Annotated in this window: 50 protein-coding genes and 1 pseudogene; 37 read left to right on the forward strand and 14 right to left on the reverse strand. The window is 70.1% G+C overall.

What is annotated here, in order from left to right; genetic code table 11:
• Window positions 1-151: 151 nt before the first annotated feature.
• On the reverse strand, window positions 152-1,015 hold the full coding sequence (ppk2, locus tag F1193_RS11230; RefSeq protein WP_150097786.1) for a polyphosphate kinase 2: 864 nt from the start codon (window positions 1,013-1,015) through the stop codon (window positions 152-154).
• Window positions 1,016-2,069: 1,054 nt separating this feature from the next.
• Between ppk2 and F1193_RS11235 the strand changes: the two genes are divergently transcribed.
• From F1193_RS11235 to F1193_RS11270, 9 genes are all read left to right on the forward strand, one after another.
• Window positions 2,070-2,639 carry a hypothetical protein gene (locus F1193_RS11235; protein ID WP_150097787.1) on the forward strand — a complete coding sequence of 190 codons (570 nt, stop codon included), beginning with the start codon at window positions 2,070-2,072 and terminating at the stop codon, window positions 2,637-2,639.
• Window positions 2,524-3,894, forward strand: coding sequence for a DNA-packaging protein (locus F1193_RS11240; RefSeq protein WP_150097788.1), 1,371 nt, complete (start codon window positions 2,524-2,526; stop codon window positions 3,892-3,894). Before F1193_RS11235 ends, F1193_RS11240 begins: the two co-directional genes overlap by 116 nt.
• A 316-nt stretch (window positions 3,895-4,210) precedes the next feature.
• Complete coding sequence (locus F1193_RS11245) at window positions 4,211-5,371, forward strand: phage portal protein (RefSeq protein ID WP_246164333.1); 1,161 nt, start codon at window positions 4,211-4,213, stop codon at window positions 5,369-5,371.
• A 63-nt stretch (window positions 5,372-5,434) separates the two neighbouring features.
• Window positions 5,435-6,244, forward strand: a complete 810-nt coding sequence (locus tag F1193_RS11250; protein WP_150097789.1) for a hypothetical protein — start codon at window positions 5,435-5,437, stop codon at window positions 6,242-6,244.
• Window positions 6,241-6,612, forward strand: coding sequence for a DUF2019 domain-containing protein (locus F1193_RS11255; RefSeq protein WP_150097790.1), 372 nt, complete (start codon window positions 6,241-6,243; stop codon window positions 6,610-6,612). The genes F1193_RS11250 and F1193_RS11255 overlap by 4 nt, the downstream gene beginning before the upstream one ends.
• Window positions 6,613-6,693: 81 nt before the next feature.
• A complete protein-coding gene (locus F1193_RS11260; protein WP_150097791.1) occupies window positions 6,694-6,876 on the forward strand; it encodes a hypothetical protein in 183 nt (60 codons plus the stop codon).
• Window positions 6,877-6,884: 8 nt separating this feature from the next.
• Window positions 6,885-7,022: a hypothetical protein gene (locus F1193_RS17095; protein ID WP_170263547.1), complete on the forward strand. Its 138-nt coding sequence runs from the start codon at window positions 6,885-6,887 to the stop codon at window positions 7,020-7,022.
• Complete coding sequence (locus F1193_RS11265) at window positions 7,019-7,444, forward strand: HK97 family phage prohead protease (protein ID WP_150097792.1); 426 nt, start codon at window positions 7,019-7,021, stop codon at window positions 7,442-7,444. The genes F1193_RS17095 and F1193_RS11265 overlap by 4 nt, the downstream gene beginning before the upstream one ends.
• Window positions 7,445-7,713: 269 nt before the next feature.
• Window positions 7,714-8,919: a phage major capsid protein gene (locus tag F1193_RS11270; RefSeq protein WP_246164340.1), complete on the forward strand. Its 1,206-nt coding sequence runs from the start codon at window positions 7,714-7,716 to the stop codon at window positions 8,917-8,919.
• A 132-nt stretch (window positions 8,920-9,051) separates the two neighbouring features.
• On the opposite strand, the gene F1193_RS11275 is transcribed toward F1193_RS11270, so the two are convergent.
• A complete protein-coding gene (locus F1193_RS11275; protein WP_150097794.1) occupies window positions 9,052-9,813 on the reverse strand; it encodes a S1 family peptidase in 762 nt (253 codons plus the stop codon).
• A gap of 214 nt (window positions 9,814-10,027) precedes the next feature.
• Here F1193_RS11275 and F1193_RS11280 point away from each other — a divergent pair, with 214 nt between their 5' ends.
• From F1193_RS11280 to F1193_RS11310, 7 genes are all read left to right on the forward strand, one after another.
• On the forward strand, window positions 10,028-10,591 hold the full coding sequence (locus F1193_RS11280) for a head-tail connector protein (protein ID WP_150097795.1): 564 nt from the start codon (window positions 10,028-10,030) through the stop codon (window positions 10,589-10,591).
• A complete protein-coding gene (locus tag F1193_RS11285) occupies window positions 10,588-10,902 on the forward strand; it encodes a phage head closure protein (protein WP_150097796.1) in 315 nt (104 codons plus the stop codon). Before F1193_RS11280 ends, F1193_RS11285 begins: the two co-directional genes overlap by 4 nt.
• A gap of 268 nt (window positions 10,903-11,170) precedes the next feature.
• Entirely contained in the window at window positions 11,171-11,575 is a 405-nt protein-coding gene (locus tag F1193_RS11290) for a DUF3168 domain-containing protein (RefSeq protein ID WP_150097797.1), read from the forward strand.
• Window positions 11,576-11,831: 256 nt separating this feature from the next.
• The gene (locus F1193_RS11295; RefSeq protein ID WP_150097798.1) at window positions 11,832-12,239 is read left to right on the forward strand and encodes a phage major tail protein, TP901-1 family; all 408 of its coding nucleotides are present in this window, start codon (window positions 11,832-11,834) and stop codon (window positions 12,237-12,239) included.
• A 245-nt stretch (window positions 12,240-12,484) separates the two neighbouring features.
• Entirely contained in the window at window positions 12,485-12,874 is a 390-nt protein-coding gene (locus tag F1193_RS11300; protein ID WP_150097799.1) for a gene transfer agent family protein, read from the forward strand.
• A gap of 14 nt (window positions 12,875-12,888) precedes the next feature.
• The gene (locus tag F1193_RS11305) at window positions 12,889-13,038 is read left to right on the forward strand and encodes a phage tail assembly chaperone (RefSeq protein ID WP_342781815.1); all 150 of its coding nucleotides are present in this window, start codon (window positions 12,889-12,891) and stop codon (window positions 13,036-13,038) included.
• The gene (locus F1193_RS11310; protein ID WP_246164335.1) at window positions 13,038-13,601 is read left to right on the forward strand and encodes a phage tail tape measure protein; all 564 of its coding nucleotides are present in this window, start codon (window positions 13,038-13,040) and stop codon (window positions 13,599-13,601) included. The genes F1193_RS11305 and F1193_RS11310 overlap by 1 nt, the downstream gene beginning before the upstream one ends.
• 39 nt (window positions 13,602-13,640) lie before the next feature.
• On the opposite strand, the gene F1193_RS11315 is transcribed toward F1193_RS11310, so the two are convergent.
• The gene (locus F1193_RS11315; protein WP_150097801.1) at window positions 13,641-13,889 is read right to left on the reverse strand and encodes an HP1242/YdcH family protein; all 249 of its coding nucleotides are present in this window, start codon (window positions 13,887-13,889) and stop codon (window positions 13,641-13,643) included.
• A gap of 259 nt (window positions 13,890-14,148) precedes the next feature.
• On the opposite strand from F1193_RS11315, the gene F1193_RS11320 reads away from it, so the two are divergent.
• From F1193_RS11320 to F1193_RS11355, 8 genes are all read left to right on the forward strand, one after another.
• On the forward strand, window positions 14,149-14,778 hold the full coding sequence (locus F1193_RS11320) for a DUF2460 domain-containing protein (RefSeq protein ID WP_150097802.1): 630 nt from the start codon (window positions 14,149-14,151) through the stop codon (window positions 14,776-14,778).
• Entirely contained in the window at window positions 14,775-15,665 is an 891-nt protein-coding gene (locus F1193_RS11325; RefSeq protein ID WP_150097803.1) for a DUF2163 domain-containing protein, read from the forward strand. Before F1193_RS11320 ends, F1193_RS11325 begins: the two co-directional genes overlap by 4 nt.
• Before the next feature lie 490 nt (window positions 15,666-16,155).
• Entirely contained in the window at window positions 16,156-16,587 is a 432-nt protein-coding gene (locus F1193_RS11330; RefSeq protein WP_150097804.1) for an NlpC/P60 family protein, read from the forward strand.
• A 3-nt stretch (window positions 16,588-16,590) separates the two neighbouring features.
• Window positions 16,591-20,493 carry a baseplate multidomain protein megatron gene (locus tag F1193_RS11335; protein ID WP_150097805.1) on the forward strand — a complete coding sequence of 1,301 codons (3,903 nt, stop codon included), beginning with the start codon at window positions 16,591-16,593 and terminating at the stop codon, window positions 20,491-20,493.
• Window positions 20,483-21,181, forward strand: coding sequence for a DUF2793 domain-containing protein (locus tag F1193_RS11340; protein WP_150097806.1), 699 nt, complete (start codon window positions 20,483-20,485; stop codon window positions 21,179-21,181). The genes F1193_RS11335 and F1193_RS11340 overlap by 11 nt, the downstream gene beginning before the upstream one ends.
• A 359-nt stretch (window positions 21,182-21,540) precedes the next feature.
• Entirely contained in the window at window positions 21,541-21,861 is a 321-nt protein-coding gene (locus F1193_RS11345) for a spike base protein, RCAP_Rcc01079 family (RefSeq protein ID WP_150097807.1), read from the forward strand.
• 48 nt (window positions 21,862-21,909) lie between these two features.
• Window positions 21,910-23,280 carry a hypothetical protein gene (locus tag F1193_RS11350; RefSeq protein ID WP_150097809.1) on the forward strand — a complete coding sequence of 457 codons (1,371 nt, stop codon included), beginning with the start codon at window positions 21,910-21,912 and terminating at the stop codon, window positions 23,278-23,280.
• Window positions 23,277-23,675 (forward strand): hypothetical protein, encoded by a 399-nt coding sequence (locus F1193_RS11355; RefSeq protein WP_150097811.1) that lies wholly within the window; start codon window positions 23,277-23,279, stop codon window positions 23,673-23,675. The genes F1193_RS11350 and F1193_RS11355 overlap by 4 nt, the downstream gene beginning before the upstream one ends.
• 354 nt (window positions 23,676-24,029) lie before the next feature.
• On the opposite strand, the gene F1193_RS11360 is transcribed toward F1193_RS11355, so the two are convergent.
• Entirely contained in the window at window positions 24,030-24,632 is a 603-nt protein-coding gene (locus F1193_RS11360) for a hypothetical protein (RefSeq protein ID WP_150097813.1), read from the reverse strand.
• A gap of 147 nt (window positions 24,633-24,779) precedes the next feature.
• Here F1193_RS11360 and F1193_RS11365 point away from each other — a divergent pair, with 147 nt between their 5' ends.
• The 4 genes from F1193_RS11365 to F1193_RS11380 all read left to right on the forward strand — a co-directional run bounded on the left by F1193_RS11365 (window position 24,780) and on the right by F1193_RS11380 (window position 28,500).
• A complete protein-coding gene (locus F1193_RS11365; protein ID WP_150097815.1) occupies window positions 24,780-25,727 on the forward strand; it encodes a hypothetical protein in 948 nt (315 codons plus the stop codon).
• A gap of 138 nt (window positions 25,728-25,865) precedes the next feature.
• On the forward strand, window positions 25,866-26,366 hold the full coding sequence (locus F1193_RS11370) for a hypothetical protein (RefSeq protein ID WP_150097817.1): 501 nt from the start codon (window positions 25,866-25,868) through the stop codon (window positions 26,364-26,366).
• Window positions 26,367-26,668: 302 nt separating this feature from the next.
• A complete protein-coding gene (locus tag F1193_RS11375) occupies window positions 26,669-27,739 on the forward strand; it encodes a linear amide C-N hydrolase (RefSeq protein ID WP_150097871.1) in 1,071 nt (356 codons plus the stop codon).
• Between the two features lie 80 nt (window positions 27,740-27,819).
• The gene (locus F1193_RS11380; protein WP_150097819.1) at window positions 27,820-28,500 is read left to right on the forward strand and encodes a response regulator transcription factor; all 681 of its coding nucleotides are present in this window, start codon (window positions 27,820-27,822) and stop codon (window positions 28,498-28,500) included.
• Between the two features lie 364 nt (window positions 28,501-28,864).
• Here F1193_RS11380 and F1193_RS11385 read toward each other — a convergent pair whose 3' ends face one another.
• The 8 genes from F1193_RS11385 to F1193_RS11420 all read right to left on the reverse strand — a co-directional run bounded on the left by F1193_RS11385 (window position 28,865) and on the right by F1193_RS11420 (window position 46,391).
• A complete protein-coding gene (locus tag F1193_RS11385; protein ID WP_150097820.1) occupies window positions 28,865-31,837 on the reverse strand; it encodes a bifunctional [glutamine synthetase] adenylyltransferase/[glutamine synthetase]-adenylyl-L-tyrosine phosphorylase in 2,973 nt (990 codons plus the stop codon).
• A complete protein-coding gene (locus F1193_RS11390; RefSeq protein WP_150097822.1) occupies window positions 31,834-33,237 on the reverse strand; it encodes a sensor histidine kinase in 1,404 nt (467 codons plus the stop codon). Before F1193_RS11390 ends, F1193_RS11385 begins: the two co-directional genes overlap by 4 nt.
• A complete protein-coding gene (locus tag F1193_RS11395) occupies window positions 33,221-33,946 on the reverse strand; it encodes a response regulator transcription factor (protein WP_281287241.1) in 726 nt (241 codons plus the stop codon). The genes F1193_RS11390 and F1193_RS11395 overlap by 17 nt, the downstream gene beginning before the upstream one ends.
• Before the next feature lie 748 nt (window positions 33,947-34,694).
• The gene (locus tag F1193_RS11400) at window positions 34,695-36,248 is read right to left on the reverse strand and encodes a Do family serine endopeptidase (RefSeq protein WP_150097824.1); all 1,554 of its coding nucleotides are present in this window, start codon (window positions 36,246-36,248) and stop codon (window positions 34,695-34,697) included.
• 427 nt (window positions 36,249-36,675) lie between these two features.
• A complete protein-coding gene (locus F1193_RS11405; RefSeq protein WP_246164338.1) occupies window positions 36,676-38,841 on the reverse strand; it encodes a PAS domain-containing sensor histidine kinase in 2,166 nt (721 codons plus the stop codon).
• 603 nt (window positions 38,842-39,444) lie between these two features.
• Window positions 39,445-42,084, reverse strand: coding sequence for an aminopeptidase N (gene pepN, locus F1193_RS11410; protein WP_150097826.1), 2,640 nt, complete (start codon window positions 42,082-42,084; stop codon window positions 39,445-39,447).
• Window positions 42,085-42,444: 360 nt separating this feature from the next.
• On the reverse strand, window positions 42,445-43,818 hold the full coding sequence (locus F1193_RS11415) for a cation diffusion facilitator family transporter (protein WP_150097828.1): 1,374 nt from the start codon (window positions 43,816-43,818) through the stop codon (window positions 42,445-42,447).
• A gap of 440 nt (window positions 43,819-44,258) precedes the next feature.
• Complete coding sequence (locus F1193_RS11420; RefSeq protein ID WP_150097830.1) at window positions 44,259-46,391, reverse strand: AMP-binding protein; 2,133 nt, start codon at window positions 46,389-46,391, stop codon at window positions 44,259-44,261.
• A gap of 461 nt (window positions 46,392-46,852) precedes the next feature.
• On the opposite strand from F1193_RS11420, the gene F1193_RS11425 reads away from it, so the two are divergent.
• The 8 genes and pseudogenes from F1193_RS11425 to F1193_RS11455 all read left to right on the forward strand — a co-directional run bounded on the left by F1193_RS11425 (window position 46,853) and on the right by F1193_RS11455 (window position 54,297).
• Window positions 46,853-47,743 carry an IclR family transcriptional regulator gene (locus F1193_RS11425; RefSeq protein ID WP_150097832.1) on the forward strand — a complete coding sequence of 297 codons (891 nt, stop codon included), beginning with the start codon at window positions 46,853-46,855 and terminating at the stop codon, window positions 47,741-47,743.
• 444 nt (window positions 47,744-48,187) lie between these two features.
• Window positions 48,188-49,750, forward strand: a pseudogene (locus tag F1193_RS11430) (acyl-CoA carboxylase subunit beta).
• Between the two features lie 25 nt (window positions 49,751-49,775).
• Entirely contained in the window at window positions 49,776-49,913 is a 138-nt protein-coding gene (locus F1193_RS17100) for a hypothetical protein (protein ID WP_170263549.1), read from the forward strand.
• 106 nt (window positions 49,914-50,019) lie between these two features.
• Window positions 50,020-50,415: a biotin/lipoyl-containing protein gene (locus F1193_RS11435; RefSeq protein ID WP_150097834.1), complete on the forward strand. Its 396-nt coding sequence runs from the start codon at window positions 50,020-50,022 to the stop codon at window positions 50,413-50,415.
• Between the two features lie 158 nt (window positions 50,416-50,573).
• The gene (locus F1193_RS11440; RefSeq protein WP_150097835.1) at window positions 50,574-50,900 is read left to right on the forward strand and encodes a hypothetical protein; all 327 of its coding nucleotides are present in this window, start codon (window positions 50,574-50,576) and stop codon (window positions 50,898-50,900) included.
• A gap of 26 nt (window positions 50,901-50,926) precedes the next feature.
• Window positions 50,927-52,138: a sodium ion-translocating decarboxylase subunit beta gene (locus F1193_RS11445; RefSeq protein WP_150097836.1), complete on the forward strand. Its 1,212-nt coding sequence runs from the start codon at window positions 50,927-50,929 to the stop codon at window positions 52,136-52,138.
• 43 nt (window positions 52,139-52,181) lie between these two features.
• The gene (gene dusA, locus F1193_RS11450) at window positions 52,182-53,171 is read left to right on the forward strand and encodes a tRNA dihydrouridine(20/20a) synthase DusA (RefSeq protein WP_150097876.1); all 990 of its coding nucleotides are present in this window, start codon (window positions 52,182-52,184) and stop codon (window positions 53,169-53,171) included.
• Between the two features lie 295 nt (window positions 53,172-53,466).
• On the forward strand, window positions 53,467-54,297 hold the full coding sequence (locus F1193_RS11455; RefSeq protein WP_150097838.1) for a sulfite exporter TauE/SafE family protein: 831 nt from the start codon (window positions 53,467-53,469) through the stop codon (window positions 54,295-54,297).
• A 61-nt stretch (window positions 54,298-54,358) separates the two neighbouring features.
• Here the strand turns inward: F1193_RS11455 and F1193_RS11460 are convergent, their stop codons facing one another.
• Together F1193_RS11460 and F1193_RS11465 are read right to left on the reverse strand one after the other, a co-directional pair.
• Entirely contained in the window at window positions 54,359-55,081 is a 723-nt protein-coding gene (locus F1193_RS11460; protein WP_150097840.1) for a retropepsin-like aspartic protease family protein, read from the reverse strand.
• Window positions 55,078-55,269: a DUF1289 domain-containing protein gene (locus F1193_RS11465; RefSeq protein WP_150097842.1), complete on the reverse strand. Its 192-nt coding sequence runs from the start codon at window positions 55,267-55,269 to the stop codon at window positions 55,078-55,080. The genes F1193_RS11460 and F1193_RS11465 overlap by 4 nt, the downstream gene beginning before the upstream one ends.
• Window positions 55,270-55,682: 413 nt before the next feature.
• On the opposite strand from F1193_RS11465, the gene cobT reads away from it, so the two are divergent.
• On the forward strand, window positions 55,683-56,729 hold the full coding sequence (gene cobT, locus F1193_RS11470) for a nicotinate-nucleotide--dimethylbenzimidazole phosphoribosyltransferase (protein WP_150097844.1): 1,047 nt from the start codon (window positions 55,683-55,685) through the stop codon (window positions 56,727-56,729).
• Window positions 56,730-56,944: the final 215 nt, after the last annotated feature.

Below are 56,944 nucleotides of genomic sequence, written 5' to 3' on the forward strand. Positions count from 1 at the left end.
GCCCTCATCGCCATCGCCCGAAAGCTCCTGACCATCCTCAACGCCATGATTCGAGACAACAAACCCTGGCGAGACCCCAAAGCCGCATGACAGTTGCTCACGGCTGAAGCTGTTCGCCCGGGACGACACACCGGCCGACGCTCCCCCCGCCTCAATAGGCCTGCTCGACCTGCTTCACCTGGTAGCGCGGCTCCTCGTACTTGCCGCGCTTCTGGCGCTTGGGCAGCTCGATCCGGTCGCGCTTGACGTGCTCGTAGGGCACGGTCTTCAGGATGTGGCGGATGATGTTGAGCCGCGCCCGCTTCTTGTCGTCGGAGGGCACCATGAACCACGGCGCCCAGGCGGTGTCGGAGTTCTCGAACATCTCGTCGCGCGCCGCCGAATAGTCGTACCAGCGCTTGTAGGATTCCAGATCCATCGGCGACAGCTTCCAGGTCTTGCGCGGATCGTTGATGCGCCCTTCCATGCGGCGGGTCTGCTCGTCCTCGCTGACCTCCAGCCAGAACTTGATGAGGATCACCCCGGATTCGACGATCGCCTTCTCGACCGCCGGAACGGCTGCGAGGAAGCGCCGCGCCTGCTCGTCGGTGCAGAAGCCCATCACCCGCTCGACGCCGGCGCGGTTGTACCAGCTGCGGTCGAAGATCACGACCTCGCCGGCCGCCGGCAGATGCGGCAGGTAGCGCTGGATGTACATCTGCGACTTCTCGCGGTCGCTCGGCGCCGGCAAGGCGATGACGCGGAAGGTGCGCGGGCTCACCCGCTCGGTGATCGCCTTGATCGAGCCGCCCTTGCCGGCGCCGTCGCGCCCCTCGAACAGGATGCAGACCTTGAGGCCCGCGTGCTTGACCCATTCCTGCAGCGCCACCAGCTCGCCGTGCAGGCGCACCAGCTCGGCCTCGTAGTCCTTGCGCTTGAGCTTGCCGGGCTTGGCGGCGGATTTCGCGGCCGTCTCGCCGCTCTGGGCGGGGTTGTTCTGCGTGTCGTTCGACTTGTCGTTCGACTTCTTGCCCATGACATGACCTCCCGGTGACACAACCTCCCGGCCGGCAACCGTGCGAAGCAAGGCGATCCGTGTCAATCGGCGTGTGGGTTGGCCTGTCATCCCGGGCGAGGCGTCAGCCGAGAGCCGGGATCGCCATCCAGATAGCGCACCATTTTCTGAAAACGGTCCCGCTGAAAACGGTCCCGGATCGCGGGCCTGCGGCCCTTGTCCGGGACGACGACCTCTCCGCCGCCGGACGATGACCGGAAATGCGCTGAAATGCCGAAGATAATCCCGGCCGGCCGAAGCGGACATCGCGCCGCAGCCGGGCTTCCCGCCAAGCTCCCGGCCGCCCCGCTCGCGCCAGGGTTGAGCGGCGTCCGGTCGCGCTGCGGGAAGATGCGGCGGCCTGCGGCCCAGCTTGCGCGCAGGCCGTTCGGCAGCGCGGCGCAGGCGGGGTGCGGCGTGCCGGCGGGCGGGGCTGTGGACCACCCCGGAAAAGCGCCCGATGTTGCGGGGCAAAACGCCGCAGGGCGTGCCGCAGCAACCCGGATGTTCCGCGAAAGGGCGCACAGCGGGGTATATTTATACCAAGGCTGCGACCGCCTGTCGCAGCCTTTTTTCCCAGGATTGGCATTTAGTCCTTGACAGCCGCGCGCTGCTGGGGTACAAGGTCAGCACGCTCCGCAAGTGCGGTTGGCGCCGCCATATGCCCCTCGGCTTGGTGCCGCCGCTTGGATGGGTGAAACCGCCTGCCAAGAGCCCCCGCCGCGCTCCCCCGCGCGCGGCGGGGCTCCTTACGGAGAAGCCGAAGGCTATCCCGGGTGCGTCCTCAGCCAGCGCCCTCATCAACCGGGATAGCCTCGCCTCTTCGGGCCTTCCTCTCCTCGGAAGGAGACGGCTGGGTGCGGGGTAGAGAACCCGCCCCGGCCGTCCTGCCCGGGGGAGGCCCCCCCAAAGACCACTTCAAGAAGCGACCACTTCAAGAAGCGACCACTTCAAGAAGCGACCGCTTCCAGAAGCACCGCCGCAAGGCGGCATCCGCGAAAACACCGCTCGAATTCACGCAAAATCCGGTTCTGCCATGGTCTCGTCCGCGCCGCCCGCGCCGGAGGAGCTCGAACGTCTGCGCGTCCTCTATGAGGACCGCCGCGGTCCGGCTCTGCCCGCACTGGCCGCCGGCGCCGGCCTGTCGCTGTGGCGACTCAACCAGCTCGCCATCGCCCAAGGTTGGAAGCGGCGGCGCGGTCCGGTCGGGCTCGGCCGCAGCGGCGAGGCCGGCCCCGGCCGCCACCGCGGCTTCGCCTGCACCGGCCTTGCCACCTGCCGCGAACGCGAGGCGATGGTGACCAAGCTGCTCGCCACCTGCGAGGAGCAGGTCGCTGCCGCCGCCGACCGCCTCGCCACCAGAAGCGCCGATCTCGTGCCCGAGCGCGAGGCGCGCACCCTTGCCGTGCTCGCCCGCACCATCGAGCGCCTCACCGCGCTCGACAGGAAGGCCGCGCGAACGCCGGCCCAGACGCCGGCTGCGGACTCCGATGACCGAACCCTGCCTCGCGACTATTCCGGGCTGCGGACCGAGCTGGCGCGCCGTCTGGCGGAGCTGGAAGGCGAGCGGCCGGGAGGGGGAGTTCCTGGCCCGCCTGACGGATGACCAGCTCGACGACTTCCTGCACGAATGGCGCTCCTGGGCGCGGGCCTCGCAGTGGCCGCCCGCGGCCGCCGCCGATGGCGCACCGTGGACGATCTGGCTGATGCTGGGCGGGCGCGGCTCCGGCAAGACCCGGGCCGGCGCCGAATGGGTGCGGGCGCTGGCGCTGGGCCGCCCGCCGGCCGCGCGCGCGCCGACCTCGCCGATCGCGCTGGTTGGCGAGACGGCGGCCGACGTGCGCGAGGTGATGGTGGAGGGCGTCTCCGGCCTGCTGCGCATCCATGCCCGCTATGAGCGGCCGCGCTGGCTGCCCTCGCGCCGCCGCCTGGAATGGCCGAACGGCGCGGTGGCGCAGACCTTTTCCGCCGACGATCCCGAGCAGTTGCGCGGGCCGCAGTTCGCCGCCGCCTGGTGCGACGAGATCGCCAAATGGAGCCGCGCCGAGGAGGCGTTCGACATGCTGCAATTCGCGCTCCGGCTGGGCGAGGCGCCGCGCCAAGTGGTCACCACCACGCCGCGCGCGGTGCCGATCGTGCGCCGGCTGGTCGCCGATCCGCGCGTGGCGGTGGCGCGCATGACCACCGCCGAGAACGCGCTGAACCTCGCGCCGAGCTTTCTCGATGCCATCGTCGGCCGCTATCGCGGCACGCGGCTCGGCCGCCAGGAGCTGCTGGGCGAACTGGTCGAGGACCGCGCCGGCACGCTGTTTCCGCGCGACCTGATCGAGCGCTGCCGCATCGCCACCGCTCCCACGCTGGCGCGCATCGTCGTGGCGGTCGATCCGCCGGCCTCCGCCCACCGCACCTCGGACGCCTGCGGCATCATTGCGGCCGGGCGCACCGCGGACGGCCGGCTCTGCGTGCTCGCCGACGACACCGCACGCGGCCTCAGGCCGGCGCAATGGGCAGCGCGGGCGCTGGCGCTCTATCATCGGCTTGAAGCCGATGCGCTGATCGCCGAGGCCAACCAGGGCGGCGAGATGGTGCGCAGCGTGTTCGCGGATGCCGATTCATCGGTGCCGGTGCGCCTCGTCCACGCCCGCCGCGGCAAATGGCTGCGCGCCGAGCCGGTCGCCCAGCTCTACGAGCAGGGGCGGGTGGCGCATGTCGGCGCCTTTCCCGAGCTTGAGGACGAGATGGCCGACTTCGCCCATGACGGCCTCTCCGACGGCCGCTCGCCCGACCGGCTCGACGCGCTGGTTTGGGCGCTCACCGACCTCACCCAGCCCGACACCCAGCCGCGCGTGCGGCGGGTGTGAGCGACGTGGTGACGTAGGGCGGATGAGCGAAGCGTAATCCGCCAGTCCGTTGCCAGCCCTGCGTCGTGATCGGCGCAAGACGCGTGCGCCATTGCGCCCTGCGGGTTTTCGTCGTCCCGGGCGAGCAACGCGAGACCCGGGATCGTCATCCGGAAAGGGTCTCCGTCCTGCAAACGGTCCCGGGTCGTGCAGCTTCGTTGCGTGCACGGGACGACAATCTCTCCAACGCGTCGTCCCGGGCGAGCAACGCAAGACCCGGGATCGTCATCCGAAAAGGCCCCTCGCCCCGCAGGCGGGGCGAGGGAGAGGAGCCGCCATGTCCCGTCTCGCCATGTCCCGTCTCACCCGCCTGTTTCGTGTCCCCGAGCGCAAGGCCAGCCGGGTGGCGAGCCTGATCGCGCTCGAGCCGGGCCGGCCGCGCTGGACGCCGCGCGACTATGGCGCGCTCGCCCGCGAGGGTTATGCCGCAAACCCGGTGGTGCACCGCTGCGTGCGGCTGATCGCCGAGGCCGCGGCCTCGGTGCTGTGGCGCGTCTATGTCGGCGGCCGCGAGGTGCCAGACCATGCATTGGCACAGCTTCTCGCCCGGCCCAATCCGCGCCAGAGCGGCCAGGGCTTCCGCGAAACGCTGCACGCGTTCCAGCTTGTCGCCGGCAACGCCTATGTCGAGAGCGTCGCCGCCTCCGGCACGGTGCGCGAGCTGCACCTGCTGCGGCCCGACCGCATCAAGGTGGTGCCGGGGCCGGACGGCTGGCCCGCGGCATTCGACTACACCGTCAACGGCACGACGCTGCGCCTGCAGCAGAGCGAGGATGGCATTGCGCCGGTGCTGCATCTGGCGCTGTTCCATCCGCTCGACGACCATTACGGCCTCGCGCCCGCCGAGGCCGCGGCGAAGGCCATCGACATCCACAACGCCGCGCTGGGCTGGAACAAGGCGCTGCTCGACAATGCCGCGCGTCCCTCCGGCGCGCTGGTGTGCGCGGGCGAGGCGAGCCTGTCGGAGAGCCAGTTCGAGCGGCTGAAAGCTGAGCTTGAGACCGGCTTCTCCGGGCCGATGAACGCCGGCCGCCCGCTGCTGCTGGAGGGCGGGCTCTCCTGGCAGCCGCTGTCGCTGTCGCCCAAGGACATGGATTTCCTGGAGGCCAAGAACGCCGCGGCGCGCGACATCGCGCTGGCCTTCGGCGTGCCGCCGATGCTGCTCGGCATTCCCGGCGACAACACCTATTCCAACTATGTCGAAGCCAACCGCGCCTTCTGGCGGGCGTGCGTGGTGCCGCTGGTGACCCGCACCGCCGAGTCGCTCTCCGCCTGGCTTCAGCCGGCCTTCGACGATGCGCCGCGCATCGTCGTCGATCTCGACGAGGTGCCGGCACTCGCGTCCGACCGCGAGGCGCTGTGGCGGCGCATCGGATCTGCGACGTTCCTCTCCGACGACGAGAAGCGCGAGGCGCTGGGCTGGGAGAAGCGGGGGTAGGCGCCCCGCGCCCGCGGCCTCACGCCCCACCCAGCGATCGATTTCTCGAATAACGGTTCCGTCATGACGAAGGTCCTTTCGGCCTTTGTGCGGCCGGATCGTGCCCGCTTTCTGCGGCCGGATCCCGGCTCCTATCGTTTGCCGTCATATCACGTGACGCCGCGCACGGTGACGCTGCAGCAGAATGCAGTCAGCGCGCTGGTCCATCTGGCCCAAAACCTCACCATTCTTCGGCGAGAGCTCGCTTCGGTTCGCGCGCTGCTGCGGGAGAAGGCGAACTTCAATCCAAACCAGCCGCGCGACGAGCGTGGACGTTGGACGGAAACCGGTGCCGGAAACGAGAGCGACGCCGCGGAACGAAACATCCCCACCGATCGGCCGGCCGCGCCGGACCCGCAGCCATCGGCCACGATCTTGCGCAATCAAGTTGCCAAAGCGGCGATCAGGAAGCTTGTCGTGATGGGCGTACGCGAGGCCGCCAATCCTCTGATCGGCACGGTGCTCAACGCAGCCGATCTCGTGGATACGGCGCGTGAGGTCTATCCTTATGTTCGATCGCATTTCGACGAGCCGAAAACCCTGGAGGAACTGCAGGCGGCGGTCTCGGTACGCGAGGCCGGCTATGACATCCACCACATCGTCGAGCAGACCCCGGCCGACCGCGACAATTTCGCCCGTTCGCTGATCGATGCGCCCGAAAACCTGGTGCGGGTGCCGACGCTGAAGCACTGGGAGATCACGGCGTGGTTTATGACTCCGCGTGAGAGCTTCGGAGGACTATCAGCGCGCGAATATCTGCAAGGAAAGGACTGGGCAACGCGTGTCGAGGTTGGCAAGATGGCACTTGCCTCTTGCGGAGTGCTGAAGCCATGAAACCGACGGCACTGAGCAAGATGTCGGTCGACGAGTTGGTCGCGCGGTTTGTTGATATCGCACGCCGGCAGCACGACGCGATCCTGAATGATAAGTACGCCGCCTATCGGCGCCTCTACAATGAGATGGAAGCCGTTCGCCAGGAGCTGCGTGCGCGTCCCGGCGACCAGAGGCACGCTCTCACGCGTCTATTCAACGATGACAACACGCAGGTTCGGCTGAAGGCCGCCGTTTCAACTCTGGCCCTTGAACCAGAGGCTGCTCGAAGAATTCTGGAGGCTATTCGCGACAGCCGCGAGCTCTATTTTGCTCTTGACGCTGGGATGACATTAAGAATGCTCGATGATGGCTCGTTCGTGCCGACCTGAGGCGCTTTGAAGCCGTCTGACTCTTATTGTGTCGTCCAGGACGGCGCATCGCGACGATCCCGAAACACAATCGAGACAATCATGGACGAGATCACCCGCAGCGTCATCGCGCGCGGCGATCTCGCGCATCTGGCGCTGTTTCTGTGGGCGTCGGGCGCCTCGGCGCTCGCCGCCTTCGCGCTGCGCGAGCTTGCCGCCGCCCACCGCCGGTTCGACGTGTTCGTGCGCGAGCTGGCCCGCTTCAACAATCGTCTGGAACATTGAGCCGAGCGATGACCGACCTCCTCGAAGGACTGGCCGTGCTGCTGCACCGCCGCGCGGGCCGCGAAGGTGCGCGCGACGATGCCGAGACCGTGGTGCGCCGCTTCATCTGCGCGCTGGTGCGGCTGCGCCGGGCGAGCCGCCGATGAGCGCGACGCTTGAAGGCTATGCCAGCCTGTTCGGCCGCATCGATCTGGCGCGCGACGCGGTGGTGCCGGGCGCCTTCCGCACTGCGCTCGCCCGGCGCGGCGCCGGCAACATCCGCATGCTGTGGCAGCACGATCCGGCGCAGCCGATCGGCGTGTGGTTGGCGATCGCCGAGGATGCGCAAGGGCTCTATTGCCGCGGCCGGCTGGTGCCGGAGGCGGCGAAATCCGCCGAGGTCGCAGCACTGCTCAAGGCCGGCGCGCTCGACGGCCTGTCGATCGGCTATCGCACCGTGCGCGCCCGCACCGATCCGAATACGCGCGTGCGCCGGCTGATCGAGATCGACCTGTGGGAGATCTCGATCGTCACCTTTCCGCTGCTGCCCGAGGCGCGCCTGCGCGCCAAGCATCGACTGTTCCGGTAGGGCGCAATAGCGAAGCGTATTGCGCCGGTGACGTACGAGCTTGGCGCAATACGCTTCGCTATTGCGCCCTACGGCCTTTGCCCGAGCCGCGTCATCCCGGGCGAGCGTAGCGAGACCCGGGATCGTTTTCCGAAAACAGCACCAATCCTGAAAACGGTCCCGGGTCGCGCAGCTTCGCTGCTTGCCCGGGACGACGCATCTGACTGTTGAAACCAAAGGATCCGCTCATGACCCTCGCCTCGCCCGAGACCAAGGCCACGACCCCCGAGATGCAGGCCGCGCACGATGCGCTCAACGACACCTTCGCCGCCTATCGCGACGCCAATGACGAGCGGCTGGCGGCGCTGGAACGGCGCTCGTCCACCGACGTGCTGAGCGAGGAGAAGGTGGCGCGCATCGATGCCGCGCTGGAGCGCCAGCAGGCGATCCTCGACGAGCTGGCGGTGAAGGCGCGCCGCCCGGCGCTCGGCACCGGCGAGCGCGCAGCCGATGACGCCGCGCGCCGCGAGCACAAGTCGGCGTTCGACGCCTATGTGCGCACCGGCGAGACCGCGGGCCTGAAGCGGCTGGAGAAGAAGGCGCTGTCGGCCGGCACGGGTGCCGACGGCGGCTACACGGTGACCGCCGAGGTCGAGCGCGAGATCGGCCGCAGGCTCGCCGCCATCTCGCCGATCCGCGCCATCTCCGGCGTGCGCGAAATCTCGCTCGGCACCTATCGCAAGCCGTTCATGACCACCGGCTTCTCCGCCGGCTGGGTCGGCGAGACCGGCGCCCGTGCCCAGACCAATACGCCCACCCTCGCCGAGCTGGCGTTTCCGGCGGCCGAGCTCTACGCCATGCCGGCGGCGACGCCGACGCTGCTGGAGGACTCCGCCATCGACATCGAGCAGTGGATCGCCGCGGAAGTGGAGACCGCGTTCGCCGAGCAGGAGGGCACGGCGTTCGTTACCGGCGACGGCAACGGCAAGCCCAAGGGTTTTGTCGCCTGCACGACGGTTGCCAATTCGGCCTGGCAGTGGGGCAAGCTCGGCTTCATCGCCACCGGCGCGGCCGCTGCGTTTCCGGCGGCCAACCCCTCCGACGTGCTGGTCGACCTGGTCTATGCGCTGCGCGCCGGCTATCGCCAGAACGGCACCTTTGTGATGAACCGCAAGACCCAGAGCGCGGTGCGCAAGTTCAAGGATTCGCAGGGCAGCTATCTGTGGCAGCCGCCGGCCAGCGCCGATGGCCGCGCGTCGCTGATGACGTTCCCCATCGTCGAGGCCGAGGACATGCCGGACATCGGCGCGAATGCGCTCGCCATCGCGTTCGGCGACTTCCGCCGCGGCTATCTGGTGGTCGACCGCCAGGGCGTGCAGATCCTGCGCGATCCCTATTCCGCCAAGCCCTATGTGCTGTTCTACACCACCAAGCGCGTCGGCGGCGGCGTGCAGGATTTCGACGCCATCAAGCTGTTGAAGTTCGCCGAGAGCTGAGGGGTGCTGTCGTCCCGGGCGAGCGTCAGCGAGACCCGGGATCGTCATCAGAAAAGGCCCATTTCCTGCAAACGGTCCCGGGTCGCGCAGCTTCGCTGCTTGCCCGGGACGACAGGCCTCAAGCTCCCGCCGTCACTCCCCCAGCCGGCCGCCGAGCGTCTTCGCCGCGCCCGGCAGCCAGTCGATGATCGCACCGCTGGCGGTGATCGCGCTGGCGGCGCCGCAATTGCGCCCGCCCTCGCCGGCGCTCCAGGCGATGATGCCGGCGAGCACGGGCTTGCCGCCTTCGCGCGTCAGCGCGGCGCCGCCGGAATCGAGATCGCAGGCGCCGGCCGGCTTGCTGCCGGCGGGCGCGAGCTTCACCTGCGCGGTGACGTAGCGCAGCAGCACCGTCGTCGGCACCTGCCGCAGTACGCCGCCGCTGCGCGGATTGCCCTCTTCGGCCAGGCCGAAGCCGGCGAGCGTGATCGGCGTGCCCGCCGCCGGCAGGCCGGGTGCGCTTGCGAGCGCGATCGGCTGGAACTGCGCGGGCAGGGGGCTGCGGGTGCGCACCAGCGCCACGTCGGGCGAGGGCTTCCTCTGCTGGTAGTGCGCGCGCGTCCAGGCCGGGTGGATCGCCGCGCCGTCGATCTCCACCACCGTGGGACCGGCGCCGCCGCGCACCAGCACGGCGTAGGAGCCCGGCCTGTCGACGCAATGGCCGGCGGTGAGCACCAGATTGCGGCCGACAACCACGCCCGAGCAGGCGCCGTGGTTCGACACGACCTCGACGACATGCGCCTTGAGCGCCGGATCGGCCGGCGTACCGCCGACGATGGCCCGGGCCGGCGTGACGACTGAGGGCGCGATGAGGGCGGCCAGCGCCGCGCCGAGAGCAAGCTGTTTCGCGGTCATGCGCTCGTGTGGCGCGCTCCTGTCTCGAAGTCAAATGGCAGTGCGCAAGACGCGCTGTCGCCCCCGGCGAGCACCGCGGAGCGGTGCGAGGGAAGGGGGCCCATGAACCACGCCGCGGGCGGCTTTCACCCGCCTGTCGTCCTTGGGTTCCCTTCCCGAACGCCTTCGGCGTTCGCCGGGAACGACCGGTCATGTCCATCCTGGGATCCCTGAAATGCCCCTGTCTCTCCTCACCCCGCCCGCGGCGGAGCCGCTGACGCTCGCCGCGATGAAGGCCTATCTGCGCGTCGAGCACGACGACGAGGACGAGCTGATCTCGGGCCTCGTCGGTGCGGCGCGGCGGGCGTGCGAGGCGGCGACGCGCCGCGTCCTCATCGCCCAGACCTGGCGGCTCACCCGCGCGCGCTGGCCGCGCGACGGCCAGATCGACGTGGCGCTGGCGCCGCTGATGTCGGTCGTCGCCGCGCGCATCCGCAGCGCCGAGGGCGGCGAGAGCGCGATCGACGCCGCCCGCTTCCGCGTGGTGGCTGGCGCGGCCCCCGGCCTCATCCTGGCGCGGCCTCCGCTGCCCGCGCCCGCAGCCGGCGGCGCCATCGAGCTCGACATCGCGATGGGCTATGGCATGGAGGCCGCCGCGGTGCCGGCCGATCTGGCCGAGGCGGTGCGCCGCCTCGCCGCGCATTTCTACGACAGTCGCGGCCTGCCGGCGGACGGCGCCGCCGCGCTGCCCTCGGACGTGGCGGCGCTGCTCGCGCCCCATCGCGTGGTGTCGCTGTGACCGCCGCCGCCGACCTCAATACCCGCTTCGTCATCGAGGCGCCGCACGAGGTGCCGGACGGCGCGGGCGGCGTCGCGCGCACGTATGTCAGCATGGGCCGGGTGTGGGCGAAGCTTGCGCCGCTGGCGATGGACGAACGCATGATCGCTGGTGACAGCGTCGGCGTGCTCACCCACCGCGCCACGGTGCGCGTGCGCGCCGACCTCACCACCGCGCATCAGCTCGCACTCGGCGCGCGGCGCTTCCGCATCCGCGCGCTGCGCGAGGCCGGCCGCTTCCTTGAGCTGCTGCTGGAGGAGGAGCGCGGGTGACCGCCGATGCGCGGTCGCCCCCGGCGAGCACCGCGTCAGCAGGCGTAGGGCGCAATAGCGAAGCGTATTGCGCCAATCCCGGTTCGCACATCGGCGCAATACGCTTCGCTATTGTGCCCGACAGGCCCGCGTCATCCCGGGCGAGCGAAGCGAGACCCGGGATCGTCATCAGAACAAGCCCTTTCCTGCGAACGGTCCCGGGTCGCGCGCGCTGTGCGCGCTTGCCCGGGACGACGATCATTTCCCGAACAGCAACATTGGAGCCCCCATGTCCGCCGCTGTCGCATTGCGGGCCGCGATCTTCGCCGCGCTCGCCAATGATGCCGCGCTCGCCGCCGTGCTGGGCGGCGCGAAGATCCATGACGAGCCGCCGAGGACGCTCGACTTTCCCTTCGTCACGCTGGGCGAGGCGGAGATGCGCGATGCCTCGACGATGACGGAAGACGGCGATGAGACGACGCTGAGCCTCCACGTCTATTCGCGCCAGGGCGGCCACCGCGAGGCGCACGCCGTGGTCGGCGCGGTGATGGAGGCGCTGATCGACGCGCCGCTGCCGCTCGCCGGCCATCATCTGGCGAATTTGCGCTTTGCGGCGGCCGACGTGCGCCGCGGCGAGGACGGACGCACCTATCACGGCCGCATCCGCCTGCGCGCGGTGACCGAGCCGATGTGATGCGGTTTCCGGCCTGCAGGGCCGGAGAACCGCATTCCGATCGCCGAAAATCCCGTCTCCATCGGGGGATTTTCGGCGAGACCGTTTCCGGTATCCCGAAGGGATCGACCGGAAACCTCATGACTTGCCCGTCGCCCCGGGCGAGCGCGAGCGAGACCCGGGGCCGTATTCAGGAAGGGGGCTTGTTCTGATGACGATCCCGGGTCGCGCGGCATGCGCCGCTTGCCCGGGATGACGACATTTCAAGGAGAGTCTGATGCCCGCCCAGAAAGGCAAGGATCTGCTGCTCAAGGTGAACGACGGCGCGGCCTTCGTCACCGTCGCCGGCCTGCGCACCAACCGCTTTGCGCTCAATGCGCAAACCATCGACGTCACCCACGCCGAGAGCGCCGGCCGCTGGCGCGAGCTGCTGTCGGGCGCGGGCGTGCGCAAGGCCAGCGTTGCCGGCTCCGGCATCTTCAAGGACACGGCCTCCGACACGCGCCTGCGCCAGCTCGCCTTCGACGGCGAGATCGCGAGCTTCCAGCTCGTGGTGCCGGATTTCGGCATCATCGAGGGGCCGTTCCAGATCACCGCGCTGGAATATGCCGGCCGGTATGATGGCGAGGTGACGCACGACATCGCGCTGGAATCGGCCGGCGCGCTGACCTTCACCGCGTTGTGATTCTGTCATCCCGGGCGAGCAACGCGAGACCCGGGATCGTCCTCCGAAAAGGCACTTCATCCTGAACACGGTCCCGGGTCGCGGGCCTCCGGCCCTTGCCCGGGACGACAGCCTCTCCCCCGCGTCATCCCGGGCGAGCGTCAGCGAGACCCGGGATCGTCATCCGAAAAGGCCCCCGTCCTGAACACGATCCCGGGTCGCGCAGCTTCGCTGCTTGCCCGGGACGACAGCTTGCGAGACCCATCATGCCCAACCGATACCGCGGCGAGATCGAGGCGGACCTGTCCGGCCGCAGCCGGCGCCTGGTGCTGACGCTGGGCGCGCTGGCCGAGCTTGAGCACGCGCTGGGCGCGCCCGACCTTGCATCGCTCGCCGCGCGCTTCGAGGGCGGGCGGCTGGCGGCGCGCGAGGTCGCCGCCATCATCGGCGCCGGCCTGCGCGGCGCGGGCGAGTCGATCGGCGAGGCCGAGGTGCTGGCGCTGACCCACCCCGAGGGCGCGCGCGGGCTGGTGCGGCTCGCCGCCGATCTGCTCGTCGCCACCTTCGCGCCGGAGGAGGCGCCAAACCCTCCCCAGCCCGGGCCGGCGACGGTCCGGGCGATGGGCGCGGCCTCGTTCCCTGGCGGCGCTGGCTGAGCTTTGCCTTCGGCGTGCTGCGCTGGCCCCCCGACATGGTGTGGGCGGCGACGCCGCGCGAGCTGGCGCACGCCGCGCGCGCCTTCACGCGCGATGGGCCTCGGCCGCTCGACCGCGCGACGCTTGAGGCGCTGATGGCGCGCCACCCCGACGGGAGACCGTGATGGACGACGACGATTTCGCCGCAGCCGATCTGCGCGAGGCCACCGCCACGCTGGCGGATGCGCGCGACCAGATGGCGGATCTCTCCGCCGCCGCCCGCAGCTTCGGTTCCGCCATCTCGACGGCGATGAAGGCCGCCACCACCGAGGGCAAGGCGTTCGACGACGTGCTGAAGACGCTCGGCCTGCGCCTGCTCAAGATCGGCGCCGATGCCGCGGGCAAGCTGATCGCCTCGAACCTCGCCGGCCTGACGCAGGGCGCGCTCGCGGCCTCAAGCCTGGGCGAAGTTACGGCCTTCGCCAAGGGCGGCGTGGTCGGCGCACCGTCGCTGTTCGCGATGCAAGGCGGTCTCGGCCTGATGGGCGAGAGCGGCACCGAGGCCATCGTGCCGCTGGCGCGCGGCGCCGATGGCCGGCTCGGCGTGCGGGCGGACACCAACGGCGCCGCACCCGCGTCGGTGGTCGTCAATGTGACGACCGCGGATGTGGCGAGTTTCCGCCGCTCGGAGGCCCATATTGCGAGCCTGCTCGCCCGCGCCGTGGCGCGCGGCCAGCGAACCTTGTGAGGGTCCGCAGCCGGCGGCTTCGCCGTAAAGTGGTGATTGTCAGGCCTTCGCGAGGGTGGCGAGCTGCTTGGCGATGCTGTCCTTCAGCATCAGCCGTTCCTTCTTGAGGTCTTCCCACCGCACGTCGGAGGCAGGGTCTTCGCCGGTCTCGATGTGATGAATTTCGTCATTGACGAGATGGTAGCGCGCCGCGAGCGCGGCGAATTCGGGGTTTTCGCCGCTCAGGCGGCGGATGGTCTCGGCATCGGCGGGAAACTCCTCGTCGAGCTGGTGGGGAACGTGGCTCATCACTCGCACTCCTTCTGTCGCGGCGCGGGATCCGGATCACGCGGTGATCTTCCGGAAACCGCATGAAGTCTGCGGCGGCCCGCGCCGGGTCTGCATTGCGATGGATCATACGGTTTCCGGCCTGCAGGGCCTTCGAACCGTATGCCGATCGCCGAAAAATCCTCATCCGATCAAGGATTTTTCGGCGAAATCGGTTCCGGTATCCCGAAGGGATCAACCGGAAACCGCATCATGGCCGATTTCCGGATGGGAGCAACACGTGCCCGCCTTCCACGACATCCTGTTTCCGCTCGACGTGGCGCTGGGCGCCCGCGGCGGCCCCGAACGGCGGACCGAGATCGTCTCGCTCGGCTCCGGCCGCGAGGAGCGCAACGCCCGCTGGGCGCATTCGCGACGGCGCTGGAACGCCGGCTACGGCGTCAAGTCGCTGGCGGCGCTGGCCGGCGTCGTCGCCTTCTTCGAGGAGCGGCGCGGCCGCCTCTACGGCTTCCGCTGGCGCGACCGGCTCGACCATGCCTCCGGCCCGCCGGACGCGGCGGTCGTGGCCACCGACCAGCCGCTCGGCGTGGGCGACGGAACCCGCACCGCCTTCCAGCTCGTGAAGACCTATGGCGGCGCGCACGCGCCCTATGTCCGCCCCATCGTCAAGCCGGTCGCGGGCTCCGTGCGGGTGGCGCTGGGCGGCGTCGCGCAGGCGGCGGGCTTCGCCGTCGATTCGACGACCGGCCTCGTCACCTTCGCCACTGCCCCGGCAATGGGCGTGGGCGTCAGTGCCGGCTTCCTGTTCGACGTGCCGGTGCGCTTCGATGCCGACCAGCTCGACATCGATCTTTCGGCCTTCGCGGCCGGCGAGATCCCGTCCATTCCGGTGGTGGAGATCCGGCTGTGAGAGAGCTTCCCGAAACGCTTGCCGCCGCGCTCGCCAGTGGCGCCACCACGCTCGCCCGCTGCTGGATCGTGCGGCGGCGCGACGGCGTGGTGCTGGGCTTCACCGAGCACGACGCCGACCTCGACGTCGCGGGCGTCCTCTGCCGCGCCGGCGCCGGGTTCGACGGCTCGGAGGTGACGAGCTCGCTCGGCCTCGCCGCCGACGCCCACGAGCTGGCCGGCGCGCTCTGCGACGACACGCTGGATGAGGACGATCTCGCCGCCGGCCGCTTCGACGGCGCGGCGATCGAGCTGTGGCTGGTCGATTGGAGTGCGCCCGAGCGCCGCGTGCTGCTGCGCGCGGGCGAGCTTGGCGAGGTGACGCGCACAGGGGCTGCCTTCACCGTCGAGGTGCGCGCCCTCGCGTGCCGGCTCGACGAGACGCGCGGCCGGCTCTACACGGCGGCCTGCGACGCCGACCTCGGCGATGGGCGCTGCGGCGTCGATCTGGCGGTGTCCGCGCTTCAAGCCGCCGGCACGGTTCTCTCCGTGTCGTCGGCGACGCGGCTCCTCGCTGGGGGGCTGTCCAGCTTTGATGATGGCTGGTTCACCGGCGGCCGGCTGGTGTGGCAAAGCGGCGCCAATGCCGGGCTCGCGGTCGAGGTGCGGACGCACCGCACGGACGCCGCGGGCGTGGCGCTGGCGCTGTGGCAGAAGCCGCCGCAGCCGATGGCGGCGGGCGATGCGTTCGTTCTTTCCGCCGGCTGCGACAAGCGCTTTGCCACCTGCCGCGACCGCTTCGCCAACGGCGTCAATTTCCGCGGCTTCCCGCACATTCCCGGCAACGATGTGGTGATCCGCTACGCGGTGGCCGGCGAGCCCGGCAATGACGGCCGGGCGGTGGTGTGAGGGCTCCTTGCGGATAACGATCCCGGGTCGCGCAGCTAAAGCTGCTTGCCCGGGACGACAGTCTCTCCCGTTCGTCATCCCGGGCGAGGCGTCAGCGAGACCCGGGATCGTCCTTTTCGTGCTTCGTCATCCCGGGCGAGGCGAAGCCGAGACCCGGGATCGTCCTCAGGAAAAGACACCCCTTCCTGAAAACGGTCCCGGGTCGCGCAGCTAAAGCTGCTTGCCCGGGACGACAGTCTCTCCCGTTCGTCATCCCGGGCGAGGCGTCAGCGAGACCCGGGATCGTCCTTTTCGTGCTTCGTCATCCCGGGCGAGGCGAAGCCGAGACCCGGGATCGTCCTCCGGAAAAGGCGGCCCCTTCCTGAAAACGGTCCCGGGTCGCGCAGCTTCGCTGCTTGCCCGGGACGACAGCCTCTCCCCCGCGTCATCCCGGGTCGCGGGCCTTTGGCCCTTGCCCGCGACGACGCCAAATCCGCAACGGAACGCCGCCATGTCCCCCATCCGCATTGCCGCCGTCGCTGCCGCGCGGCGTTGGATCGGCACGCCCTATCGCCATCAGGCTTCCGTCATCGGGGTGGGCTGCGATTGTCTCGGCCTCGTGCGCGGGGTGTGGCGCGAGCTCTACGGCAGCGAGCCCGAGATCGCCCCGGCCTATACCCCCGATTGGGCGGAAGCGGCGGGGCGCGAGGCGCTGGCCGAGGCGGCAAGCCGCCACCTCGTGCCGCGCGCGCTCGAAGATGCCCAGCCCGGCGACGTGTTGCTGTTTCGCTGGCGCGCCGGCCTGCCGGCCAAGCATGCGGCGATCCTCGTCGAGCCCGCGCGCATGGTGCACGCCCATGACGGCGCGGCGGTGGCCGAGGTCGCGCTCACCGCGTGGTGGCGCCGCCGCCTCGCCGTCGTCTTCGCCTTTCCGGAGCGCTGAGCCATGGCCTCGCTGATATTGTCGTCGATCGGCGGCGCGGTCGGTGCCGCGTTCGGCGGCCCGGTCGGCGCCGTCATCGGCCGCACGCTGGGCGGGCTCGGCGGCGGGCTGATCGACAAGGCGCTGTTCGGCACCACCACCCACCGCGCCAGCGAAGGCCCGCGCCTCGACGATCTCGAGGTGATGGGCTCGACCGAGGGCGCCGCCATTGCGCGCCTCTATGGCCGCGCCCGGCTGGCGGGCGAGCTGATCTGGGCGACCAATCTGCAGGAGGTGGTCTCCACCCGCACCGAGACCAGCGGCGGCAAGGGCGGCGGCAGCAGCAGCGTCGAGACCACCGAGACCACCTATCGCTACTACGCCAATTTCGCGCTGGGGCTTTGCGAGGGGCCGGTCGCTGGCATCGGCCGGGTGTGGGCCGACGGCAAGACGCTGGACATGCGGGCGCTGACCGTCCGCCTCCATCCCGGCAGCGAGACCCAGGAGCCCGATCCGCTTATCCTCGCCAAACAGGGGGCGAGCGGGGCGCCGGCCTATCGCGGGCTCGCCTATCTGGTGTTCGAGCGCCTGCCGCTCGCCGCCTTCGGCAACCGCATTCCGCAGATCCAGGTCGAGGTCATCCGCCCGGTCGGCAGACTGGAGACGATGATCCGCGCGGTGACGCTGATCCCCGGCGCAACCGAATTCGGCTACGACACCCGCGCCGTCTCCCGCATCGTCGGCCGCGGTTCGTACGAGACCGAGAACCGCCACGCGCCGGGCGCCGACACCGACATCGTCGTCTCGCTCGACCGGCTTGAGGCGCTGTGTCCGGCGCTGGAGCGCATCGCGCTGGTGGTCACCTGGTTCGGCACCGATCTGCGCGCCGGCCACTGCCGCATCGAGCCGCGGGTCGACCGCATCGGCAAGTCGACCACCGGCGCCACGTGGTCGGTGGCCGGCCGCACCCGCGCCGGTGCCGCCCAGGTGTCGCGGGTCGACGGCCGCCCGGCCTTCGGCGGCACGCCGTCCGACGGCTCGATTCTGCGCGCCATCGCCGAGATGAAGGCGCGCGGGCTGAAGGTGACGCTGGTGCCGTTCGTGATGATGGACATTGCGGCGGACAACACGCTCGCCGACCCGTGGACCGGCAGCGCGTCGCAGCCCGCTTATCCCTGGCGCGGCCGCATCACCTGCGATCCGGCGCCCGGCCGGCCGGGCTCGCCGGACGGTTCTGCTGCCGCAACGGCGCAGGTTGAGGCGCTGTTCGGCAGCGTCCGCGCCGATCATTTCACGGTCGCGGGCGGCGCGGTCGCCTATGCCGGCCCGAGCGAGTGGACGCTGAGCCGCATGGTGCTGCATTGCGCCGCGCTGGCCAGGGCCGCCGGCGGCGTCGACGCCATCCTGGTGGGCTCGGAATTCGAGGCGCTGACGCGGGTGCGCGCCGGCCCCGGCGCCTATCCGGCGGTTGACAAGCTCGTGGCGCTCGCCGCCGAGGCGAAGCGGCTTGCCGGAAGCGCCACCAAGATCTCCTACGCCGCCAATTGGAGCGAATACGGCGCCGACGTGCGCGATGGCGGCGCCGAGGTGCGCTTCCCGCTCGATCCGCTGTGGGCCTCGCCCGACATCGACATGGTGGCGATCGACTGGTACCCGCCGCTCGCCGACTGGCGCGACGGCGTCCATCTCGACACCGCCCGCGCCGCCACGCCGCACGAGCGCGCCTATCTCGCCGCCAACATCCGTGGCGGCGAGGCGTTCGACTGGTTCTATGCCGACGACGCGGCACGGCTCGCGCAAGCCCGCACGCCGATCGAGGACGGCGCGTTCGGCAAGCCTTGGGTGTTCCGCCAGAAGGACCTCGCCGGCTGGTGGACGCATGCCCACCATGAGCGCGCGGGCGGCGCCGAGCTTGCCGCGCCCACCGCCTGGGTGCCGATGGCGAAGCCGATCTGGCTCACCGAGCTGGGCTGCCCGGCGGTGGACAAGGGCGCCAACCGGCCGAGCTGCTTTCCCGACGCCAAGTCGTCGGAGGGCACGCTGCCGCCGTTCTCGAACGGCCGGCGCGACGATCTCATCCAGCGCCGCGTGCTGGAGGTGTCGCTTCAGGCGTTCGATCCGGCGTTCGGCGCCGATGATGCGACCAATCCGATTTCGCCCGCGGGCCTGCGCATGGTCGATCCTTCGGCGGTTCATCTGTGGACCTGGGACGCCCGCCCGCACCCGTGGTTTCCGCACGCCACCGACGTGTGGTCGGACGGGCCGAACTGGGAGACCGGCCATTGGCTGACCGGCCGGCTGGGGCAGGCGACGCTCGACGGGCTGGTCGAGGCGGTGCTCGCCGGCTGGGAGGTCGAAGCCGATGCCACGGCACTCAAGGGCAGCCTCGACGGCTACGTGATCGACCGGCCGATGTCGGCGCGCGACGCGCTGGAGCCGTTGGCGCTGGCCTGCGGCTTCTCGGCGCTGGAGACGGGCGGGGCGCTGGTGTTCCGCCCGCGCGGCGGCGAGGCGGTGGCAACCCTCACCGAGGACGACCTGGTGCTGCCGGAGGAGGGCGATCTCCTCAAGCTGGTGCGCGGTCAGGAGAGCGAGCTGCCGCTGGAGATCACGCTCGGCTACACCGACGCCGAGGCCGACTATCGCCGTGCCGCCGCCCGCTCGCGCCGCCTTGTTGGTGCGAGCCGCCGCGTCAGCCACGCCGATCTCGCCATCGTCACCTTCGACGCCGAGGCCGAGCGGCTCGCCGAGCGCTGGCTGCAGGACGCCTGGGCCGGCCGCGAGACCGCGAGCTTCGCGCTGCCGAAGAGCCGGCTCGATCTGATGCCGGGCGACGTGGTGCGGCTCGTTCATCGCAATCAGGAACGCCTCGTCGAGATCACCGCGATCGTCGACGAGGCGGCGCGGCAGGTGAGCGCGCGCGGCATCGACCCCGACGCCTTCGACATCGCCGTGCGGCCGGGCAGCGCCCGCGCGCCGGAGGTGGCCCCCGCGCTCGGGCCGCCGGCCGTCCATGCGCTCGATCTGCCGGCGCTGGCCGATCCGCCGGTGCTGCAGCATCTGGCGGTGTTCGCCACGCCCTGGCCCGGCGCCATGACGCTGTGGCGCTCCACCGATGGCGCGAGCTTCGAGGCGGTCGGACACGCCGCGCTGCCGGCGATCGTCGGCGAGACGCTCGACGATCTCGCGCCCGGTCCGCTGTGGCGCTGGGACCGCGCGCATTCGGTGCGGGTGCAGTTGGCCGGCGGCGCGCTGGCCGCATTGCCGGAGTCCTCCGTGCTCGACGGCGGCAATGCCGCAGCGCTCCAGCATGCGGACGGCAGCTGGGAGGTGATCCAGTTCGCGCACGCCGAGCTGGTGGCGGCGGGCATCTATCGCCTGTCGCATCTGCTGCGCGGCCAGCTTGGCACCGAGCACGCCGTGAAGGCGCTTGCGGCCGGCGCGCCGTTCGTGGTGATCGACCGTGCGCTGGTGGCGGTCGAGAGCGACGTCGCCCGCATCGGCCGCCCGGCGATCTGGCGCGTCGGCCCCGCCGGCCGCGACCATGCCGACGACGCGGTGACCGAGCTGGTGGCGACGCCGACCGCGAACGCCTTGAAGCCGTTGGCGCCTGTGCGCATCGACGCGCGGCGCACGGCGGCAGGGGTGACGATCGCCTGGATCCGCCGCACGCGCATTGGCGGCGACGGCTTCGACCTCGCCGAGGTGCCGCTCGGCGAGGCGGTTGAGGCCTATGAGATCGACATTCTCGACGGCGGCGCGGTGAAACGCACGCTGCAGGCCGCGTCGCCGTTTGTGCTCTATCCCGCCGCATCCGAGATCGCCGACTTCGGCACGCCGCAGACGACGCTGTCGCTGCGCGTGGTGCAGATGTCGGCGACCGTCGGGCGCGGCCTTGCTGCCGAGGTGACGCGCGATGTCCGATAGCCCCAATCTCGCACTGCCGTTTCTCGCCGCCGGCCAGGCGCAGAAGCACGTCACGCTCAACGACGCGCTGATGATGCTCGATGCGCTGGTGCAGTGCGCGGTCGAAAGCCGCACGCTCGCCGCGCCGCCGGCCGAGCCAGTCGACGGCCAGCGCTTCGTGGTCGCCGGCAGCGGTGCCGGCGACTGGGCCGGGCAGGGCGGCGCCATTGCCGTCCGTGTGGATGGCGGCTGGCGCTTCATCACGCCGCGCGAGGGCTGGCAGGCCTTCGTGCGCGACGAGGGCGCGGTGCTCGGCTTTCTCGGTGGCGCGTGGCTGCCGGGCCTCGCCCGAACCGCGCATGGCGGCGCGCTGTCGCTGCACGCCATCGAGGCGGAGGTGACGCTGGCCGGCGCGTCGGTCGTGTCGCCGCTGGTGATCGAGAGCCGGCGCATCTGCCTCGGCGTGGCATCGCGCACCATTCAAGCCATCACCGGCGCGACCTCGTTCAAGGTCGGCATTGCCGGCGAGCCGGCGAAGTTCGGCGACCTGCTCGGCATCACTGAGGGCGCGAGCAATATCGGCATCATCGGCCCGACCGGATTTTACGCCGACACGCCGGTGGTGATCGCCGCCAATGGCGGCGCGTTCACCGGCGGCAGGCTGCGGCTCGTGCTCTATGCGCTGGGCTTCACCGCCCCGGCCGCGTGAGCGACAGCCTGCGCCGCGTCACTCCCGCCTTCGTGCCGCGTCATCCCGGGCTTCGCAACGCGAAGAGCCGGGATCGTTCTCCTCGTGCCTTGTCATCCCGGGCAAGCAGCGAAGCTGCGCGACCCGGGATCGTTCTCAGAATCGGCCCCCTTCCGGAAGACGGTCCCGGCTCCTCGCTGCGCTCGGTCCGGGACGACAGCTTGGCCTTGTCATCCCGGGCAAGCAGCGAAGCTGCGCGACCCGGGATCGTTCTCAGAATCGGCCCCCTTCCTGAAGACGGCCCCGGCTCGCGCTGCGCTCGGTCCGGGACGACGATCTCTCCCCAATCCCCGCAAACCATCTCACCCTGGAGCCGTGCCATGACCTATTCCGCCGATCGCGATCCGTTCGCGCGCTATGCCGTCTCGGCGGCGGCGCCGGGCCGTCGGCTGGTGACCATCACCCCGCACGATACCAACCAGCTCACTCCCTATGTGCGGGCGCTGCGCGTGACGGTGCCGAGCACGGTGGCGCTCACCAACGGCCTTGCCACCTTCAGCATCGTCGACATCGACGCGCCCAACGATGCGACGCTCACGCCCGTCTCGGTGGCGCCCGGCGTCAGCGACATCCCCATCGGCGCGCGGCTGGTGCGGGCCACCGGCTTTCCGGCCGGCATCGTCGTGCAGGGCTATGTCTGATGCGGGCGCCCATCCTGCGACACACCCATCGATCCGTTCGAGGTTCGCATGCTCGGAACCGGACTTGACCTGCCGACGCTCGCGGCGCGGCGCCGCACCAGCCCCTGGTATCGTCCCGACGACGTGCTGCGCATCCTGCCGGGCATCGACCGCGCCATGGTGCGGCTGGCGTCGGGCGCGCTCGCCGAGGGCACGATAGGCACGCTGATCGCGCTGGGCAATCTCAGCTTTGCCCGCACCGGCGCCGCCTATGCGCAGCGCAAGGATGGGGCGTGGACGGCGTTTGCCAGCAACGCGCCGCGCATCACCGATGCCGGCATGACGATCGAGCCGAGCACGACCAACCACGTCAAGAACAACGCGATGACCGGCTACAGCGGAACCGTCGGGTCCATCGGCTGGATCGGCGGGCTCAGTGGCAGCGGCCTGACGCAGACGCTGATGGGCGTCGGCATCGAGGACGGCATCGACTTCATCGACATCCGTGTCAGCGGCACGGCGTCGGGCACGATCGCCAGCGTGCTGTATTTCGACACGGTGGGCATCAACAACGTCGTCAACGCCGATACGGTTGCCGGAAAAACCTGGACCATCGGCGCCTTCGCCCGGCGCATCGGCGGCAGCTTCGCCAATGTCGGCGGCCTCGATCTCGTCATTCGGGAGAACGACAGCGGCGGTGCGTTCCTCCGCCAGACGCTCGGCAGCGTGCTCGGGGCAACGTCCGGCCAGCTTGGACGCCAGCCGTTCAGCCAGGCGGCCACCCTCGGCACGTCCTGCCATGGCATCGCCTGCGGCCTGCGTCTTGGCGCGAGCTCTGGCGCCGCGATCGACTTCACGCTCCGCCTCGGATGGCCGCAGGTCGGCCTGGGATCTGTCGCCATGACGCCGATCCGCACGACCGGCGCCGCGGCAACCCGCGCCGCCGACGATTTCCGCTGCCCGACATCGGGGCTTTCGTTGCCGGCCAGCGGAACGCTGGTGGCGGAGTTCGTGCCCGGCGTGTCGCTCGACGCCATCCATGCCGGCGAAGCTTACGCGCTCGGCATCGACGACGCCGGCAGCACGCGCCTCGCTCTGCGCGCGCACGGCACCGCCAAGGGTCCGCGGCTCGTGGTCGGCGACGGCGAGGGCGTGGCCACGGTCGCCCCGGCGACCGGCGTCGCGGCGGGCGGCGCCTGTCGCGCGGTGGCGACGTTCGGCGCCGCGGCGGCCGGCGACAACAGGTTGTCGGTTAACGGAATCTTTGCAGGCGCCAGCGAACGTAGATGCGTCTTCGACCTGCCGGCGGCGATCGGCCTGGGCCAGGTCCACAATGGCGGCGCGGCCTTCATGTCCGGCGTCGCCAGGGAGTGGGCCATCCGCTCGACCGTGCTCACCGCCGACGATTCCAACGCTGAAAGTGCGAGATACACGGCATGAGCGAATACGACACGCTTCTCCGCTTCGACGATGCGACGGAGTTCGCCGAGATGTTTCCGTGTCGCGAGGCGCCGCGCCCGCCGGCGTGGCGGGTCGGGGAGCGGATCGTGCTCGGGCCGCTCGCCATCGCCCCGCCGGTGGTCGCCGTCGCCGATGACGGCCTGCCGGTCTATGCCTACGACCCGGCCGCGGCGATCCTCGAGGGCGTCTATGCGGTGGTCACCACCAACGGCATCGACGAGGCGCTGTGGGAGAACCCGGCCGCCATCGTCATGCGCAACCGCGACACCGGCGTGGTGATCCGCCAGCGCACCACCAACGACGTCGACCTGCCGATGTGCATCAGCCCGGTGTGGGCGGGCATGCAGAGCGAGTTCGTGCTGCCGGCGGCGTGACCGGGCTTCTGCGGATTTGACCTGACACCAACGGCCGCCAAGGCGGGCCGTTCCGATGACGTCGTGATGGCCGGGCTTCGTCCCGGCCATTTGCGTCCCTAGTCGAAAATGCGTTCTGAGCCGTGGATAGCCGGAATAGGTGCGGACAAGACGTGTCAGTCTTAGAGGTTCTTGTCTAAGGTTGGAGGTCATAATGGGCAACGAAGACGCATTGTTTAATGAAATGCCTCCATCTTCTCGTATAAATATCGAGGTTACTCAGGAGATGGTTCAGGCAGGTCTCGCTGAGCTGCGATGTAGAGCCTTCGGTGACGATTTCTGTCTTCTCGTTGAAGATATCTACCGCGCGATGGCTTATGAAGATCCCAACCGTATTTCTGCTTCCAATATCAGTTTCTCGACGTAAATTAGCCCTCGTTTCCCGATCTCAAGAGGAGAAGGGTTGTTGATGGCCTCCCCGAAATGTGTGTCCGGAGGCTGATAATAGCGTTGGCTTCTATGATCGATTACTGTCTTTAGCTTTATTGTCTTTGCACAAAATTTAAGATTGACAGCATCTCGATCTGATGCGTCAATAATTACATTTCCGGAGCTATCGATCCTAATTTCTTTCAGAAGAAACCCGGCGGAACCGGGCTTCGCGCTTAACTCGATGCCTCCCGCCTGAAATGAAGCTGTTTCTTCGAGTCCGTGCCTATCTGCATTGCGAGCATGGTGAAGGTAATTAAGTAAAGGATCAGTTTTTCTTTCTCGCTTGATTGCGCCAAACCACTGTCTGCATTGTGGTGAATTGCGTGATCCCTTCTCAATTTTCTCGAATACGTCATCGATGGCAGATAAAAATTCTGTCCATTTCAGCATAAAATCATCGTCAGAATCGCAGGTCTCAAGCTGGCAAAATGCTTCCTTTGCCACCCTGAGACGGCGTTTTGCTTGAATGATAGCGCGTGAATCCATTGAAGTACGCTGGCATACATGGTGCCAGATTACTAGGTTCGCGCGCAAATTTCCTGGTTATTCTCCTGGGAGGTGTGCTCCCGCCGCCGCCGTCCGCGCCGCACCCTGATCCGCCGCCCCTCGGGGCGGCTTTTTCATGAGATCGACATGACGTCCTTCACCGACGCCTACCGGGCGGAGGCCGAGAGGCTTTGCGCCACGATGACCGTCGCCGACCCGGCGCGCATCGATGCCGCCGCCAGGCGGATCCTCAAGATCAAGCCGATGCTGCTCGCGGCCTCCGCGCGCACCGGCGTGCCGTGGCCGTGGCTCGGCGCGGTGCTGGAGCGCGAGTCCTCGTGCCGCGCCGGCCGCCACCTCCACAATGGCGATCCGCTCACGGCCCGCACAGTCCACGTGCCGGCGGGCCGCCTTCCGGCGCCGGCCGCGCCGCCCTTCAGCTTCGCCGACAGCGCGTTCGACGCGCTGTGCGTGCTGAAGGGGCTGCACCGCATCGCCGATTGGTCGCCGGCCCGGCAGGCGTTCGAAGCCGAGCGCTACAACGGCTTCGGCTATCGCCGACGCGGCCTGCGCTCGCCCTATCTCTGGGCCGGCTCAAGCCTGCAGCAGGCCGGCAAGTACATCGCCGACGGGGCGTTCGATCCCAACGCGGACGACCGCCAGCCGGGCGTCATGCCGCTGATCCAGCGGGTGCTGGCGCTCGACGGTGCGGGGCCGCTGCCGAGCCCGGCGCTGCCGGCGAAGGCCGATCTCGAAGCCGGGGCCGCCCGCGCCGCGGCCCAGGCGCAGCGCACCGGCGCCGGGGCTGCCACGGCCGGGGCAGGGGCCGGCGGCGTCGAGACCGTCCGGCAGGCCGGCGACACCGCGTCCGCCGAGGCCGTGGCGGGCGTCGACTGGATGGCGCTCGGGCTGACGGCCGCGGCGCTGGCGCTCTTGGTGCTGGCGCTGTGGCTCGCCTGGCGCAGCGGCTGGCACCGGCGGGCGGCCGCGGCGCTCGGCACAGCGGTCGCACATGCCGAACGCTGGGCCGCCGAGCGCGCGCGCCTGCCCGCCCCGGCGGACGCCGAGGGCGCCTGGACGCAGATCGCTATCTGATACCAACGGCCCCAGACGCTGACGCGTGGGGCCGTTGACTCTCGCAGATTTTCTTTCGGTAAATCAAGGATTTCTCGAAAATCCGCGACCGGAACCAACGGTCCGCGTTCGCGGCCGTTGGTATGACAGGAGGGCATCATGGATTGGACGGATCTTGCCGCGCCGCTCGGCCGGGTCGGCGGCTCGCTGCTGGGTGGCCTGGTCGGCGGGCCGGCCGGCGCCGCCATCGGCGAGCGCATCGGCGGCGCGCTGGGTGGCGCGCTGGGCGTGCCGGCGACGCCGGAGGCGATCGGCGCCGCCATCGACGAGAACCCCGCCGTCGCAGCCCAGATCGTCCAGCGCATCGAGCGCGAGTACGGGCCGGAGCTGATCGCCTACGCCCACGCCCAGCTGGCCTTCGCCACGCAGCTTGCGCGCGACGAGAAGACCGAGGGCTGGACCGGCTATGGCTGGCGGCGGCTCGCCGGCTGGTCGGTGCCGGTGCTGGGCCTGTGGCAGCTCCTGGTCGGGCCGGTGGTCCAGGCGATCACCGGCGCGACGCTGACCACCGACTTCGCCGCCTTCGTCGCCTATGCCGGCATCGTCACCACCTTCCTGATGGGCGGCCACACGCTGAAGGAGGTGATGGGGCGCAAATGATGCGAGGCCCGGCGGCAGGGCCGGGGGCCGGTGCACGGACGGCGGCGTGGGCCGCCGGGGCGCCGCGAAGGGGAGGAACCACACGGCCGCGCTGACGTTGTCAGCTGTTCCCGCGCTGATTGAATCGCTGCGACGGCAGGGTTCGGTCGGCGCCGCTGACGGCGCCGGCGGCATCGCGGGTCGATGCCGGTCGAACATCCATTGATCAGGAGGTTGTCATGCAATCGTCCCAGACGTCCGCGGGCGTGCTGGATGCTGATGCGAGGCGCATCGGCGTCAGGCCCGCCCAGACCCGGTGGGCGATGGCCCTTCGAGGCGCGCGCGGCACCGTGTCCGGCCTGATCGCCCTGGTGGCGGCGGGCGTTGCGATGGGGCCGGCGGCGCAGGCCTGCACCCGCGCGGTCTATCTCGGACCGGACAACACGATCATCACCATCCGCAGCATGGACTGGAAGACCAATATCGGCTCGAACCTGTGGGCCTTTCCGCGGGGCATGGCGCGCGACGGTGCGGCGGGGGCCAAGTCCATCCGCTGGACCTCGAAATACGGCAGCCTGATCGCCACGGCGTTCGACGCCGCGACCGCCGACGGCATGAACGAGCGCGGCCTGGTGGCCAACCTGCTCTATTTGGCCGAGGCCGAGTACGAGACGCCGACACCAGGCGAGAAGCGCCCGCCGATCTCGATCTCGGCCTGGGCGCAATATGTCCTCGACAATTATGCGACGGTGGCCGAGGCGGTCCAGGCCCTTCGCGCCGAGCCGTTCTACGTGGTCGCGGTGATGACGCCGGACGGCGAGCCGGGCACCGTGCACCTGTCGATCTCGGACCCCACCGGCGACTCCGCCATCTTCGAGTACATCGGCGGCAAGCTGGTGATCCATCATGGCCGCAAGTACCAGGTGATGACGAATTCCCCGATCTTCGACCAGCAGCTCGCGCTGAACGCCTACTGGGAGGAGATCGGCGGCGTCGTCATGCTGCCGGGCACCAACCGCGCGGCGGACCGCTTCGTGCGGGCCTCGTTCTACATCAACGCCATCCCGAAGACGTCCAAGGAGACGGACGCGGTGGCCGGTGCGTTCTCGGTGATCCGCAATGCGTCGGTGCCGCTCGGCATCTCGACGCCGGACCAGCCCAACATCGCCTCCACGCTGTGGCGCTCGGTGTCGGACCACAAGAACAAGCGCTACTACTTCGAATCGACGCGCAGCCCGAGCATATTCTGGGTCAATGTGTCGGAGATGAACTTCGCGCCGGGAGCCGCGACCCGGAAGCTCACGCTGGCCGGCGATGCCGTCTATTCCGGCAACGCCGCCACGCAGTTCGAGCCGGCGGAGCCGTTCAAGTTTCTTCCGGCGTCGGTGAAGTAGGACCGGCGCAGGCGAGCCGGCAGGGCCGGATCGCGGTGGATGCCGCGATCCCGCCGAAAAGGCTGCGCTATAGTTCCCGGATGCGCCTGCTTGTCATCGAGGACGACCCCGATCTCAACCGCCAGCTCGTCGCCGCGCTGGAGGCGGCGGGCTACGCCGTCGACCGCGCCTTCGACGGCGAGGAGGGCCAGTTCCTCGGCGACACCGAGCCCTACGACGCCATCGTGCTCGATCTCGGCCTGCCGAAGCGGGACGGCATCTCGGTGCTGGAGGCGTGGCGGCGGGCCGGCCGCACCATGCCGGTGCTGATCCTCACCGCCCGCGACCGCTGGAGCGAGAAGGTGCAGGGCTTCGATGCCGGCGCCGACGACTACGTGCCCAAGCCCTTCCACATGGAGGAGCTGCTGGCGCGGCTGCGCGCGCTGCTGCGCCGGGCCGCCGGCCAGGCCACCAGCGAGTTCACGTGCGGCCCGGTGCGGCTCGACGCCCGCGCCGGGCGCGTCACGGTGACCGGCGCGCCGGTGCGGCTCACCTCGCACGAATACCGGCTGCTCGCCTATCTGATGCACCAGCAGGGCCGGGTGGTGTCGCGCGCCGAGATCGTCGAGCACCTGTACGACCAGGATTTCGACCGCGATTCCAACACCATCGAGGTGTTCGTCGGCCGCCTGCGCAAGAAGCTCGGCGTCGAGGTGATCCAGACCGTGCGCGGCCTCGGCTACATGGTGACGGCACCGGCCGCGGCCGGGGCACCCGGATGACTCGGGGAGAGATCGTCGCCCCGGACCGAGCGTAGCGAGGAGCCGGGGCCGTCATCAGGACGGGGTCGCTTTTCCGGAGGACGATCCCGGGTCTCGCTGGCGCTCGCCCGGGATGACGCGGGGAGAGATCGTCGTCCCGGACGGCGCGCAGCGCCGAGCCGGGACCGTGTTCAGGACGGGGGCCTTTCCGGAGGACGATCCCGGGTCTCGCTGGCGCTCGCCCGGGATGACGCGGGGAGAGGTCGTCGTCCCGGACGGCGCGTAGCGCCGAGCCGGGACCGTGTTCAGGAAGGGGTTGCTTTCCCGGATGACGATCCCGGGTCTCGCTGACGCTCGCCCGGGATGACGGGCGACGGCCGCCGCCTCAAGCCGGCGGGACGCCGAGGATGCGGTCGAAGGCGGCGCGCACGCGCGCCTGCGTCTCGCGCAGGTGGGCGTCCAGCGTCGGGAAATCGGGCACGTCGCCGGCCCGCGTCAACAGCGTCAGCAGATTGGGCCCGGCGGCGGCGGGGTCGAACGGCGCGGCGAGGCACAGCCGCAGCACCTGCGTCAGGTTCTGGTAGAGACGCGCCGCGTCGCGCAGCGTCTCGGCGTCGGCGGCCGGGATCAGGCCGAGGCGGGCGGCGGCGTCGAGCACGCGGGCGGTGTTGGTGTTGAACAGCTCGGGCAGCTCGGTGCCGTGCACGAGCTGCAGATACTGGGCGATGAATTCGAGATCGACCAGCCCGCCGGCGGCGTGCTTGAGATCCCACGGATCGTTCTCGCCCTTCTCCTCGGCGATGGCGCGGCGCATCTCCACCACGTCGCCGGCGGTGGCCACCGGCTCGCGCGGCCGCGCCAGCACCTCGCGGATGGAGGCCTCGACGCGGGCGGCGAAATCGGCCGGGCCCGAGATCACCCGCGCCCGCGTCAGCGCCATGTGCTCCCAGGTCCAGGCCTCGGTGAGCTGGTAGCTGCGGAAGCTCTCCAGCGAGGCGGCGAGCGGCCCCGAGCGGCCGGAGGGGCGCAGCCGCATGTCGACGTCATAGAGGCTGCCGACATTGGTCTGCACGGTCAGCGCGTTGATCAGCCGCTGGGTGAAGCGGGCGAAATACTGCGCGCCGTAGAGTGGGCGGTCGCCGTCGGAGTCCGGATGCTCGGCGTCGAACTCGTAGAGCACGATCAGGTCGAGGTCGGAGCTCGCGGTCATCTCGCGGCCGCCGAGCTTGCCGAGCGCCAGCACCGCCATCGACATGCCGGGCACGCGGCCGTGCAGCGCGGCGAAACGCTCCAGCACATGGGCGTGCAGGAAGCGCACCAGCGCCACCGCGAGGCGGGCATAGGCCTCGCCGGCCTGCGTCGCGGTGAGCGTGCCCGACAGCACGCGCACGGCGATCAGCACCTTCTGCTCCTGGCCGAGCAGGCGGATGCGGTCGAGGAAATCCTCGTCGCTCGTCGCGTCGGCCAGCGTGGCGGCGAAGCGCTTCTCCTGGGTGTCGCGGTCGGGCAGCGGGCCGAAGAAGGCGGGATCGAGCAGCGCGTCGAGCACCTGCGGCCGGCGCGCCAGCATGTCGGCGACGCGCGGGGCGGTGCCCATCACCGAGGCCAGAAGCTGCACCAGGTCGGGGTTGCGGCGCAGCAGCGTGAACAGGCGCAGCGTGCCGGTCAGCGCACAGACGAAGCGGTCGAAGGTGGCGAGCGCGACATCGGCATTGCCGCTCTTGGCGAAGCCGTCGAGCAGCGCCGGCACCAGCTCGGAGAGCAGCGCGCGCGGCGCCTCGCTGCGCAGCGCCCGCGGCCGGCCGGCCAGCCATTCGCGCACGATGAAGCTCGCCGCCAGCGGATCCTTGAAGCCGAGGCCCTTGAGCGTATCGAGGGTCTCCTTGTCGTCGCGATCTTCGGGGAAGCGGAAGGCGCCCTCGACCTGGGCGGCCGGCGGCGCATCCTCGAACAGGCCGGCATAATGGCGCTGCACCACGCGCAGATGCGGCAGGATGGCCTCGGCGAAGGCATCGCGCCCGTCATAGCCGAAGAAGCGGGCGAAGGCGTCGAGCGCGGCCTTCTCCTCCGGCAGCGACTGCGTCTGCTCGTCGGCCACCATCTGCAGCCGGTGCTCGACCGCGCGCAGGAAGACGTAGGCTTGGGTCAGCTCGTCGCGCGCCTCGGCGGCGATCCAGCCGCCCGCGGCCAGCGCATCGAGCGCCGGCAAGGTCTGGCGCAGCCGCAGGTGCGCGTTGCGGCCGCCGACGATGAGCTGCTGGGTCTGGGCGAAGAACTCGATCTCGCGGATGCCGCCGCGGCCGAGCTTGACGTTGTGGCCCTCCACCGCGATCTCGTCATGGCCGCGATAGGCGTGGATCTGCCGCTTCATCGAATGGACGTCGGCGATGGCGGCGTAATCGAGGAAGCGCCGCCAGACGAAGGGCGCGAGGTCCTCCAGGAAATCGGCGCCCACCGCGAGGTCGCCGGCGCAGGGGCGGGCCTTGATGTAGGCCGAGCGCTCCCAGGTCTGGCCTTCGCGCTCGTAGTAATTGAGGCCGGAATCGGTGGCGATGGCGATCTGGGTGGAGGCCGGGTCGGGACGCAGGCGCAGGTCGACGCGGAACACGTAGCCGTCGGCGGTGCGCTCCTGCAGCAGCTTGACCAGGCCGCGGGTGATGCGCACGAACAGCAGCCCGGCCTCGGCGCCGCGGCCGAGCGGGGCGCGCTCGCGATCGTAGAACACCACGAGGTCGATGTCCGACGAGTAGTTCAGCTCGCCCGCGCCCATCTTGCCCATCGCCAGCACCGCATAGCCGCAGCCGGCCTCGGGCTGGTCGGGATCGGGCGGCACGAGCTTGCCCTCGGCCGCAGCGGCGGCCAAGAGCCGGCGCAGCGCCGCCTGCACGGCGGCGTCGGCGATCTCGGTCAGCGCGCCGGTGACCTGGGCGAGATCCCACACCCCGCCGATGTCGGCGAGCGCGATCATCAGCGCCGCCTCCTGCTTCATCAGCCGCAGCGCGCGCATGGCCCCGGCATCGTCGGCGGCGGCCGCCACCGCGGCGCGCGTCTCGGCGATCAGAGCGGGCAGGCGCTCCTCCGGCGTGCCCGCCAGCAGCCGGACGAGCCGGGGCGGATCGTTCGCCGCGAGCTCGAACAGGAAGGGCGAGCCGCCGGCAATGGCCGCAAGCAGCGGGCGAATCAGCGGATTTGCGCCAACCAGGGCGGCGAGATCGCCGTGTTGCAGGAGGTCGTCCAGGCGCCGTTCCGCCTGGGCAGGGTCGGCCACCTGGGGCGCCGTGGTCAGGCGTGCGGCAAGCGCTGGCGCCGCGAGCGCCGGACCGGCGGCGGTTGATCGGGGAGCAGCAGGGCGAGTCATGCCGCCTGTGTAGCACCCCGCGGCAGCAGGATCACCACCTTCAGGCCTGGGGAATTGTCGGCAAGGGCCAGGATACCGCCATGCAGGCGGGCCACCGCCGCCGCCAGCGACAGGCCGAGCCCGGAGCCCGGCCGCGAGCGCGAGGATTCCAGGCGCACGAATCGTTCGACCGCCCGCTCGCGGTCGTCGGCGTCGATGCCGGGGCCGCGGTCGGCGACCGTGAGCACGACGACGTCGCCGTCGTTGCGGACGGCGATGGTGATCTCGCGCTCTCCGGCCTCGCCGTCCTGCGGCAGGCCGTATTTGAGGGCGTTGTCGACCAGGTTGGCCAGCGCCTGGCCGATCAGCTCGCGGCTGCCGCTGAGCGGCACCGGCTCGGGTGCATCGACGATCAGGGTCACCGCCTTCTCCTCGGCCACCGGCTCGTAGAGCTCGCCGACGGTCTGGACGACCTCGGCGGCGTCGAGGTCGGTCATCTCGCCGTCGACGCGGCCGGCCTCGGCGCGGGCGATCATCAGCAGGGCGTTGAAGGTGCCGATCAGGCCGTCGGCCTCGGCGATAGTGTCCTCCAGCGCCGCCCGCCAGTCGTCCTCGGTCCGGGCGGTGCGCAGCGCCTCCTCGGCGCGGTTGCGCAGCCGGGTCAGCGGCGTCTTGAGGTCATGGGCGATGTTGTCGGACACCTCCTTCAGCCCGCGCATCAGGCCCTCGATGCGCTCCAGCATGGCATTGAGCGAGGAGCCGAGCCGGTCGAACTCGTCGCCGGTGCCGGCGACCGGCAGGCGTTCGCTGAGATTGCCGTCCATGATCGCCTTGGCCGAGGCGCCGATGGCGTCGACCCGCCGCAGCACGCGGGTGGTGACGAAGGCGCCGCCGGTGATCCCCAGGATCAGCACCACCGCCAGGGCCCAGCGCATCGGCCGCGCCAGCACGGCATGCACCTTCTCGCGCTCCTCGAGGTCGCGGCCGATCACCAGCCGAAAGCCGCCGGGCAGCACGAAGGCGCGGGCCATGGCGCGCAGCTCGCGGCCGTCGGCCTCCTCCATCCGGCGGTAGCGGATGTCCGCCCACCCTTCGGCGGACAGATGGCTGCCCGGCAGCTCGGCGATGTTGCCGGCCAGCGTCTCGCCCTGGAAGGTGGTGAGCAGATAGATGTTGGAGCCGGGCTGGCGCGAGCGCCAGTCGACCACCGCCGCCAGACGGCGGATGCCGCCGCGGGAATAGATGTCCGACAGCGCCGCGATCTCGGCGTCGAGCGTCTCCTGGACCTGGCTGAACAGCAGCACCTGGGTGTGCCAGCCGAGATAGGCCACCAGCGTGGCGGCGAAGGCCAGGAACACGGCCAGATACACGGCCATGATCTTGAAGGCCGTGGTGCGGAGAAGCTTACCGAATGCCGTCACGGATCACGTATCCCGCCCCGCGCATGGTGTGCAGCAGGGGCTTGGAGAAGCCCTTGTCGATCTTCGAGCGCAGCCGGGAGATATGGACGTCGATGACGTTGGTCTGCGGGTCGAAATGATAGTCCCAGACGTTCTCCAGCAGCATGGTGCGGGTCACCACCTGGCCGGCATGGGTCATCAGATATTCGAGCAGGCGGAACTCGCGCGGCTGCAGCACGATCTCGGTGCCGGCGCGGGTGACCCGGCGGGCGAGGCGGTCGAGCTCGAGATCGGCGACCTTGAGCACGGTCGCAGCCGCCGCCGGGGTGCGGCGGCGGGCCAGCGCCTCGACGCGGGCGAGCAGCTCGGAGAAGGCGTAGGGCTTGGGCAGATAGTCGTCGCCGCCGGCCCGCAGGCCCCGCACCCGGTCGTCCACCTGGCCGAGGGCCGAGAGGATCAGCACCGGGGTCTGGCGGTCCTCGGCGCGCAGCGTCTCGATCACCGACAGGCCGTCGCGCTTGGGCAGCATGCGGTCGACCACCAGCACGTCGTAGTCGCCCTCGCGGGCCATGTGCAGCCCGTCCTCGCCGTCGGCGGCATGGTCGGCGAGGTGGCCGGATTCGCCGAACGCCTTGACGATGTACTCGGCGGCGGCGATGTCATCCTCGATCACCAGAATGCGCATGACGGACTCCAGCGGCGCCGCAGCGGCGACTCGGCAGACGGACATCGCACTATCCTCTTCCAGACCGGGCCGTAAAGAACGGCCCCGGCGGCGTTTGAGCCTTCCGGCCGGCCATAAGCCTGTCACCCCTGTCGTCGGTCTGAGCTGTCACCCATGTTTCCGGTCAGGCCCCCCTTTTCCCTCTCCCCTTGCGGGAGAGGGTGGCGAGACCGAGCGTCAGCGAGGTCGCGCCGGGTGAGGGGTACATACGGCGTGCGCTGGGGAATTTACCCCTCACCCGCCTCGCGATCTTCGATCGCTCGGCACCCTCTCCCGCAAGGGGAGAGGGAAAAGGGGCCGAGCGATCACCCGCAGCCCGCCAGAAAAAGTATGGGCGGGAGGCAGCTGCCTCCCGCCACCCGGGAACGAGAAGTATGGGCGGGAGGCAACTGCCTCCCGCCACCCGGAAACGAGAAGTATGGGCGGGAGGCAACTGCCTCCCGCCACCCGAAAACGAAGAAGTATGGGCGGGAGGCAACTGCCTCCCGCCACCCGAAAACGAAGAAGTATGGGCGGGAGGCAACGGCCTCCCGCCCATGGCGCCCGGCGGGGTAGGGGGGCGACGGGGAACTCCGCCGAGCGCAACGTCTGTCGGTCGGGGACGGACCGAGCAGTGGCACCTGTGAACGGTCGGTCTGAGCCGACCAGGAGCGTCATCCGATCAGACGCTCCAAAACCTTCTCTGACGCTCCAAGTTTTTGAGTTGTCGCATTCTCTTTCGCAAAACCGGTTCCCACTTTTGCGGAGAATGCTCTTAGGATTGACCGACCTGAAGGGCGACGAACCGGCTGGAGCCGCCGGTCTTGACCCGCACCAGCACGGTGCGGCGCTTGTCCTTGCGGGCCGCTTCGAGGGCATCGCGCACGTCGCTGGCGCTCGTCACGGTGCGGCCATTGACGTCGAGGATCAGGTCGCCGTCGCGCAGGCCGGCGGTCGCGGCCGGACTGTCCGGCTCGACGTCGCGCACCGCCACGCCCTTGCCGCCCGGCCCCGGCGCCAGCGTGAGGCCGAGGCGGGGGATATCGCGGTCGCCCGCGCTATCCTCGCTGTCGGCGCGCTGGGCGCGCTGCTCGTCGGGGAACTTGCCCGGCGTGAGCTCGATGGTGCGCTCCTTGCGGTCGCTGACCACGGTGAGCTTGATCGGCTCGCCCGGCTTCTCGGCGGCGATCTGCTTGGCGAGGTCGCGGGCGTCCTTCACCGGCTTGCCATTGACCGCGGTGATGACGTCGCCGCTCTTGATGCCGGCCTTGGCGGCGGGGCCGCCGGCCTGCGGCTCGGTCACCAGCGCGCCCTGCGCCTTGGCGAGGCCCAGGCTGTCGGCGAGGTCGGTGTTCACGGGCTGGATCTGCACGCCGATCCAGCCGCGGGTGACCGTGCCGTTCTCGCGCAGGCTGGCGACCACCGTCCGCACCGTGTCGGCGGGGATGGCGAAGGCGATGCCGACGCTGCCGCCCGACGGCGAGAAGATGGCGGTGTTGACGCCGATCACCTCGCCGTCGAGGTTGAAGGTCGGGCCGCCCGAATTGCCGCGGTTCACCGGCGCGTCGATCTGGACGAAGTCGTCATAGGGGCCCGAGCCGATGTCGCGGCCGCGCGCCGAGACGATGCCGGCGGTGACCGTGCCGCCGAGGCCGAACGGATTGCCGACCGCCACCACCCAGTCGCCGATGCGCGGCGTCTTGGCGCCGAGCGTGACGAACGGGAACGGGCCGTCGCCGTCGATCTTGAGCAAGGCAAGGTCGGTGCGCGGATCGGTGCCGACCACCTTGGCGGTGAGGGTGCGGCCGTCGTCGGTGACCACCTCGACGCTCACGGCGTTGTCGACGACGTGGTTGTTGGTCACCACATAGCCGTCGGGGGTGATGAAGAAGCCGGAGCCCTGCGACTGGCCGAAGCGGTGCGGCGGCCGCGGCGGGCCGAAGCCGTGCGGGGAGCGGCCGAACCGCTCGCCGAACTCGCGGAAGAAGCGGTCCATGCCGCCCGGCGGCATCGCATCGTCCTCGTCGAACTGCATCCGCTCGGCGACGGGCTGGGACTTGACCTTGACGCTGACCACCGCCGGGCGCACGCGCTCGACCACATCCGCAAAGCTGAACGAGGCGGCGGTGAGGCGGTTCGGCGTGCTCTGGAGCTGGGCCGTCTGGGACTGAACCTGGGTTTCGGCCATCGCGACGTCGCGCACGATCAGCGGCGACAGGCCGGCTGTGCCGGCGCCGAGCAGCGCCAGCAGGGCCACGCCAGCCATCAGCCGGCCGCGGCGGCGAGCCGGCGGCGGATCGAACTGGGGGGAGTTCGCAAGGGGGGACATGATGGTCGTCTCTCTCCGTTCAGGGCGTTGCGCCCCGGTTCGCTGGAGAGATTGACGCCGCGCACCTTACCGCGGGCTGGCGCATCGATGAAAATTTCGTAACCTCGTCAGGTCCGTAAGGTTAACCTGCCGCCGCCTGTCATCCCGGCCGAGCGCCAGAGAGCCGGGATCGTCCAGCTTCGTGCCCCGTCATCCCGGACGGCGCGCAGCGCCGAGCCGGGATCGTCATCCGGAAAAGGCACCCCTTCCGGAGAACGATCCCGGGTCGCGCACCTGCGGTGCTGCCCGGGACGACGGCTTGAGGAGGCGTAGGGCGCAATAACGCAGCGTATTCCGCCATTTGACCATCACCGCCGGCCGGCATGACCGGCGCAATACGCTTCGCTATTGCGCCCTACGGCGCGCGCCGGAGACCGCCTCCGCCGCCTCATGCCGCCGCGCGCTGGGCGGGGTAGAGTGGCAGGCGCAGCATCACCTTGGTGCCGCGGCCCTCGGACGAGCGGATCTTGACCGCGCCGCGGTGCAGCTCGACCAGCGACATGGCGATCGCCAAGCCCAGGCCGGAACCCTTGTGGCTCTTGGTGAACTGGCTCTGCACCTGCTCGAACGGGCGGCCGAGCCGCGCCATCGCCGCCTTGGGAATGCCGATGCCGGTGTCCTCGATCACCACGAGCGCGATGCCGCCCCAGGCGCGCGCCCGCACGCTGACCGCGCCGCCCTCGGGCGTGAACTTCACGGCGTTGGACAACAGGTGCAGCATGATCTGCTTTACCGCCCGGCGGTCGGCGTGCAGCACCGTGTCGGGATCGATGCGGGCCGCGACCGCCAGCCTCTTGTCGCCGGCCGGCACCGAGACCGCGCGCAGCGTCTCGGCCACCACCGCGTCGAGCCGCACCGCCTCGGGGTGGACCAGCATGCGCCCGGCCTCGATCTTCGACATGTCGAGAATGTCGTTGATCACGTTGAGCAGGTGCTGGCCGCTCAGCCGGATGTCCTGGCAGTACTCGTTGTATTTGGGATCGAGCGCGCCGAACATGCCGTTCTCCATGATCTCGGAGAAGCCGATGATGGCGTTGAGCGGCGTGCGCAGCTCGTGGCTCATATTGGCCAGGAATTCGGACTTGGCGCGGTTGGCCTCCTCGGCGCGGGTCTTCTCGCGGGCGTACTTGCCGGCGAGGTCGGCGAGCTGCTGGGTCTGGGTTTCGAGCGTCTGCTGCGACTTGCGCAGATCCGCCACCGTCGCCATCAGCCGCCGCTCGCTGTCGAGCAGGCGGTCCTCGTGGCGCTTGCGGGCGGTGATGTCGGTGCCGACCGACACGAAGCCGCCGTCCTTGGTGGCGCGCTCGGCGATCTGGAACCAGCGGCCGTCCTCAAGCTCGGCCTCGAAGGTGCGGCAGCCGGCCTCGTCGCCGCCATGGTCGTGGATGTGGGTGCGGATGATGGCGTAGCGGCTGGCGGCGGTGACCTGCTGCAGCTCGGTGCCGGGCTGCACGTGGCTGTTCGGCAGGCCGTGCAGCTTCTGGTACTGCGAATTGCACAGCACCAGCCGCTTGTCGGCGTCCCACAGCGCGAAGGCGGCGGAGATCGCCTCGATGGCGTCGCGCAGGCGCGCATCGGCGGTCTCGGTGGCGTCGACGAGGCGCTTCTGCTCGCTGATGTCGACGGCGATGCCGACGAGGCGCGGCTCGGCCTCGCCCTCGTCGCGCACCACCTCGCAGCGGAAGCGCAGCCACAGCCACTCGCCGCAGACGTGGCGCATGCGGAACACGCGGTCGATGGCGCCGTCCTCGGAGCCGACGAGCTGGGTGGCAAGCTCGTAGAGGTCGCCATCCTCGGCATGCACCAGCCCGGCGATCTCGCCGAACGACAGCATCTCGCCGCGCGGCACGAGCCCGAGAAGCTGGAACATCGAGTCCGACCAGAAGATCCGCCCGCGCGCCAGATCCCAGTCCCACAGGCCGCAGCGGCCGCGATTGAGCGCTGTGTCGACGCGCTGGCGCACCGTCTCGTAGATGGCGTCGGCCTCGTGCGCGCGCAGCGACTGCCAGTGGAAGGCGAAGCCGAGGATCAGCAGAATGCCGCCGGTGGTCGAGAACAGCGTGACCAGCAGGGCGGCGTCCAAGCGCCATTCGTCGAGCACTGCGTCGACGTCCTGGATCACCGCCACCTGCCCGTAGTGGCCCTTGAGCGCGCGCACCATGGCGAGCGCCTCGGTGCCGTCGGCGAGCACCACCTGCAGCACGCCCGCCTGCTCGGCGAAGGTGGTGAGGGGCTGGCCGGTGCCGAGCACATCGGCCAGCGTATGGCCCTTCGCGGGATGCGGGTCCGGCCAGGCGCCGACGATGCGGCCCGTGCGGTCGGCGACCAGCACGCTGCGGCCGACGACGCTCTTCGGCAGCGACAGCATCAGCGCGGCGCTGGCGCTGGAGGCGGCTGCCAGCAGATCGTCGGTGACGGCGTGGGCGATCATCTCGATGTCGTTCTTGGCGACCGCCATCGCCCGGAAACGGCCATCGTTGATCTGCACCAGCGCGCCGATGCCGATGGTCACCAGAAACAGCAGGATGAGAACGGGAACCGCGCGACGCAGCATAGGCTCAAGCTTGAGCCGACGCCGATAGGCGGGGCAGGCGAGCGACTGCGCAATACCGCGAACATGCGGATGACACACGGACGCGTTGGCTGCCCGGGTGCGAGCCATCGCCCTGCCTCCGATGAAAATAGTCGATGGAAATAGGCTGGAGGGACTGCCGCATCTCTCCGAATCACTGTCGATTGGAATCGAATCGGGGGTGCCTTGTCCAGCACTTCCGCGTGTAGCGGGCGGTTGTGACTCGACGCGTGCGCGAGCGATGAAATTGCGCAACACTGCGCCCCGACAGGGCCGGCAACGCCGTGAAACTTGAGGCTTTCGCAACGGTTTTTGGCTGATCGGCCGGGCCTCTTTTTCCCTCTCCCCTTGTGGGAGAGGGTGGCGAGCGATCGCCAGATCGCGAGGCGGGTGAGGGGTGAATCTTCCAGCACACGCCGTATGTACCCCTCACCCGGCTCGACCTCGTTTCACTCGGTCTCGCCACCCTCTCCCACAAGAGCCTGCGCCCGGGCGCGCGCAAGCGCGGCCCGGGTGGGAGAGGGAAGAGGGCGGCTCACGGCCGGAGGCCATTTCGAGCCGATCAAGCGGAAGCCGAATGAGGCCTCAGCCCAGCGAGCGCTCGACGATGTCGCGCACGTCCGACGACAGCGCGTCGGTCGCCGCGATCCGCCGCAGCACGGCCTCGGCGGCCGCGCGCCGCACCGGCTCCAGCGCCCGCCAGCTCTTGAACGCCGCGAGCAGCCGCGCCGCGACCTGCGGGTTCTTGGGATCGAGCTCCAGCACCAGCCCCGCCACCAGCTCGAATCCGGCGCCGTCGGGGCGGTTGAACTGGGTCTGGTTGGCGGTGGCGAACGAGGCGATGAGCGAGCGCACCCGGTTGGGGTTGGCGGTGGAGAAGGCGGGGTGCGCCATCAGCGCCCGCACTCGCTCCAGCGTGCCGGCCTCCGGGATGCAGGCCTGCAGCGCGAACCACTTGTCGACCACCAGATGGTCGCGCGCATAGCGCTCGTAGAAGCTGGCGAGCGCCGTCTCGCGCGCCGGGGCGCCGTTCAGCGCCAGCACCGACAGCGCGGCGAACCGGTCGGTCATATTGTCGGCGCTCTCGAACTGGGCGAGCGCGGCCTCGAACGCCGCCGGCTCGCCGGCCGCCGCCAGGAGATCGAGGCAGGCATTGCGCAGCGCCCGCCGGCCGGCGCTGTCGGCGTCGGGCGTGTAGGGGCGGCCGTCGGCGCCGCCGAGCGAGGCCAGGAGCCGCGCCGACAGCGCCCGCGCCAGCGCCGCCCGCAATTCGCTGCGCACCGCGAACACCAGGTCCGGATCGACGTCGCTGCCGATCTCGCGGGCGATGTCGGCCTCCGAGGGCATGGTCAGCACCTGCGCCGCGAACGCCGGGTCGCGCCCGGCATCGTCGAGCGCGCGGCCGAGCGCGGCGACCAGTGCTTCGGCGGACGCCGGCTGGCGCTGGTCGCGGCGGGCAGCGACGGCGGCGAGCAGATGGCGCATCGCCAGCGTCTGCGCCGACTGCCAGCGGTTGAACGGGTCGCAATCGTGGCGCACGAGGAACAGCAGGTCGTCCTCGGTCAGATTGGCGGTGAGCTTGATCGGCGCCGAGAAGCCGCGATTGAGCGAGGGCACCGGCCGCGCCGGCACGTCGCGGAACACGAACACCTGGTGGGCGCGGTCGATCTCGATCACCCCGTCGTGCCGGCCGCCGCCTTCGAGCGCCAGCGGCAGGTCGGCGCCGTCCGGACCGACGAGGCCGAGCTTGAGCGGGATGGTCGCCGGCTGCTTGACCGGCTGGCCGGGCGTCGCCGGCACGATCTGCGCCACCTCCAGCCGATAGCTGCGCTCGCGCGCATCGAAGCTGCCGGTAACCGTGACCTCGGGCGTGCCGGCCTGCGCGTACCACAGCGCGAACGGCGCCAGATCCCGCCCCGAGGCGTCGGCGAAGCAGGCGAGGAAATCCTCCACCGTCGCGGCGTGCCCGTCATGGCGGGCGAAATAGAGGTCCATGCCGGCCCGGAAGGTCTCCGCCCCCAGCAGGGTTTTCAGCATGCGGATGACCTCGGCGCCCTTCTCATAGACCGTCGCCGTGTAGAAGTTGTTGATCTCGTGATAGATTTCGGGCCGCACCGGGTGGGCGAGCGGCCCGCCGTCCTCGGCGAACTGGTGGCTTTTGAGCAGCCGCACGTCGGCGATGCGCTTCACCGGGCGCGAGCGCTGGTCGGACGAGAACTCCTGGTCGCGGAAGACGGTGAGGCCCTCCTTCAGGCAGAGCTGGAACCAGTCGCGGCAGGTGATGCGGTTGCCGGTCCAGTTGTGGAAGTACTCGTGGGCGATGATCGCCTCGATATTGGCATAGTCGGTGTCGGTGGCGGTGTCGGGCGAGGCGAGCACGTATTTGTCGTTGAAGATGTTGAGGCCCTTGTTCTCCATCGCCCCCATGTTGAAGTCGGACACGGCGACGATGTTGAACAGGTCGAGGTCGTATTCGCGGCCGAACGCGGTCTCGTCCCAGCGCATGGCGCGCTTCAGCGCGTCCATGGCGTAGCCGCAGCGGCCCTCATTGCCGGGCTCGACATAGATGGCGAGATCGACCTTGCGCCCCGACGCGGTGACGAAGCCGTCCGTCACCGACGCGAGGTTGCCGCCGACCAGCGCGAACAGATAGCAGGGCTTGGGGAAGGGATCGTGCCACACCGCGTAGTGGCGATCGGTGCCGGCAATGTCGCCGGCCTCGATCCGGTTGCCGTTGGCCAGCAGCACCGGCGCCTCGGCGCGCTCGGCCTCGATGCGGGTGGTGTAGACCGCCAGCACGTCCGGCCGGTCGGGAAAATAGGTGATGCGGCGAAACCCTTCGGCCTCGCACTGGGTGCAATAGGTGCCGCGCGAGCGGTAGAGCCCCATGAGCTGGGTGTTGGCGCAAGGGTCGAGCCGGGTGGTCAGCGTCAGCGCCAGCGGCCGCGGCGGCGGCACCGGGATAGTCAGCGTGCTGGCGGTGACCTCGAAGGCGTTGGGGCGCAGCGGCCAGTCGTCGAGCGCGATCGAGGTCAGCGTCAGCCCGTCGCCGTCGAGCACGATCGGCGCGTCCGGCCGCCCGGCCGGGTTGGGGCGGAGCGCCAGCTTCGCCGTCACCAGGGTCTCGGTCGGGTGCAACCGCACGTCGAGGTCGACGGTGTCGACCAGCCAGTCGGGGGGGCGATAGTCCGTCAGACGGACGGGGCGGGCAGCCTCGGTGCGCATCGGTGTTCTCGGGATTGGGAACATTCGATGTAGACTGTTCGGCCCGCGTTAGAAAGACGCAGGTTGGCCGCCGGCGGTACGGATGCGGCGGATCGGGCCGGAGCGTCTGCCATCATGAATCGCCCCCCACCCGGATCGCCAACGCGGTCCGACCTTTCCGTGAGGGACGGGGAGAGGTGACGGAAGCGCCTCTCTTACCTCCGCGTGCGGGGAGAGATTAAGAACACCGCGAGCGGGTGAGGGGCAACCTTGGGCGTCGCCCGCAAGGACGGGAACCGCCCTGGCGAACGAGACTGCATCAGCTCAAGAACTTGAGTGACGCCGGACCGCTTCGCTGCGATCGGGGGACGCGGCGTCTGGTCACCCGGACGCCGCGTGGCGCTTCGGCTCGGCGTGGCCGATCGCCCGCGTCACCTCCGGCATGGCGGTCTTGAGCCGCCGCTCCAGCGCGTCGACCGCCTCGTGCACCTGGGCGACCGCCGCCGTCTCGTCGGCGCGGCAGTGGAAATTCACCACCAGCCCGTCGCGGGTGCGGCGCAGCCGCACATTGTGCACGTCCGACAGCAGCGGATCGCCGTCGAGCAGCGTGCGCAGAAGCTCGGCGACGGCGCTGCTGTCGGCCTCCTGGCCGGCGAGACCCTGCGTCTGCAGCGGCTCGATGTGGGTCTCGACCTCGGCCTTGGCGCCGAGCTCGCCGCGGATCGACTGTTCGAGCTCGGTGGCGACCTGATGGGCGCGGCCGAGGCTCATCGCCCCGTCCACCTCCAGGTCGAGCGCCACCGCCAGCCGCTCGGGCAGATGGTGCACGGTGACGTGGTGGATCGCCAGCCCGCGATGGGCGGCGATCACCTGGATGCGCTCCAGCATCGATTCGTCGTCGAGCGCCACCGCCACGGTGGTGACGGTGACATCGGCATTGTCGAGCAGCCCGGCGATGGCCGCCCGGATCGCCGTCTTGGTGTCGGCGATGCGCTCCAGCGAATGGGTGCGCGGCACCTGCACCGTGGCCTCGACGAAATGCTGCGGCCCGACCTGCCGGGTGCGCACCCGGTCGACCGCGACCACCCCGTCGATGCCGCGCAGCGCGGCGGTGACGCGCTCGGCGGCGCCGGCCGGCGCGGTATCCAGCAGCGTGTCGATGGTGTGCCGGCCGAGCCGCACCGCCAGGATCGCGATCAGGATGGCCACCGCGATCGCCGCCGCCGAATCGCCCCAGCCATAGCCCGCGAACGACAGCGCGATGCCGATCAGCACCGGGATCGAGCCGAAGAAGTCGGAGGCGAAATGCATGGCGTCGCCGGCCAGCGCCTGGCTCTGGGTCTTGATCGCCACCCGCCGCAGCGCCAGCGCCCGCCAGCCATTCACCGCCATCTCGATGCCGAGCACGATGAACGGGATCACCGTGAAGGTCATCGGCGTGGTCTCGCCGCGCAGCCGCGTGACCGCCTCGACCAGCACGCCGCCGGCCACCAGCAGCAGCAGCGCGGTCTGGATCAGCGCCGCCAGGCTCTCGATCTTGCCGTGGCCGTATTGGTGCTTGGCGTCGGGCGGCCGGTCGGCCAGGCGCACCGCGACCCAGGTGACGATGGTGGCGCCGAGGTCGATCAGGCTGTGCAGCGCGTCGCTGATCAGCGCCAGGCTGCCGATGGCGATGCCGACGCCGAACTTCGCGGCGGCGAGCACACCGCTCGCAACCATCGACACGGTGGTGACGCGTTCCTTCTCGCTGGCCATGGCGGAGGCTTAGGCGGGGGAGAGCGGCGCCGTCAACCGACCTCGGGTCGCAGGCTGTGCCGGCGTGCCGGGTGAGGCGAAGCCCGGATTTGTCCCGTTCCGTGGGGCGTCGTCCCGGACGGCGCGGAGCGCCGAGCCGGGATCGTCATCAGAACGAAGGCCTCTTCCTGCAAACGGTCCCGGTTCGCGCGGCTTTCAGCCGCTCGCCCGGGACGACAACCTCTCCCTACGTCATCCCGGACGGCGCGGAGCGCCGAGCCGGGATCGTCTGCCGGAAGGGCTCCTTTCCTGATGACGGCCCCGGCGCCTCGCTGCGCTCGGTCCGGGGCGACAGGCTTGTGAAAACGGTCCCGGGTCGCGCGCGCTGTGCGCGCTTGCCCGGGACGACAACCTCTTCCCCTGCGCGCATTCCGACCCGCCCCGCAACGGCGGCCCGGACGTCACGCCGACATGCGGTCGCAGGCCAGGCGGCGGGCGGCGACGTGGTCGGTCTTGCCGGAGCCCAGAAGCGGCACCTGGTCGATGATGATCACCTCGCTCGGCACCATCAGCTCGCTCACGCCCTTGCTGCGGCCGAACGCCGCGACGTCGCCGCGCTGCGCCGCGATGCGGGTGGTCAGCAGCACCACGCGCTCGCCGCGCCGCGGGTCGGGCACCGACACCACGGCGTGGCTGTCCTCGGGCCACAATTCGCAGATCATCGCCTCCACCGCGGTGAGCGAGATCATCTCGCCGGCGATCTTGGCGAAGCGCTTCACGCGGCCGCGAATGGTGACGTAGCCGTCGGCGTCGATGTCCACCACGTCGCCGGAATCGTGCCAGCCGCCGGGCGGCGGCTGGATCTGGCCGGGCCGGTCGGCATTGAGGTAGCCGAGCATCATGTTCGGCCCCCGCAGCCACAATTGGCCGCCGCCCTCCAGCCCCGGCACCGGCTCCAGCCGGGTCTCGATGCAGGGCAGCAGCGGCCCCACCGTGCCGTCGCGGTTGAACATCGGCGTGTTCACCGCCACCACCGGCGCCATCTCGGTCATGCCGAAGCCTTCGAGAAGCTGCAGGCCGAAGCGCTCGCGATAGGTGCGGCGGGTGTCCATGCGCACCGGCTCGGCGCCGGAGACGATCAGCCGCACCGTGCGGAAGGCGTCCGGCGCGGCGTTGCGGGCATAGCCGGCCAGGAACGTGTCGGTGGCGAAGAAGATGGTGGCCCGGCACGCGGCGAGCTGCTCGGGCACCTGCTTGTAGTGCAGCGGCGAGGGGTAGAAGTGCAGCTTCACGCCCGCCACCAGCGGCAGGATCATGCCGGCGGTGAGCCCCAGCGAGTGGAACACCGGCAGCACGCTGAGCAGCTTGTCCTCCGGGCCGAAATCGATGCGGCACGCCACCTGGGCGCAATTGTCCAGGATGTTGCGGTGGGACAGCACCACGCCCTTGGGCGAGCCCTCCGACCCGGAGGTGAACAGGATGGCGGCCCGCTCGCCCGCCTTCGCCCGCGGCCGCCAGACCACGTGGTCGATCAGGCCGCGCAGCTTCTGCAGCCGGCCGATGCCGCCGCGCAGATCCTCCAGCCAGACGATCTTCATCGTCGTGCCCAGCGCGGCGGTCAGCGCCTGGAGCTGCGCCCGCTCGATGAAGGTGCGCGAGCTCAGCACCGTGCGCACCTCGGCGGCGCGGCAGGCGGCCAGGATGTTGGCGGCGCCGGCGGTATAGTTGAGCATCGCCGGCACCCGGCCGGTGGCCTGGAGCGCGAAGAAGGTGACGGCGGTGCCCGCGGCATTGGGCAGCAGCACGCCCAGCGCCTCGCCGGGGCGCGCATGCGGCCGCAGCGCCCGGCCCAGCACCAGCGCGGCGATCGACAGCGTCCGGTAGGTGAAGGCGGCGCCGTTCGAATCGGTCAGCGCCGGGTGGTGCGTGCCGTAGCGGCTGCCGGCCTCGCGCAGCGCCGCGAACAGCGTCTGCTCGGTGTCGGAGGTGCGGAAGCGGAACTCCGACAGCGCGAAATAGAGCGCCCGGCCGGCGGCGACCCGGCGCGCCCGGCCGCGGGGCGTGCCGCGGTCGAACCGGACGGGCGAATCGATGTGCGCGGTGAGTCGCGGCAGCAGGCGGCGGTTGATCTCGTGCGGCCGGCGCAACGTGGCGTGCGTGCGCTCGGCGCCGCAGAGCCGGACGGCCGCAACGTCGGCGCCGGTGCGTTCGGCGGCGAGGCCGACCGCCTCCAGCGTCCGCTGGCCGGCCTCGTCCAGCACCGAGCGGTCGGGCGGATAGACCACGAGCACCGCCCGCTTGGCGGCGAGCCGCCGCAGCGCCAGCGCCTGGCCGAGCCCGGCCGGGGCGGCGACGGCCAGCCCGGCGGCCAGCATCCAGCGCACGTACCATTTTGCCGCAGTGTCCGGCGGCAGGACGTGGAGCGCCCCCGTGCCGAACAAGGCAAGGCCGATCAGCGGGTCGAGATGGCTGGCGTGGCAGACCAGATAGATCCGCCGCCGCCCCGGCTCCGTCACCAGAGTCCGGTCTCCGCACACCTGGAACCGGAACAGACCCCGCAGCATCACCCGCAAAAGACCGCGAACCACCGCCATCAACCCGACCTCGACGCCGCCGGACGGCGGCAACTGAAGGAGGACACCCGACCGTCCGGCGATCTTGCGAAACGACACGGACGCCCCAGGTCCCTCCGTTATCGCATTCCCTGTCACAAAACCGGTTCGAACAATTGCGCAGAATGCTCGAACAGCGCGCCGCCCCGGCGGGGGCGGGGCAGCGCAGTCCGGACCATCATGAAGGAGGGAATTTAGGCGATGCGGGCGGCTTCGCACGACGGCCGGCCAGAAAAATCGTCGCTGCAGCGCAAAAGGAATCTTCGCTGCATTGCGAAAGATTGCTGGCGGGTGCCCGACAGCGGAGAAAAATCTTGAGACAGGGCGCTGTCGAGCGCAATAAATTTCACGATATCTAAAATGATCCCACAATATCGAGGTTTCTTGACACGCGCAGAAGGTCGGTCGATCCTTGCGCCGTTTTCAACAGAGGACTTCTGTCCTTGATTGATCAGCCCCCGCACGATCCGACGCTTGATTCCAAGGCCTCCGCCACCGCACCGCACGAGGAGCGGCGGACGATCCAGTCCGTCGAGCGGGCGCTCGATATTCTCGAAGTGCTGGCGACCGGCACCGACGAGATGCGCCTCAACGAGATCGCGCGGGCGGCGCGCCTCAACATCTCGACCTGCCACCACCTCATCACCACGCTGCTCGACCGCGGCTATGTCGGGCAGAACCCGCGCGGGCGCACCTATTTCCTCGGCAACAAGACGCTGGAGCTGTCGCGCTCGCGCGCAGCCATGATCGATCTGGTCAAGACCGCGATGCCGGCGCTGCGGGCGCTCAACCAGTCCACCGGCGAGACCGTCAGCCTCGACGTGCTGCGCGGCGCCGACCTGGTGACGCTGGCCATGATCGAGTCGCGCCATGCCGTCCGCGTCGCCCTCGACGAGGGCGACAAGGCCGAGGCGGCGCACGCCACCGGCAGCGGCAAGTCGATCCTGGCCTGGGTGCCGGAGACCGAGCTCAGCCGCATCATCGAGGAGAAGGGGCTGCGCCGCTTCACCGAGCACACCATCTGCTCCAAGGACGAGCTGATCGAGAACCTGCGGCTGGTGCGGCGCAACGGCTGTGCCATCGTGCGCGAGGAGTTCCAGCCCGGCGTGCTGTGCATCGGCTCGGCGATCCGCGACCATACCGGCGCGGTCATCGGCGCGCTGTGCTGCGCCCTGCCGACCCTGCGCGCCACCGACGACGCGGTGGCGAGGGTGTGCAGCGAGGTCAAGGCCGCCGCCGTCAGCCTGTCGCTGCAGCTCGGCGGCGAGCCGTCGGCGCTCGCCAACGAGCTTCGCGCCGCCCGCGCGACCCCCGAGCGCTCCACCGCCGCCTGATACGGGCGCCGCGTGATCGGCTGGAATAGCTGCAGGCCGGGAGCCGCGCTCTTTCCCTCTCCCCTTAGGGGAGAGGGTGGCGAGGCCGAGCGAAGCGAGGTCGAGCCGGGTGAGGGGTAACTTCAGGCCAGCCAATCTCACCTCTCACCCGCCTCGCGATCTGAAGATCGCTCGGCACCCTCTCCCACAAGGGGAGAGGGAAGAAAATGCGGCCGGCGCCGCCGCGCATTCGAGCCGCTCCAAACCGTCATCCAGCCGTCAAATTCCGCCGCCGGAACGGTGGCGCCCGATCGCGTCAACGCGCCACGTCCGCGCCGGCCGTTACATGCCCGCGCCTGCCGTTATCGGCTGGCCCTTGGCCGGCCGATCGCGATAGGATGGACTCGTGCTGGCCGCGCGGAAATGATGTTCGGCCGATTCATGGTCCAGGGGACGGGGTCGATCATGCCGCTTGACGACGACTTGCGCGCCGCGTTGCTGCAGCGCCGCGAGAAGCTTGCCGCCGCCGGCGGCGGCAAGAAGATCCGCGAGCGCCACGACAAGGGTCTGATGACCGCGCGCGAGCGGCTCGACGCCTTCTTCCAGCCCGATACCTTCCAGGAATACGGCGCCCACATCCGCCACGGCTGCACCGCCTTCGACATGGCGGACAAGGACATTCCCGCCGATGGCGTGGTGGTCGGCACCGGCCATGTCGAGGGCCGGCAGGTCGCCGCCTTCAGCCAGGACTTCATGTCGGTCGGCGGCACGCTGGGCAAGATGCACGCGCGCAAGATCGTCTGGGCGCAGGACTATGCGCTCAAGAACGGCACGCCGCTGGTCGGCTTCAAGGATTCGGGCGGCGCCCGCATCCAGGAGGGCGTCGACGCGCTGTCCGGCTACGGCGAGGTGTTCTACCGCAATGTCGAGCTGTCGGGCGTGGTGCCGCAGATCGCCATCATCGCCGGCCCCTGCGCCGGCGGCGCCGCCTATTAGCCGGCGCTGATGGACTTCATCATCATGACGCGCACCAACGCGCAGATGTTCATCACCGGCCCGCAGGTGATCAAGGCGGTGTCGGGCCGCGACGTCAGCATGGACGATGTCGGCGGCGCCGCCATGCACGCCGCCGTGTCCGGCAACGTCCACGTGCTCGCCGAGAACGATGCCCACGCCATCGCGCTGGCCCAGCAGCTTCTGTCCTATCTGCCGAGCAACAACACCGGCGATCCGCCGCACGCGCCGCGGCCGGAGATCGACTTCGGCCCCGACGAGGGCATGGACGCGCTGGTCGAGTCCGATCCCTCGACGCCGATGAACATGCACGCGATTCTCCGCCGCGTGCTCGACGGCGGCGAGCTGTTCGAGATCCACGCCAGCTTCGCCAGGAACCTGATCGTCGGCTTCGGCCGCATCGAGGGGCTGGTGGTCGGCGTGCTCGCCAACAATTCGATGGAGAAGGCCGGCTGCCTCGACATCGACTCGTCGGACAAGGGCGCGCGCTTCATCCGCTTCTGCAACGCCTTCAACATCCCGCTCGTCACCTTCGTCGACGTGCCGGGCTTCCTGCCGGGCATCGACCAGGAGCGCGGCGGCATCATCCGCCACGGCGCCAAGATGCTGTTCGCCTATGCCGCGGCCACCGTGCCGAAGGTGACCGTGGTCGCCCGCAAGGCCTATGGCGGCTCGTATCTGGCGATGTGCAGCCAGGAGATGGGTGCCGACGTGGTGTTCGCCTGGCCCACCGCCGAGATCGCGGTGATGGGCGCCGACGGCGCGGTCAACATCCTCTACAGCCGCGAGCTCAAGGCGATCGAGGATCCCGAGCTCAAGAAGGCCAAGCGCCGCGAGTTCGTCGAGCACTACCGCGCCGAGTTCGCCTCGCCGTATCTCGCGGCGTCGAAGGGCTACATCACCGACATCATCGAGCCGGAGATGACGCGGGCGATGGTGTCGCTGGGCTTGCGCAAGCTCCTGGCCAAGCGCGAGCTGCGTCCGCCCAAGAAGCATGGCCTGATCCCGCTGTGACGCGCGCCCGAACGCTGGCCCGGCCATGACCGACACCAACCTCGCCTTCGTCCTCACCGATCCGGTTGCGCTGCAGCAGCTCGTGGCACCTCTGCTGGTGCTGCCGACCATCGCCGCGCCGATCCGCGCCCGCCACCACGTCTCCCACGCCCCCAGAGGCTGAGCGGACCGCGCTGCCAGGGGGGGGGGATCGCGCCACCGGACGAACCGAGCCGCCAGACCACCCCAGCCGGAAACACCGCTCAGGAAGACCGTTCAGGGAACCCAACATGATCCGACATCTGCGCATCACCGTTGACGGCAAGGTCTATGACGTCGTCGTCGAGGAGGTGACCGACCAGGGCGCGCCCGCGCCGCACGCCCCGCCGGCCGCGGCCGTCCAGCCGGCGGCCGTTGCGTCGCACGCGGCGGCTGCGCCGGTCCCGTCATCCGCGCCGGTGGCGCCGGGAACCGGCGAGGCCCAGCGCGCGCCGCTGGCCGGCACCGTGCTGTCGGTCGCCGTCAAGCCCGGCGACGCGGTGGCCGCCGACCAGGAAATCTGCGTGCTGGAAGCGATGAAGATGAAGACCTCGATCTTCGCCTTCAAGGCCGGCACCGTCACCGCCGTGCTGGTGAAGGCGGGCGATGCCGTCGACAGCGACCAGCCGCTGGTGACCATCGCCTGACCGGATCTCCGATCCGCCGACACCGGTGTGCGGCATGCGCGGTGATATCGGCGCGTTCGGGGAAACTGGCCCATCGATCCATCCGGCTCGATGGCCGGGCAATTCAGACGAAACTGGCAGGCGGACCGGCAGACGGATCTGCAGACGGAGGAGCCCGCATGGACGAGATGACGCTGATCGCAGTGAAGACGTCGGCCACCGCCTTCGGTCTGATGGCGGTGATCGCCGCGCTGTGCGCCGGGCTGATCCGCGTCATCGTCACGGTGCTGGCGCGCAGCAGCCGCGCGCCGGTGCGCGAGGCGCCGGCGCTGGCCATGCCGGTGCGCGACGACCGCGCCGAGGTGGCGGCGGTGATCGCCGCGGCGGTGCATGCCGCGCTGCCCGGCCGCCATCGCATCATCCATCTCGGCGAGGCGACGAACGGGCAGGACTGGACGCGCGAATCGCGTACGCGCCTCCACACCTCGCACGCCCCCCGCCGCTGACGCGCCCATCCCCGCAAGGAGCCGCCATGCTCGACATTTCGTTCCTCGACCTGTTCCAGGGCATTGCGACGCTCCTCGCCTCGGAGCCGCACATCCTGGTCGGGCGGCTGTTCCTGATCGCGCTCGGCATCACGCTGATCTATCTCGGCCACAAGGGCGTGCTGGAGGCGCTGCTGATGGTGCCGATGGGGCTCGGCATGGCCACCGTCAATGCCGGCGTGCTGTTCCTGCAGGACGGCAAGACCGGCACGCTGTTCCTCGATCCGCTGGCGAGCGGCACCGAGGCGGTGGTGACCGTGCTGCAGATCGACTGGCTGCAGCCGATCTACACGCTGATGTTCTCCAACGGCCTCATCGCCTGCCTGGTGTTCCTCGGCATCGGCACGCTGCTCGACGTCGGCTACGTGATGCAGCGGCCGCTGCGCAGCATGTTCCTGGCGGTGTGCGCCGAGCTCGGCACGCTGATCACCTTGCCGATCGGCGTCATGCTCGGCCTGCCGATCAGGGAGGCAGCGGCGGCGGCCACCATCGGCGGCGCCGACGGGCCGATGGTGCTGTTCGCCTCGCTGATCCTCGCGCCCGAGATTTTCGTCGCCATCACCGTGGTCGGCTATCTCTATCTCGGCCTCACCTATGGCGGCTATCCCTATCTGGTGAAGGCGCTGGTGCCCAAGCGGCTGCGCGCCATCCAGATGCCCACCGAGAAGCTGCGCACCATTTCCAGCTCCGAGAAGATGGTGTTCGCGGTCATCGCCTGCATTCTGTTCTCGCTGTTGTTCCCGGTGGCCTCGCCCCTGTTCCTCAGCCTGTTTCTCGGCGTCATCGTCCGCGAAAGCGGGCTCGTGCAGTTTCGCGACCTGCTCTCCAACCAGGTGCTCTACGGCGCCACCTTCTTTCTGGGTCTCGTTCTGGGCGCGCTGTGCGAGGCCGGCACGATTCTCGATCCCAAGGTGCTGATCCTGCTCGTTCTCGGCATCATGGCGCTGACCTTCTCGGCGATCGGCGGGCTCTTCGGCGGCTACGTGCTGTATTGGCTCAGCGGCGGCAAGTACAACCCGGTGATCGGCATCGCCGCGGTCTCGTGCGTGCCCACCACGGCCAAGGTGGCGCAGAAGATCGTCAGCCACGACAACCCCAACGCCATCATCCTGCCGCACGCGCTGGGTGCCGGCATCAGCGGCGTCATCACCAGCGCCATCTTCGCAGCCATCCTGATCAGCCTGCTCAGGGGAGCGTGAGCGGGGAGGTGATCCGCCGCCCGGAAGCGGCTATATGGCAGGCATGACGCTCTCCCGCCGCTTCACCGTCGCGCCGATGCTGGATTGGACCGATAAACATTGCCGGTTCTTCCACCGCCAACTGACCCGCCACGCGCTGCTCTACACCGAGATGGTCACCACCGGCGCGGTGATCCATGGCGACCGGTCGCGGCTGCTCGGCTTCTCGCCCGAGGAGCAGCCGGTGGCGATCCAGCTCGGCGGCGCCGAGCCGAAGGATCTGGCCGAGGCCGCGCGCATCGCCGAGGGCTTCGGCTATGTCGAGGTCAATCTCAATGTCGGCTGCCCGTCCGACCGGGTGCAGAACGGCCGCTTCGGCGCCTGCCTGATGCGCGAGCCGCAGCTCGTCGGCGACTGCGTCGCGGCGATGAAGGCGGCGGTCGGCCTGCCGGTGACCGTGAAGTGCCGCATCGGCGTCGATGAGCAGGATCCCGAGCAGGCGCTCGACGCGCTGGCCGAGGCGGCGGTGGCGGCCGGCGTCGATGCGCTGATCGTGCATGCCCGCAAGGCGTGGCTGGAGGGCCTGTCGCCGCGCCAGAACCGCGACGTGCCGCCGCTCGATTATGAGCGCGTCTACCGGCTGAAGCGGGCGCGGCCCACTCTCGACATCATCCTCAATGGCGGCATCGCCACGCTGGAGGAGGCGCGGGCGCATCTCGACCATGTCGACGGGGTGATGCTCGGCCGCGCCGCCTATCAGGAGCCGTGGCGGCTTCTCGCCGTCGACCCCGAGCTTTTCGGCGAGCCGGCGCCGGTGGCCGGCATGGCCGAGGCGGTCGAGCGCATGATTCCCTATTGCCGGCGCCACCTCGATATTGGCGGGCGGCTGTCGGCGGTGACGCGCCACATGGTCGGCGCCTTCCACGCCGTGCCCGGCGCCCGCCGCTTCCGCCGCCTGCTGGCGGAGGGGGCGACCAGGCCCGGCGCCGACGTCGAGGTCATCCAGGCGGCGCTGGCCGAGGTGCGCGGCGGGCAGGGCGACATCGCCGCGTGACGGGATTGTGGCTTGCTGGACGCGGAGCGGCTATCACACGGGAACCCCTTCTTCCCTCTCCCACCCGGGCCGCGCTTGCGCGCGCCCGGGCGCAGGCTCTTGCGGGAGAGGGTGGCGAGACCGAGCGACAGCGAGGTCGAGCCGGGTGAGGGGCTTCCAAGAGCGTCGCATTTCACCCCTCACCCGCCTCGCGATCTGAAGATCGCTCGGCACCCTCTCCCGCAAGGGGAGAGGGAAGAAGAGGGCCGAGCCGATCATCCGAAATTTGTACAACAGGGCTTGGTGGGGGGGCTGAATGCCTGAGATTCCGCTCGGCGAACTCGCCGCTCTGGCGGCCGCGCTGCTGGCGGCCGGCATCGTCACCGGCCTGATGGCCGGCCTGTTCGGCGTCGGCGGCGGCGCCGTCATCGTGCCGGTGCTCTATCAGGTGTTCGAGGTGCTGGGCGTGCCGGAGGAGGTGCGGATGCACCTCGCGGTCGGCTCCTCGCTCGCCATCATCATCCCGACCTCGATCCAGTCGTTCCGCGCCCATTTGAAGAAGGGCGCGGTGCGGCTGGACGTGCTCAAGGTGTGGGCACTGCCGGTGGTGGCCGGTGTCGCGGTGGGCGGCGTCGTTGCCGCGCACGCGCCGGCACTGGTGCTGAAGCTGGTGTTCGTGGGGGTGGCCACCACCATCGTCATCAAGACCTTCGCCGGCCGCGACGACTGGCGGATTGCCGACGATTTGCCGGGGCGGACGGCGCTCAGCTTCTATGGGTTTGGCATCGGCATCGCCTCGACCCTGATGGGCGTCGGCGGCGGCGCCATGGCCAACATGGTGTTCGCGCTCTACAACCGCTCGATCCACAGCGCGGTGGCGACGTCGTCGGGCCTCGGCGTGCTGATCTCGCTGCCCGGCGCGCTGGGCTACATCGTCGCCGGCTGGCCGAAGATGGCGATCCTGCCGCCATTCTCGCTCGGTTACGTGTCGCTGATCGGCGTCGCCATGATTGCGCCGGCCGCGGCGCTGGCGGCGCCCTATGGCGCGCGGCTCGCCCACCGCCTGCCGCGGCGCAAGCTGGAGATCGCCTTCGGCCTGTTCCTCACCGTGGTCTGCCTGCGCTTTTTGGCCGACATCCTGATTTGAACCGGGGCGACGACGGTTGCCGCAGCCGTCCTCGACGTTCACGCGGGTTGAACCTTGCGCGTCAGCTTTCCGGCCGGCCGCGCATCACCATCTTGTCGCCGCGCACCTCGAAGGAGTCGAGCCGGCTGAGGAAGGTCATGCCGAGCAGGCTGACCTTGAGCTTGTTGCCCGGCTCGGCGACCAGCGCCGGCACCTTGCGGGCGACGATGCCGCCGACCGAGAGCTTCTCGATCACCACCGAGGCGGCCCTGGTGCGGCCGCCGGCGGTCTCCACCGGCACGTCGTAGCGCAGGAAATCGAGCGGCAGGCCGGCCGCCCGCGCGGCATCGAGCGTCAGCACCACGGCGGTGGCGCCGGTGTCGACGATCATCCGTACCCGCTTGCCATTGAGCTCGGCGGGCACCGAGAAGTCGCCGCCGGACCCGCGCTTGACCTCGACGCGCGGCGCGTCGCTCCGCCCGGCCTGGACGATGTCGGGAATGCTCTCGCCCAGCAGCTTGTGGGCCAGCGCGGCGATCTCGATCCGGTAGGTGTAGCCGAGCGCCATCACGGTCAGGAGCCCGACCCAGACCAGCACGGTGCGCATCACCTCGACGAGCTGGCCGTGATACATGAGGTAGGCGAGGGTGCCGGCGATGGTCACGAGCGCCAGCCGCCAGGACACCCCGGCGAGATCGGCGATTTCCATGCCGGCGATGATGCCGCTTTGCTCGCGGGCGCCGAACCCCAGCACCAGCACCGCCACCGCCGTGACCAGGATGACGAACGGCCGCGACGATTTCACGGCGCGCCCTCGTCGCGCGCGGCGAGGCGCGCCAGCCGCGCCGGCAATTCGCCCATCACCCGCTCGCGCTCGGCCTGGGGCATGGACTTCCAGCCGGCGATCTCCTCGATCGTGCGGCCGCAGCCGGTGCACAGCCGCCACGCCGGATCGAGGGTGCAGACCTTGATGCAGGGGCTGACAAGGGTCATCGGGGTGTCGTCGGGCGATTCCGGAGCAGGCATCGGGACCATAATGGCTCAGGTCGCGACCGCAATCACCGCCCGCTGCGGCGCAGGCGCCCGTAAGCGGCCGCTGATAGCCTGAAAATAGCCGGCGGAAAACCCGCAAATGGATGCGCCGCCGGACCAAGGGGCGTTCGCCCGGCCTCGCCCGCGGCGCCGGCAGACGGCTGCCGCAACCGGTGGCTGGATTGCCCAGCCCGCGCGCCGGCCGCTATAGGTCGCGCCACGCTGGCGCCGATCGCGCCGCCGGACAGCGCATTGGCCGTCACGATGATGCGTGTCCGGCCCGCAACGCCTGCCCACACCCCTTCGCAGGGCCCCGCGAGCCGCCGCCGCGCCGCCCGCCCGATCGCCCTGCCTCACGCCCCGGAGCCAGACCCATGTCCGAACGTTCGTCCGAAGCCGCCGGGCCCACCGGCCTTCCCTTCGACGACATCCGCCGCCTCGTCGCCCAGATGCCGGGCCCGGACGAGCAGGCGGTGGCCGCCATCCGCGCCCGCGACGCCGAGCTGACCAAGCCGCCGGGCTCGCTCGGCCGGCTGGAGGCGCTGGTCGAGTGGCTCGCCGCCTGGCAGGGCTCGACGCGGCCGATGGTCGAGCGGCCGCTGGTGGCCATCTTCGCCGCCAGCCATGGCGTCACCGCCCGCGGCATCTCGGCGTTCCCGGATTCGGTCAACCGCCAGATGCTCGACAATTTTTCGGCCGGCGGCGCGGCCATCAACCAGCTTTGCGCCACCTACGGCCTGGGGCTGAAGGTGTTCGACCTCGCCATCGACCAGCCGACGCCGGACATCTCGTCCGAGGCGGCGCTGAGCGAGCCGGCCTGCGCCGCCACCATGGCCTATGGCATGGAGGCGATCGCCGGCGGCATCGACCTGTTGTGCGTCGGCGAGATGGGCATCGGCAACACCACCATCGCCGCGGCGATCTACCACGCCCTCTATGGCGGCCAGCCGCAGGATTGGGTCGGCCCCGGCACCGGGCTCGACCAGGAGGGGGTGCGGCGCAAGGCGCAGGTGATCGGCGAGGCGGTAGCCCGGCACCGGGCCGGCGACGGCGACCCGCTGGAGGTGCTGCGCCGGCTCGGCGGCCGCGAGGTGGCGGCGATCGCCGGCGCCATCCTGGCCGCCCGCCACCAGCGCGTGCCGGTGATCCTCGACGGCTTCGTCACCACCGCGGCGGCGGCGGTGCTGCACGCGATGGATTCGCATGCGCTCGACCACTGCCTCGCCGCCCACTGCTCGGCCGAGCCGGCCCATGTCGAGGTGCTGCGCCGCCTGAACAAGACGCCGCTGCTCGATCTCGGCATGCGGCTGGGGGAGGGCTCGGGCGCGGCGATCGCCGCCGGCATCGTCAAGGGCGCGCTGGCCTGCTGGCGCGACATGGCGACGTTCGAGTCGGCCGGCGTCGCCACCAAGGGATCGTGAGACGAGTTCCATCCGCGTCATCCCGGCCGAGGCGTCAGCCGAGAGCCGGGATCGTCCTTCCCGGTTTTCGTCATCCCGGACGGCGCGCAGCGCCGAGCCGGGATCGTTCTCCGGAAAATGTCCGTATTCTGCAAACGGTCCCGGATCGCGGGCCTTCGGCCCTTGTCCGGGACGACGACCCGAGTGGCGTCATCCCGGCCGAGCGTCAACCGAGA

Origin of the sequence: Blastochloris sulfoviridis (assembly GCF_008630065.1) — a bacterium.
Lineage (GTDB): Bacteria > Pseudomonadota > Alphaproteobacteria > Rhizobiales > Xanthobacteraceae > Blastochloris > Blastochloris sulfoviridis.

Bases quoted from the DNA above. Each gene is read 5' to 3' on its own strand.
- F1193_RS11335 (WP_150097805.1), top strand. From the start codon at position 16,591: ATGGCCTCGCTGATATTGTCGTCGATCGGCGGCGCGGTCGGTGCCGCG.
- F1193_RS11250 (WP_150097789.1), top strand. From the start codon at position 5,435: ATGACGAAGGTCCTTTCGGCCTTTGTGCGGCCGGATCGTGCCCGCTTT.
- F1193_RS11310 (WP_246164335.1), top strand. From the start codon at position 13,038: ATGGACGACGACGATTTCGCCGCAGCCGATCTGCGCGAGGCCACCGCC.
- F1193_RS11290 (WP_150097797.1), top strand. From the start codon at position 11,171: ATGTCCGCCGCTGTCGCATTGCGGGCCGCGATCTTCGCCGCGCTCGCC.
- pepN (WP_150097826.1), bottom strand. From the start codon at position 42,084: ATGCGCACCGAGGCTGCCCGCCCCGTCCGTCTGACGGACTATCGCCCC.
- F1193_RS11370 (WP_150097817.1), top strand. From the start codon at position 25,866: ATGGATTGGACGGATCTTGCCGCGCCGCTCGGCCGGGTCGGCGGCTCG.
- F1193_RS11265 (WP_150097792.1), top strand. From the start codon at position 7,019: ATGAGCGCGACGCTTGAAGGCTATGCCAGCCTGTTCGGCCGCATCGAT.
- F1193_RS11280 (WP_150097795.1), top strand. From the start codon at position 10,028: ATGCCCCTGTCTCTCCTCACCCCGCCCGCGGCGGAGCCGCTGACGCTC.
- F1193_RS11245 (WP_246164333.1), top strand. From the start codon at position 4,211: ATGTCCCGTCTCGCCATGTCCCGTCTCACCCGCCTGTTTCGTGTCCCC.
- F1193_RS11340 (WP_150097806.1), top strand. From the start codon at position 20,483: ATGTCCGATAGCCCCAATCTCGCACTGCCGTTTCTCGCCGCCGGCCAG.
- F1193_RS11375 (WP_150097871.1), top strand. From the start codon at position 26,669: ATGGCCCTTCGAGGCGCGCGCGGCACCGTGTCCGGCCTGATCGCCCTG.
- F1193_RS11330 (WP_150097804.1), top strand. From the start codon at position 16,156: ATGTCCCCCATCCGCATTGCCGCCGTCGCTGCCGCGCGGCGTTGGATC.
- F1193_RS11260 (WP_150097791.1), top strand. From the start codon at position 6,694: ATGGACGAGATCACCCGCAGCGTCATCGCGCGCGGCGATCTCGCGCAT.
- F1193_RS11235 (WP_150097787.1), top strand. From the start codon at position 2,070: ATGGTCTCGTCCGCGCCGCCCGCGCCGGAGGAGCTCGAACGTCTGCGC.
- F1193_RS11360 (WP_150097813.1), bottom strand. From the start codon at position 24,632: ATGGATTCACGCGCTATCATTCAAGCAAAACGCCGTCTCAGGGTGGCA.
- F1193_RS11315 (WP_150097801.1), bottom strand. From the start codon at position 13,889: ATGAGCCACGTTCCCCACCAGCTCGACGAGGAGTTTCCCGCCGATGCC.
- dusA (WP_150097876.1), top strand. From the start codon at position 52,182: ATGACGCTCTCCCGCCGCTTCACCGTCGCGCCGATGCTGGATTGGACC.
- F1193_RS11395 (WP_281287241.1), bottom strand. From the start codon at position 33,946: ATGTCCGTCTGCCGAGTCGCCGCTGCGGCGCCGCTGGAGTCCGTCATG.
- F1193_RS11380 (WP_150097819.1), top strand. From the start codon at position 27,820: ATGCGCCTGCTTGTCATCGAGGACGACCCCGATCTCAACCGCCAGCTC.
- F1193_RS11465 (WP_150097842.1), bottom strand. From the start codon at position 55,269: ATGACCCTTGTCAGCCCCTGCATCAAGGTCTGCACCCTCGATCCGGCG.
- ppk2 (WP_150097786.1), bottom strand. From the start codon at position 1,015: ATGGGCAAGAAGTCGAACGACAAGTCGAACGACACGCAGAACAACCCC.
- F1193_RS11365 (WP_150097815.1), top strand. From the start codon at position 24,780: ATGACGTCCTTCACCGACGCCTACCGGGCGGAGGCCGAGAGGCTTTGC.
- F1193_RS11300 (WP_150097799.1), top strand. From the start codon at position 12,485: ATGCCCAACCGATACCGCGGCGAGATCGAGGCGGACCTGTCCGGCCGC.
- F1193_RS11255 (WP_150097790.1), top strand. From the start codon at position 6,241: ATGAAACCGACGGCACTGAGCAAGATGTCGGTCGACGAGTTGGTCGCG.
- F1193_RS11350 (WP_150097809.1), top strand. From the start codon at position 21,910: ATGCTCGGAACCGGACTTGACCTGCCGACGCTCGCGGCGCGGCGCCGC.
- F1193_RS11295 (WP_150097798.1), top strand. From the start codon at position 11,832: ATGCCCGCCCAGAAAGGCAAGGATCTGCTGCTCAAGGTGAACGACGGC.
- F1193_RS17100 (WP_170263549.1), top strand. From the start codon at position 49,776: ATGACCGACACCAACCTCGCCTTCGTCCTCACCGATCCGGTTGCGCTG.
- F1193_RS11400 (WP_150097824.1), bottom strand. From the start codon at position 36,248: ATGTCCCCCCTTGCGAACTCCCCCCAGTTCGATCCGCCGCCGGCTCGC.
- cobT (WP_150097844.1), top strand. From the start codon at position 55,683: ATGTCCGAACGTTCGTCCGAAGCCGCCGGGCCCACCGGCCTTCCCTTC.
- F1193_RS11355 (WP_150097811.1), top strand. From the start codon at position 23,277: ATGAGCGAATACGACACGCTTCTCCGCTTCGACGATGCGACGGAGTTC.
- F1193_RS11440 (WP_150097835.1), top strand. From the start codon at position 50,574: ATGGACGAGATGACGCTGATCGCAGTGAAGACGTCGGCCACCGCCTTC.
- F1193_RS11435 (WP_150097834.1), top strand. From the start codon at position 50,020: ATGATCCGACATCTGCGCATCACCGTTGACGGCAAGGTCTATGACGTC.
- F1193_RS11420 (WP_150097830.1), bottom strand. From the start codon at position 46,391: ATGGCGGTGGTTCGCGGTCTTTTGCGGGTGATGCTGCGGGGTCTGTTC.
- F1193_RS11345 (WP_150097807.1), top strand. From the start codon at position 21,541: ATGACCTATTCCGCCGATCGCGATCCGTTCGCGCGCTATGCCGTCTCG.
- F1193_RS17095 (WP_170263547.1), top strand. From the start codon at position 6,885: ATGACCGACCTCCTCGAAGGACTGGCCGTGCTGCTGCACCGCCGCGCG.
- F1193_RS11455 (WP_150097838.1), top strand. From the start codon at position 53,467: ATGCCTGAGATTCCGCTCGGCGAACTCGCCGCTCTGGCGGCCGCGCTG.
- F1193_RS11385 (WP_150097820.1), bottom strand. From the start codon at position 31,837: ATGACTCGCCCTGCTGCTCCCCGATCAACCGCCGCCGGTCCGGCGCTC.
- F1193_RS11270 (WP_246164340.1), top strand. From the start codon at position 7,714: ATGCAGGCCGCGCACGATGCGCTCAACGACACCTTCGCCGCCTATCGC.
- F1193_RS11445 (WP_150097836.1), top strand. From the start codon at position 50,927: ATGCTCGACATTTCGTTCCTCGACCTGTTCCAGGGCATTGCGACGCTC.
- F1193_RS11275 (WP_150097794.1), bottom strand. From the start codon at position 9,813: ATGACCGCGAAACAGCTTGCTCTCGGCGCGGCGCTGGCCGCCCTCATC.
- F1193_RS11240 (WP_150097788.1), top strand. From the start codon at position 2,524: ATGACCGAACCCTGCCTCGCGACTATTCCGGGCTGCGGACCGAGCTGG.
- F1193_RS11405 (WP_246164338.1), bottom strand. From the start codon at position 38,841: ATGCTGCGTCGCGCGGTTCCCGTTCTCATCCTGCTGTTTCTGGTGACC.
- F1193_RS11415 (WP_150097828.1), bottom strand. From the start codon at position 43,818: ATGGCCAGCGAGAAGGAACGCGTCACCACCGTGTCGATGGTTGCGAGC.